General features: G+C 35.5%; 46 protein-coding genes and 10 pseudogenes. 7 read left to right on the top strand and 49 right to left on the bottom strand.

What is annotated here, in order from left to right; all coding sequences use genetic code 11:
- Positions 1-140 precede the first annotated feature (140 nt).
- From KFO35_RS11625 to KFO35_RS11605, 5 genes and pseudogenes are all read right to left on the bottom strand, one after another.
- A pseudogene (locus KFO35_RS11625) lies at positions 141-299 on the bottom strand (leucocin A/sakacin P family class II bacteriocin).
- A 334-nt stretch (positions 300-633) separates the two neighbouring features.
- A pseudogene (locus tag KFO35_RS11620) lies at positions 634-855 on the bottom strand (DUF2786 domain-containing protein); the annotation flags it as partial.
- A 9-nt stretch (positions 856-864) separates the two neighbouring features.
- Positions 865-1,071 carry a hypothetical protein gene (locus tag KFO35_RS11615; RefSeq protein WP_002311003.1) on the bottom strand — a complete coding sequence of 69 codons (207 nt, stop codon included), beginning with the start codon at positions 1,069-1,071 and terminating at the stop codon, positions 865-867.
- Positions 1,072-1,120: 49 nt separating this feature from the next.
- Complete coding sequence (locus tag KFO35_RS11610; RefSeq protein ID WP_002293546.1) at positions 1,121-1,516, bottom strand: hypothetical protein; 396 nt, start codon at positions 1,514-1,516, stop codon at positions 1,121-1,123.
- 74 nt (positions 1,517-1,590) lie between these two features.
- On the bottom strand, positions 1,591-1,761 hold the full coding sequence (locus KFO35_RS11605) for a hypothetical protein (RefSeq protein WP_002330428.1): 171 nt from the start codon (positions 1,759-1,761) through the stop codon (positions 1,591-1,593).
- A gap of 97 nt (positions 1,762-1,858) precedes the next feature.
- Between KFO35_RS11605 and KFO35_RS14415 the strand changes: the two genes are divergently transcribed.
- The gene (locus KFO35_RS14415; RefSeq protein ID WP_306173746.1) at positions 1,859-2,086 is read left to right on the top strand and encodes a hypothetical protein; all 228 of its coding nucleotides are present in this window, start codon (positions 1,859-1,861) and stop codon (positions 2,084-2,086) included.
- A 110-nt stretch (positions 2,087-2,196) separates the two neighbouring features.
- Here KFO35_RS14415 and KFO35_RS11600 read toward each other — a convergent pair whose 3' ends face one another.
- The 5 genes from KFO35_RS11600 to KFO35_RS11580 all read right to left on the bottom strand — a co-directional run bounded on the left by KFO35_RS11600 (position 2,197) and on the right by KFO35_RS11580 (position 3,816).
- Positions 2,197-2,469, bottom strand: coding sequence for a hypothetical protein (locus KFO35_RS11600; RefSeq protein WP_002300801.1), 273 nt, complete (start codon positions 2,467-2,469; stop codon positions 2,197-2,199).
- A 21-nt stretch (positions 2,470-2,490) separates the two neighbouring features.
- On the bottom strand, positions 2,491-2,634 hold the full coding sequence (locus tag KFO35_RS11595; RefSeq protein WP_002330429.1) for a hypothetical protein: 144 nt from the start codon (positions 2,632-2,634) through the stop codon (positions 2,491-2,493).
- A 15-nt stretch (positions 2,635-2,649) separates the two neighbouring features.
- On the bottom strand, positions 2,650-2,901 hold the full coding sequence (locus KFO35_RS11590) for a hypothetical protein (RefSeq protein WP_002311001.1): 252 nt from the start codon (positions 2,899-2,901) through the stop codon (positions 2,650-2,652).
- Positions 2,901-3,107, bottom strand: a complete 207-nt coding sequence (locus tag KFO35_RS11585) for a hypothetical protein (protein ID WP_002330430.1) — start codon at positions 3,105-3,107, stop codon at positions 2,901-2,903. Before KFO35_RS11585 ends, KFO35_RS11590 begins: the two co-directional genes overlap by 1 nt.
- A gap of 448 nt (positions 3,108-3,555) precedes the next feature.
- A complete protein-coding gene (locus KFO35_RS11580) occupies positions 3,556-3,816 on the bottom strand; it encodes a hypothetical protein (RefSeq protein WP_002295623.1) in 261 nt (86 codons plus the stop codon).
- A 173-nt stretch (positions 3,817-3,989) separates the two neighbouring features.
- On the opposite strand from KFO35_RS11580, the gene comI reads away from it, so the two are divergent.
- Positions 3,990-4,094, top strand: coding sequence for a competence inhibitor ComI (gene comI / locus KFO35_RS14230; protein ID WP_008274030.1), 105 nt, complete (start codon positions 3,990-3,992; stop codon positions 4,092-4,094).
- 140 nt (positions 4,095-4,234) lie between these two features.
- Here comI and ssb read toward each other — a convergent pair whose 3' ends face one another.
- The 39 genes and pseudogenes from ssb to KFO35_RS11375 form a co-directional block, all read right to left on the bottom strand.
- Positions 4,235-4,720 carry a single-stranded DNA-binding protein gene (gene ssb, locus KFO35_RS11570; protein ID WP_142644757.1) on the bottom strand — a complete coding sequence of 162 codons (486 nt, stop codon included), beginning with the start codon at positions 4,718-4,720 and terminating at the stop codon, positions 4,235-4,237.
- A gap of 2 nt (positions 4,721-4,722) precedes the next feature.
- Positions 4,723-5,622, bottom strand: a complete 900-nt coding sequence (locus KFO35_RS11565; protein WP_002310998.1) for a nucleotidyl transferase AbiEii/AbiGii toxin family protein — start codon at positions 5,620-5,622, stop codon at positions 4,723-4,725.
- A gap of 12 nt (positions 5,623-5,634) precedes the next feature.
- Positions 5,635-6,228, bottom strand: a complete 594-nt coding sequence (locus KFO35_RS11560; RefSeq protein ID WP_002310996.1) for a type IV toxin-antitoxin system AbiEi family antitoxin domain-containing protein — start codon at positions 6,226-6,228, stop codon at positions 5,635-5,637.
- A 74-nt stretch (positions 6,229-6,302) separates the two neighbouring features.
- Positions 6,303-6,452, bottom strand: a complete 150-nt coding sequence (locus KFO35_RS11555; RefSeq protein WP_002295632.1) for a hypothetical protein — start codon at positions 6,450-6,452, stop codon at positions 6,303-6,305.
- Positions 6,453-6,467: 15 nt separating this feature from the next.
- Positions 6,468-8,672 (bottom strand): type IA DNA topoisomerase, encoded by a 2,205-nt coding sequence (locus tag KFO35_RS11550; RefSeq protein ID WP_024634928.1) that lies wholly within the window; start codon positions 8,670-8,672, stop codon positions 6,468-6,470.
- A gap of 10 nt (positions 8,673-8,682) precedes the next feature.
- Positions 8,683-10,143, bottom strand: coding sequence for a toprim domain-containing protein (locus KFO35_RS11545; protein WP_024634927.1), 1,461 nt, complete (start codon positions 10,141-10,143; stop codon positions 8,683-8,685).
- A 60-nt stretch (positions 10,144-10,203) separates the two neighbouring features.
- Positions 10,204-12,576, bottom strand: a complete 2,373-nt coding sequence (locus KFO35_RS11540) for an ArdC-like ssDNA-binding domain-containing protein (protein ID WP_002310993.1) — start codon at positions 12,574-12,576, stop codon at positions 10,204-10,206.
- 12 nt (positions 12,577-12,588) lie between these two features.
- On the bottom strand, positions 12,589-12,783 hold the full coding sequence (locus KFO35_RS11535) for a hypothetical protein (protein ID WP_002293517.1): 195 nt from the start codon (positions 12,781-12,783) through the stop codon (positions 12,589-12,591).
- Positions 12,784-12,928: 145 nt separating this feature from the next.
- Positions 12,929-13,264, bottom strand: coding sequence for a hypothetical protein (locus KFO35_RS11530; RefSeq protein WP_002310991.1), 336 nt, complete (start codon positions 13,262-13,264; stop codon positions 12,929-12,931).
- 11 nt (positions 13,265-13,275) lie between these two features.
- On the bottom strand, positions 13,276-14,868 hold the full coding sequence (gene mobP2, locus KFO35_RS11525) for a MobP2 family relaxase (RefSeq protein ID WP_021109222.1): 1,593 nt from the start codon (positions 14,866-14,868) through the stop codon (positions 13,276-13,278).
- A gap of 18 nt (positions 14,869-14,886) precedes the next feature.
- The gene (locus KFO35_RS11520) at positions 14,887-15,309 is read right to left on the bottom strand and encodes a hypothetical protein (protein ID WP_002310988.1); all 423 of its coding nucleotides are present in this window, start codon (positions 15,307-15,309) and stop codon (positions 14,887-14,889) included.
- Position 15,310: 1 nt separating this feature from the next.
- Positions 15,311-15,607 (bottom strand): hypothetical protein, encoded by a 297-nt coding sequence (locus KFO35_RS11515; RefSeq protein ID WP_002293513.1) that lies wholly within the window; start codon positions 15,605-15,607, stop codon positions 15,311-15,313.
- Positions 15,608-17,021: 1,414 nt separating this feature from the next.
- Entirely contained in the window at positions 17,022-17,273 is a 252-nt protein-coding gene (locus KFO35_RS11510) for a hypothetical protein (protein ID WP_002310985.1), read from the bottom strand.
- Between the two features lie 20 nt (positions 17,274-17,293).
- On the bottom strand, positions 17,294-17,524 hold the full coding sequence (locus KFO35_RS11505; RefSeq protein WP_002297493.1) for a hypothetical protein: 231 nt from the start codon (positions 17,522-17,524) through the stop codon (positions 17,294-17,296).
- A 22-nt stretch (positions 17,525-17,546) separates the two neighbouring features.
- Entirely contained in the window at positions 17,547-18,353 is an 807-nt protein-coding gene (locus KFO35_RS11500) for a hypothetical protein (protein WP_002293510.1), read from the bottom strand.
- Between the two features lie 10 nt (positions 18,354-18,363).
- Positions 18,364-19,008: a hypothetical protein gene (locus KFO35_RS11495; RefSeq protein ID WP_002330437.1), complete on the bottom strand. Its 645-nt coding sequence runs from the start codon at positions 19,006-19,008 to the stop codon at positions 18,364-18,366.
- Between the two features lie 15 nt (positions 19,009-19,023).
- The gene (locus tag KFO35_RS11490) at positions 19,024-20,229 is read right to left on the bottom strand and encodes a glucosaminidase domain-containing protein (RefSeq protein WP_024634926.1); all 1,206 of its coding nucleotides are present in this window, start codon (positions 20,227-20,229) and stop codon (positions 19,024-19,026) included.
- Complete coding sequence (locus tag KFO35_RS11485; protein ID WP_002296364.1) at positions 20,229-22,253, bottom strand: VirB4 family type IV secretion system protein; 2,025 nt, start codon at positions 22,251-22,253, stop codon at positions 20,229-20,231. Before KFO35_RS11485 ends, KFO35_RS11490 begins: the two co-directional genes overlap by 1 nt.
- A gap of 162 nt (positions 22,254-22,415) precedes the next feature.
- A complete protein-coding gene (locus KFO35_RS11480; protein WP_002307538.1) occupies positions 22,416-23,009 on the bottom strand; it encodes a TraC-like domain-containing protein in 594 nt (197 codons plus the stop codon).
- A complete protein-coding gene (locus KFO35_RS11475; RefSeq protein WP_002295656.1) occupies positions 23,010-23,342 on the bottom strand; it encodes a DUF5592 family protein in 333 nt (110 codons plus the stop codon).
- 51 nt (positions 23,343-23,393) lie between these two features.
- Positions 23,394-25,773 (bottom strand): annotated as a pseudogene (locus tag KFO35_RS11470) (pLS20_p028 family conjugation system transmembrane protein).
- The gene (locus KFO35_RS11465) at positions 25,770-28,379 is read right to left on the bottom strand and encodes a VirD4-like conjugal transfer protein, CD1115 family (protein WP_024634924.1); all 2,610 of its coding nucleotides are present in this window, start codon (positions 28,377-28,379) and stop codon (positions 25,770-25,772) included. Before KFO35_RS11465 ends, KFO35_RS11470 begins: the two are co-directional and overlap by 4 nt.
- Positions 28,379-30,433 carry a hypothetical protein gene (locus tag KFO35_RS11460; RefSeq protein ID WP_024634923.1) on the bottom strand — a complete coding sequence of 685 codons (2,055 nt, stop codon included), beginning with the start codon at positions 30,431-30,433 and terminating at the stop codon, positions 28,379-28,381. Before KFO35_RS11460 ends, KFO35_RS11465 begins: the two co-directional genes overlap by 1 nt.
- Positions 30,434-30,502: 69 nt before the next feature.
- Entirely contained in the window at positions 30,503-30,805 is a 303-nt protein-coding gene (locus KFO35_RS11455) for a hypothetical protein (protein ID WP_002295662.1), read from the bottom strand.
- 17 nt (positions 30,806-30,822) lie between these two features.
- On the bottom strand, positions 30,823-31,065 hold the full coding sequence (locus KFO35_RS11450; protein ID WP_002305229.1) for a DUF5415 family protein: 243 nt from the start codon (positions 31,063-31,065) through the stop codon (positions 30,823-30,825).
- A complete protein-coding gene (locus KFO35_RS11445) occupies positions 31,062-31,526 on the bottom strand; it encodes a hypothetical protein (RefSeq protein ID WP_002310966.1) in 465 nt (154 codons plus the stop codon). Before KFO35_RS11445 ends, KFO35_RS11450 begins: the two co-directional genes overlap by 4 nt.
- Positions 31,527-31,552: 26 nt before the next feature.
- Positions 31,553-33,651 (bottom strand): annotated as a pseudogene (locus KFO35_RS11440) (isopeptide-forming domain-containing fimbrial protein).
- Complete coding sequence (locus KFO35_RS11435) at positions 33,648-33,908, bottom strand: hypothetical protein (protein WP_002314405.1); 261 nt, start codon at positions 33,906-33,908, stop codon at positions 33,648-33,650. The pseudogene KFO35_RS11440 and the gene KFO35_RS11435 overlap by 4 nt, the downstream one beginning before the upstream one ends.
- Before the next feature lie 12 nt (positions 33,909-33,920).
- A complete protein-coding gene (locus KFO35_RS11430) occupies positions 33,921-34,676 on the bottom strand; it encodes a pilin N-terminal domain-containing protein (RefSeq protein ID WP_024634922.1) in 756 nt (251 codons plus the stop codon).
- Positions 34,677-34,691: 15 nt separating this feature from the next.
- Positions 34,692-35,444 carry a class C sortase gene (locus tag KFO35_RS11425; protein ID WP_002293487.1) on the bottom strand — a complete coding sequence of 251 codons (753 nt, stop codon included), beginning with the start codon at positions 35,442-35,444 and terminating at the stop codon, positions 34,692-34,694.
- Positions 35,445-35,458: 14 nt separating this feature from the next.
- Complete coding sequence (locus KFO35_RS11420) at positions 35,459-37,435, bottom strand: pilin N-terminal domain-containing protein (protein ID WP_024634921.1); 1,977 nt, start codon at positions 37,433-37,435, stop codon at positions 35,459-35,461.
- Between the two features lie 52 nt (positions 37,436-37,487).
- Positions 37,488-38,159, bottom strand: coding sequence for a class A sortase (locus KFO35_RS11415; protein ID WP_002293485.1), 672 nt, complete (start codon positions 38,157-38,159; stop codon positions 37,488-37,490).
- 81 nt (positions 38,160-38,240) lie between these two features.
- Positions 38,241-38,890 (bottom strand): annotated as a pseudogene (locus KFO35_RS11410) (EpaQ family protein).
- A gap of 354 nt (positions 38,891-39,244) precedes the next feature.
- Positions 39,245-39,483, bottom strand: a pseudogene (locus KFO35_RS11400) (hypothetical protein).
- Between the two features lie 65 nt (positions 39,484-39,548).
- Positions 39,549-39,788, bottom strand: a complete 240-nt coding sequence (locus KFO35_RS11395) for a hypothetical protein (protein WP_002316050.1) — start codon at positions 39,786-39,788, stop codon at positions 39,549-39,551.
- A gap of 25 nt (positions 39,789-39,813) precedes the next feature.
- Positions 39,814-39,936, bottom strand: coding sequence for a YosH family protein (locus KFO35_RS14350; RefSeq protein ID WP_002293478.1), 123 nt, complete (start codon positions 39,934-39,936; stop codon positions 39,814-39,816).
- A gap of 18 nt (positions 39,937-39,954) precedes the next feature.
- Positions 39,955-40,296 (bottom strand): annotated as a pseudogene (locus tag KFO35_RS14225) (DUF5406 family protein).
- Between the two features lie 618 nt (positions 40,297-40,914).
- A complete protein-coding gene (traE, locus tag KFO35_RS11380; RefSeq protein WP_002322486.1) occupies positions 40,915-41,247 on the bottom strand; it encodes a type IV conjugative transfer system protein TraE in 333 nt (110 codons plus the stop codon).
- A gap of 824 nt (positions 41,248-42,071) precedes the next feature.
- Complete coding sequence (locus KFO35_RS11375) at positions 42,072-43,112, bottom strand: replication initiator protein A (RefSeq protein WP_002295675.1); 1,041 nt, start codon at positions 43,110-43,112, stop codon at positions 42,072-42,074.
- 1,165 nt (positions 43,113-44,277) lie between these two features.
- Between KFO35_RS11375 and KFO35_RS11370 the strand changes: the two are divergent.
- The 5 genes and pseudogenes from KFO35_RS11370 to KFO35_RS11350 form a co-directional block, all read left to right on the top strand.
- A pseudogene (locus tag KFO35_RS11370) lies at positions 44,278-44,364 on the top strand (single-stranded DNA-binding protein); the annotation flags it as partial.
- 553 nt (positions 44,365-44,917) lie between these two features.
- Positions 44,918-45,142 (top strand): annotated as a pseudogene (locus tag KFO35_RS14345) (type II toxin-antitoxin system RelE/ParE family toxin).
- Between the two features lie 259 nt (positions 45,143-45,401).
- Positions 45,402-45,656, top strand: coding sequence for an AbrB/MazE/SpoVT family DNA-binding domain-containing protein (locus KFO35_RS11360; RefSeq protein ID WP_002290397.1), 255 nt, complete (start codon positions 45,402-45,404; stop codon positions 45,654-45,656).
- The gene (locus KFO35_RS11355) at positions 45,657-45,974 is read left to right on the top strand and encodes a type II toxin-antitoxin system RelE/ParE family toxin (protein WP_002290394.1); all 318 of its coding nucleotides are present in this window, start codon (positions 45,657-45,659) and stop codon (positions 45,972-45,974) included.
- A gap of 512 nt (positions 45,975-46,486) precedes the next feature.
- Positions 46,487-46,558, top strand: a pseudogene (locus KFO35_RS11350) (IS6 family transposase); the annotation flags it as partial.

Below are 46,558 nucleotides of genomic sequence, written 5' to 3'. Positions count from 1 at the left end.
TCCAGCTAAGTAAAGATTGACGATTTGTTGCTTGAATTCTTGTGAAAAAGTTCTTCGTGTTCTCTTAGACATAAAAATTCCTCCTGGTATGTTTTCTTCTAGTCTACACACCTTAATTTTTCTGTCTAGTTAATTGTAGCCTATCCATTTACTCCTCTATCAACAATCTCAGAGCGAGCTCTACTCCAATCTACCCAATATTTTTGAGTATTACAATAAACACCATTTCCATAATAAGTTGCAGCATCTACTGTAATTCCTAAAGTAGATACACTTCATAAAACAATTCCTAAAATCATAAAAATACTAACAAATTTTTTCTTCATATAATTGCCTCCCTTTTTTATAAAACAATTATATGTAATTTTCAGAACATTTTTGCAAAATTTTCATAAATAGTATCTTTAGTGTCATAATCGTCACCAATATTCTGTAAGATCAATCAAATTTTATCTCACTAATAATAATAGTCTTAATAAATAAAAAATGGTCTTCACTTTTCGGAATATTTATTATAAAAGGAGCTTGCTATAAAAAAGAGAAAAATTAAAACACAATAAAACATGTACAAACATATCAAAAAAGGCCAGTCGACAAACCTGTTAACTAGCCTTTTTTATCTTAATTTCTAAATAAACGATACAGCCATTTTTGCGGACGTCCACGATAGATCACGTGCGTTTCTACTGCTTCTATCCGTTGCTGCTCATGATAATTGAAAATCTCATCTTCAGTAAGATCATAGTCCATCATCAATTGCTGGGCTTTGGCTAATGCGCTCATTGATTCCTCATCATTTACATCCGCCGCAAGCGCCAGTAATTTTTGAATCTTTTCTTTTCTCTTGTCTGCCATTTTCTACTCCTAAAGGTAAGTGTATGTTAAGTCTACTTCTTTTTTCTGAACGCTACTTTCCAGTGTTGCTAGTTCTTTTTGTGCTTTTTTCGTTCGTTTTAGTCCTTCTTTATACACCGTTGAAGTCTTATTATGACCTAACAATTCCAACTGTTCTAAGTCTTCCTCTAATTTCTCTACCCACATTCGCTTATGGTCTAATAAATTGTATTTCATGGTGATCTTCCTTTCTTCCTTTCTTCCTTTACTTGCACTAGCACTCTGTCTATAAAGCCAGTTCCCATGCCAGGTTTTTATCCTCATAGAATTTTGGATCGATATATCGGGTTAACTTATCGCATTCAAGCGTAAAGCTTTCTTCCTCGAATACAATAGAGATATTGTCCAATACAGTTCCTTCAAAGGCTAGCGCACCTAATTCTGTATGATTGTTTACCCAAACGACTTTTTCTTCAGTAATTCTAATTCCAAAGTAATCACGTACCCCATCGTAGCCACAAAGGCAAATGACCTTTGCTTGGTCAAAAAAGTAAGGCATTTTAAAGTAACGATCATCTACTACCGAAATTTCAGATCGTTCAAATTCTACAACACCATCTTCAGTTGCGGTTAACTGTGTTAAAATATCTGCTAACGATAGTTTAGTTTGTTTTTTCTTCATCTTATTTCCACCTTTTCCATTGTCTAAAAGTGATATCACTTTTAGGTTTTAGTATAAAAAGTGACGTCACTTTCTTAGTGCTGGTACCTCAAATCCTGCTTTTTCTTGGCAATCAATAAATCTAACGCAATACACATAATCCTGGATTCACTTTTGTCGTACTTCTGCTTTAGTTGCTGCAATTCTTTTTGTCTCTTTTCATCTAATGTCACGGGTAACCGTTTATTTCCTATTGCAATTGGCATTGGTACTCTCTCCTTTCATCGAAATAACCCCATGAAAAATATGGCTGCAATCATCTTGAATAGTAGACTCACGAGGACTAATACAAACCGCCAAAAGATCAAACAAAACACCAGTATTACCAAAAATACAGCGAGGTTTAACTGTACAGCTGCACTATCTCGCATAAGTATTTCGCCAACAAACAGTACTAACAATAAGGGAATAATCTTGTTCAAATGGATCACCTTCTTTCTCTTAAGTTATCGGGCTTTGCCCGTTTATTTCGCACCACCTAAGCGGCGGGGGCGGTTGGTGCGAAATAAGAACCATTCCCTTAGTTACTAGGCTTTTTTTGTCCTTATTTCACACATTCTCACTTTTCGGTATAAATGATTATTGACCTTTTTTTCTTTCAAATCGTTGATATGGAATCCGTTGTTAGTTGATAAATCACCTTATTCATTTTCGTTGTCTTCCTTTTTCATGGTGTAATATGCGCCATACTTATTGATATTTTCAAAATAATCTAACCATTCACTTGAAACAGTCTTGGCTTTTTTCGTTTCGATAAATTTCGCATACGTTAGTTCTAAAGCTTGGTATTCAGAAGGTTTAATAGTGCTTGGTTTGACACCTACTTCCAAGCATAGTAAGGCTTGGAAAAACCATTTTGCATTTTGCTTTTTCAGTTCTTCCAGTGTTCGATAGTACGTCGCAATAAGATTCATTTCGACACCTGATTCAATCATTTATTCCACAGCTACCGACAATTTTTCTTTATAATGTTTTTTTGGAACACGTGTTTCGTTGTATAGGAACGTCATATCCTCCATTTTTTGTGCCATTTTATCCAAAGGTAATTTGACAAATTCGTCATAGTAATTTTGAGCCATATTTTTTTCTCCTTTTTAGTTCTCTAATTTGGTTAACCAATATTCGTTTTCATAAGTTTCCAATTTTTCTTGATAATGCAGTTCACATCCTGCAATCTTCACTAAGTCTTCAAATAGCATAGTCGGTGCATCCTCTACTAAAGGGGTTTCTATCGTCCAGTACCGCGGAATAAGTAAAGCTTCTGCTACTTTTTCAGAAATGACTTCTTTGTCCACCAAAATTTGAACGACTTCTTTTACAGTCAATAATTTGTGTTGTGTTTTCATCAGCGTTTCTTTCCTTTCTCCTCAATCAAAATATAATCGCCATAAGACAAGGTATATTTTTTCCCGCATGTTGGACATTGATACAAACAATAGCTTTTGATACATTTCGCTCTTTCTCCACAATCGCATTCGACAGTATGTGGTGCATGATAGTTTGGGAATAATTCGCTGAAGGGAACACCCCAATAATCAAATTTCTTTCGCATGATTGATTCTGCCTCCTCTTAGGAAAGGTTTTACTTCCTTTCGTTAGTTCTTTCTTTATTGATTTGTTGGCCAGAATGAATCAACGAAAAGCGACAAGGACAAGGGCGCGCAGCGTGCCATTTACCCTTGTCCTTGTCGCTTTTTGGTGATAAAAGGCAACTTGTTGCCGGTCTGGCAAATCAATAAAGAGATAGCGAACAGGAACGAACCTTTTGGTGAGAGGAAGCTTTTCCTATTTTGTCTTACAAAGCAAGACCCCTTATCTTAGTGAACGTGCAACGTTCACTTCCTTTCTTCTCGAACGGCGGTGGCGGTTGGAGTGAGAGAAAGGTTTTTCAATTGAGAAGGCGCTTGTGCCTTCCTAAATAGGCCTTTCCCTTTCTTCCTGTTTCTATGTAAAACAAAAAGAGCTGCAGTCCTACATTAGGATTGCAGCTCTTCTTTTATTTATATGCCCATTGATCGCGTAAAATGATCAGGGTTTCTAATTTGCATCGATTCAATGACTAATTGATTCCGTTTATTGAAATGACCTGTGACGGCAATATTGTATTTTCCATCATCCATAATTAACAATTTATCGATAATTTCAATATCTGCAACTACACAATTAATCGATTCATGAATTGTTTGTAAAGTAAAGCGAACCAATAATGGTTGTGTTTTTATTACTCGGATTTTATCAAGCAAACCAACATATTTGTTCATCACGATCACCTCGCTAAAATTATAGCAAAAACAGTTAAAATTGAGAATTTTTATTCGATTTTAGATATGCTATAATGATCAAGACAGTAAAGTTTGTGACGGTGGCTATCCGATTGAAAGTGAGGTGGTGCGTATGTGCGTACTTCCAAAATCTTACAGAAAGGAGAAGCCTTTTGCCTGTTGAAACGGCGCTAGGATTAATGATTAGTTTCGGTTCTTTGATCGCAACAATCATTTTTGGAATCTTAGCAGTTGTAAACAACAATCAAAAAAAATAACCGTCAGCTTTAGCCGGTCGACGATTATTTTTCAAAAATAATATTAAGCTGGTCACCGTCTTAAACGGTGCTGTTAGGGGAGTTGTTAGCGCAACTCCTCTTTTCGTATCCATTATAACAACTTTATTGATCTTTTACAATCAGAATGGTAAATCATCATCACTAATATCGATTGATTGTCCGCCAAATGGATTTTGTGAAGCGTTCAATCCATTGTTGTTAGGCGTAGCTACATCCCGTTGTTCAAAGGTGGTAGGGCTTGGACTGCTGGACGATTGATCAGCGTGCGCACGGCTCTCTGTCGTTGCTTTACTTTCTAATAGTTGAAAGTTATCAGCTACAACTTCTGTCACATACACACGTTGTCCTTGTTGGTTATCGTAGGTTCGGGTTTGAATCCGTCCGACAACGCCAATCAAGCTGCCTTTTTTAGCTAATGTCGCCATCGTTTCTGCTGGTTTGCGCCAAATCACACAGTTGACAAAATCGGCTTCTCGATTGCCGTTTTGATTCGTGAAATTACGATTAACGGCTAAGGTAAAAGTGGCCACTGCTGTGCCACTTGCGGTATAACGTAAATCTGAATCTTTGGTTAACCGTCCTACTAAAGTTACATTATTAATCATCTTTATCTCTCCGTTTCTTGATTCATTTGTTGTGATCTTTTAAACTGCCTTTTTCTTTCTTGATTTTCAATTTTGATCACACTTTTCATTAGGTGATCAATTTCGTTGACTGTATCTGCAAATGAAATGGAATTCGCAAACGTGTTAACTGAGCGATATTTTTCCCACTGCTTTTCCAAATAGTCGTTTCCCCTGATCTTATCCATTTCTCTTTCATAATAAAAGGATAAAGGCTTTGTATCTCCACGTTTTGTAAATGTATTTCGAACACTTTTGTATAACTCTTTCGTATCAATATTTTCTAGTTTCGGAATGGTAAATAAGTCGTAGTAATCTTTTGCTCTCGAATTATCTGTGCCAAAGCTGAACGTAGCACTTAGCTTTTCTGCAATAATTTGTTCTGTTGGATAAGCTGGAATCTCCACTTTTTTATCTTCAAACATTAATTGGTGATAGTGTGTATCTACTTCAGGATAAATAGAATCTCCTGTTGTCACGTCCATTTTAAACGGTACACGTACTTTCTCTAAATTAGCCACCAATTTAATTTGAAATCCAGGATAAAAATCGGCTTCTCTTGTTTCCTTCATTCCTTGAATAGAGAAAACAATGCCTTCTTTTGTGGGTTTTCTAGTTAAATCATTAAAAATGCTCTTCAATTTTTCTTCAGTTAATTTGCTATTTCTAAATGTCGTATCGATATCAATTGTTGTCCTTCTATCGATTCCATATTTTGATCCTAATAAAAAGCCGCCTTTCAAAATGAAGTCATTTTTGTACTTTGATTCAGAAATTTGTTCAATTAGACGATCCATCATAAAATGCCGTTGCACTAACTGTGCATTTAATCCTGTACTCTTTGCTAAATTTCTTGTTTTTGCTGCAAATTGTGTCGGTGTCATCTTTTTCCTCCATCAATATAAGCTTTGCATGTGGTATTTCATTTCTTTTTCTACATGTAGTTTTGTCATGTAATCTCTTAATTTACTTGGATCTCTCAATGGGTCTTCCATGTACTCTTTTAATGCTTCTAATTTCATTTCATATTCAATTTCATATCTCGGATTCCAAATATCACAAAGTGTACGCTCTTTATCATACATAGTAATAGGATTTCCTTGAAAGGAAGTTCCCTCTACTTTTCCTAGTTCATAAACTTCTTTCTTCACGAAATGAAATTGTAACTGCTGCTCTTTTGTAATTGAACGATCAACGTTATAGCCATGGGGAAAAGTTAAGTGAATGAATTTCGGCATATTCGTAGAAAGCTGGTAAATATCTAAAGTCGTTTCATGAGAGAAGATTCCCCTGGAAAATCGTTGCTGAAGCCAAAATAAATCATCTATTCCATGACCATCCTCTACATAATAACCACGATCAACTTTGATCAATTTTCCTTGATTCACCAATCTTTGTACAGTGGTTGCTGCGATTCCTAATTTTCTGGCTTCCTTCATAGATAAATTTCCATCGCGAATAGCCAACAATTCTTTCAGTTTCTTTTGCATTTACTTCCCCCCTTTCGTTACAAATACACTACATTAAATGTATCATGATAGTGTATTTGTAACAAGGTTAATGTCTATCGATCTAATTCAATTTCTTTTTGAATCCGCTGCTGGTTCTTTAATTGCTGCAGTCTTCGTTTGCTGGCACGCATTTTTTCCTGTTCTGAACGAATTTTGGCTTTTTGATTTTCGATTTCTTGTTGTTTGTGTGTTGTATTACGCATAAGATTAACCCTCCATTATTTTGTCGTGCGTCGTGTTCTTTTCTTGAAGTTCGTTTTTTTCTTTTCAGAAAATTCAAAGCCTGTAGTGAAGTCTTCTTTTAAAACAATCGTTGCTTCAAACGAACCCTTCTGACCTTTTAACCCTTTCACTGGTTGGCTTGTTCGGCTATTTTGAATAATCTCCTTCAGCTGTGTCGCTGTGAGTTTCTTTTTGGCAATCGTTGTCCATAATTTAAAATCACAGACTTCAGACGTACATGCTGCCACCTTTTGATAAAGTATGACTTCTTGTTCCTGGCATTTTGGACAAATTCCTAAATGACGCGCGGCTTCTTGCTTTTCACTGGCTGCTTTCACTTCTTGTAACGTCGATCCAAAATCAGTGGATTGGATTTGCCCTGGTACGACTTCCAATAAGTGAGAGACAAATTTTTGGATATTAGCTAGAAAAGTGGTTTGTGTTCCTTTTCGTTCTCCAATCTTTAATAAGTAGCTTTCCCATTTGGCGGTCATTTCGGCGCTCGTAAGCAGCGGCTCTTTTTCCACGGCTTGGCAAAGCAAAATCCCTTTATTCGTCACCACGAGCTTATTTTTCTCTACCTTGATATATTCCTTTTGTTTCAAGATTTCAATAATATTTGCCCGTGTCGCTTCTGTACCGATTCCTTCTACTTCTTTCAATATAGATTGCGCTTCTTCACTATCCACGGTTTTCCCAGCTGTTTTCATTGCAGTGATCAACGTGCCTTCGGTATAAGGTTTTGGTGGCTTTGTTTCTTTTTCAAGGACTTGTAGATCTACCGTCACCATTTCTCCTTTTGTCACTTTAGGAAGTAGCGGCTCTTCTTCCTTCTCTTTTCCATCGCTCTCTTTTCCAAATAACTTCTTCCAACCTAGATCTACCGGCACTTTTCCGATTGCTTTTAACTGAAGCTGCTGAACTTGCGTCAAGATCGTTGTTTCTTCATAGGTATATTTTTCCGCAAACATGGCCACCGTTGTTTTTAACACTTGTTCATAAATGGCCTGCTGCAGTGGACTTAATTGTTCAAAAGCCGCTGCCGTCATGACCGTTTTTGTAGGAATGATCGCGTAATGTTCCTGGACTTTCTTATTATTCACATATCGACTATTAGGTGTATGAATAGGAGTAGGAATGGCTTCGGCCTTTAAAAAGTGTTTGTATTCGTCTAAGTGATCCAACAGATACGCATACTCCCCTTCTGTAATATAAGGGGTATCTGTTCGTGGGTAGCTTAGATATTTCCCTTCATACAACCCTTGCATAGCCTCCAAAGTGTCTTTGGCACTAGCTTTCATAAGCTGATTCATTTTAGACTGAAGGCTGGATAGAGAAAAAAGACGTGGACTTGCCGCGCTTTTTTTCTCGGTTTCAACTTGGTGGATCGTACCTGGCTGTTTTCCCAATTGAACCCCCTTTTCTTTTAAATAATCTTCAAATGCTTCTTGCGTCGCTTGGGTTTCATTCGGATCAAGCTTCGCATCAAATGCGCCATTTTGAGCGATTACTTGGGCTTTTCCTTCAAAATATGGTTCTTTTTGGAAGTTTCTAATCTTTTCCTGTAATTGATAAATCATGTAAAGCGTTGGGGTTTGGACTCTGCCTAAGGAAAAACTTCCTGGTATGCCTTTTTGCTGCAAGAGTAAACTATACAGTGGGCTACCGTTCATGCCGATCAACCAATCGGCGATCTGGCGTGCTTGTGCTTCTTCAAATTTTGGGTAGGTCTCTTCTGCATCTCGTAACTGCTGGAATCCTTGATAAATGGCTTCTTTTTCTAAGGAGTTGATCCAAAGTCTTTTAAAGGTCTTTCCATGATCGGCGCCTGCTTGTTGAATGATCGTCCAAGCGATCAGTTCCCCTTCACGATCGCTATCTGTCGCAATAATAATGGTATCGGCCGATTGAAGTTGCTGTTTCACCACGTTGAATTGCTTTTTCTTATCTTTAGGAACATGATAGTGATAATGTGTAGGGAAAATAGGCAAATGCTCTAATGACCATTGTTTCCAATTTTCATCGTACATATCGGGCGAATCTAACTCGACTAAATGACCAAAACCATACGTGATCACAGTTTCACCAGGAAACAATCGATCTTGGATTTCAAAATACCCGTCTTTTCGAGTGGATTTAAAGAAGCTATCGGAATAAGCTTTCGCTTGTGACGGCTTTTCTGCTAAAATAACGGTTTTCATCATGACGATTTCACTCCCTTTCTTGTTGTCTGCCTTGTTGAAACAACATCGCACGTTTTTGCTTTCTGATCTCTTGTTGGTGGATTTCATGCTTCAATTGATCATTCCAATCCTTTTTTACTTCAGGTACAAATTCATGTTCATGATTTTTATAGCCTTTGTAGTATTGTTCTGCTTTATAAGAGAAAAGAATCTGAGCATTAATATCCCCTTTTTCTTGATAAAAACGATCAAAATCGTACGTACCATCCACGCGTTCACAACCTTTTAATTCTTTTGCGACTTCTCTACAAATATCTTTCAAATTAATAGCTTCTATTGAATCGTTAACAGAAAGCTGCTGACCAAGAGACGCATTTACTTTGTGAGCGGAAACCAGTTGGTCCGTTAATTGCAGATTGTTTTCTGTCTTGTGTATGGCCATAATTGCTTCAGGTTCAACTTTCATTTCTTTTGCAACTTCTTCATAAATGACTTTGTATTCTTTTGGCACTTGCCAATCATTAGCGATTCCTCGTTCACAACGTACTTTCTGATTCGTAAATGGATCAACTGCGCCCATTAATTGTTCTTTTTCGTAGAAAATATGTCCTGCACGGTCATTATCCACACAAATCTCAATGGATTGAGGAAAGGCTTGTTTCTTTCTCAATTCAGATACTGCCTCACCAAAATAATGACTGATCACATGGTGTTTTAACCCTTCCATAGAGACTAACCACGTATCGTTTAACTGATCACGATTCAGTGCAGCATAGCTAAGTAAATCAATACTACTCTCAAAAAATTTTAACTGTTTAGGGTCACCGATCTTTAGGTTAAATCCATGATTCGCTGTCGAATTTTTATCTATATGCTTATATGTGCCTCTCTCACCAAAACGTTCATAATCAATGAATGTTCCTTGATAACTCGCCCCTACTGTCTCTTTTGTCTGTGGATCTTTCCATAAAAAGGCGACCGCATGATCCAAACGATCGTCTCGAACTAAGAAATTTTGCCGTTCATGTTTTGGCTTTAGTTCGGCGATCAATCCTTCTTTTTCTGCATAATCAATCAACCAATCGGGCAGTTTTCGTTCTTCCTTCAAATAATTCCTTCCTTTTTCTGTGAGTGGTTGATAATCAACGGGGTGATCTTTGTACTTTTCTGTCTCAAAATGAAGATTTTCTACTCGTTCTGTTTTGTCTTCATTCTTTAGAATAAAATCTGTGGCTGCTTTAAATTGTTGCTTAGAGTCTTGAATCTCTTTGTCTATGAAAAAAAGTTTAGCTAATTCAATAATGTCGCCACTAATATTTTGACTGTTCCAATAAAAACGTTGTTTTCTTCGATCAAAAACAAATGAATCATGGTCTTCTAAGCGATAGTCTCGTCCTTTATTGACTACAGCCATTCCATTGTTTCGAGCAAAATCCACTATATCGATCTGTTTACATCGATCAATAAGACTCATTTTTTTCTCGGTCATTTTCAAACCTCCCAAAAGAAAAAAGACTATCCGTTTTTCAGATAGTCTTTTTTACTTATTTTATACACGTTCTTTTTGTGACAATTGTTGTTCATAATAGATTTCATTTTTTCGTTTGGCCACTTCTGACACTGTTTCAAGTGAAAATCGGAATGGATTTCCTAGCGCAAATTCTTCTGAAGGTAACGCCGTTTGGATCTCTTTTCCATAACTTTTTCCTTTTAAAATCACTTGATTATGCTGCGGATCTTCAATAAACGCCGCATCCTTCAAATGTAACGTTCGACCCGTATCTTCTTCCATTACTTTCCCGTCTTTCTTGTCGATCCAAAGTGAACCAACGGGCACAATATTCTTATTCTCTGGCGTTTCTAAAGTATTTTTATGCTCCTGCTTCACTTCTGCTGGCTGGATCTCTGGTTCTCTTTCTCTGTATTGATTGATTTCATTAGAAATGGTTTGAATGAATTCATTTGCGACACGACTGACATCATTCATGATTTTCCCACGTTCCGCAGCTTCCTTATCATCCAACGTCTGACCATTCTTCGTCCATGTCGCAATATAAGGAATAGCTTTCTCCGAGGTGTCCATCCCAAAATGCTTGCACACAATATAGGAGGTCATTTCTGCCTGTAGTTCTTTAGTTGCGGTATCTAATTCTGAAAATTTGTGCATTCTAGCATGGGCTAATTCGTGAATACTTGTGGCTAAATGCTGCGTAGGAGTATTTCGAGTATTCATGACGATTTCTTCTTCGCCAGTAAATTCGTTACGAACGTACGCCCCACGTGCTTGTCCTAATTCTCTTTGATAGACTTCACTTTCTGTCATATCTCGAATTTGAATTCCAATATTTTTGGCTACCGCTTGAATCCCAACTTGAAGTTCTGTCTGCCCTGTTTTATCCAATTGAAAATCAAAGACGCGGTTCGGGAAGATTTTCGGATAGTCTTCAGGCTTCAATTGTGTTTGTGTGATATCAAACACTTTTTCAATCGTGTAGTAAGGTTTTTTGATCACTTCGATTTGACCACTTTCGATTCGTTTTTTATCTTCTGGTGTAGCTTCTGTTTCTCGAACAAAGCCACGTCCTTTCTCATAAAATCCTTTGACCGTTTTTCTGACAAAGATCTTGTTCCCTTGTTCCCCTTTTTTGATATAGATTCCTTCTTTTTTCAACGCGGCACGACCTAAACAAGCCGTTGCACCTGGAAATTGTTCCTCAATCAATAATTGATTTCTAAAGGATCGTTCTGGAAAACGAGACATAAAGTTCAAAAGTTCTTTGACGTCTTCAGGAGAATGGGTATGCTTTTTCACCGCATCCAGTGCCTGTTGCGAAAGGGATTTAACTTCTTGTTTAATCTCTTCTGCCGTTCGTTTTTGATAGCCCTTTTGTTTTGTTTTTGTTTCTTTCGACTGCATTTCTTCTTTCGAAACAGGTTCATTTTTGACCGATTGTTTTTGTTCCTTCTCAGGTACTTGTTCGCACAATTTTGCTAACTCTAAATAGATGGGTTGATTACTGTTGACGCCATCCCCTAGATCCATTCGGATCTGATCGACTACTTCTCCGTTCTTCACTTCTTCAAAATAGAATTTATAATAACCTGCTTCTGCGGCGTATTGGTTATCCAACGTTTTGAGTTGATCGATCAATTCGAATGTTACGATCTCCCCACCATAACTTTTCAATCCTTTTTCTGGATCATTTTCGTTGAATTCTACTCGATAGAAATGATCGATTTCTTTCTCTTTCACAGAATCAATTGGTCTAGCCTCTTCAAGTAATTCACGAACAGCTGCCTTTTCTTCTTCCGACGTGGCTTGGTATTTTTTTGACGCTTCAAATTCGCCGTTTTCATTGAGTTCTAAAGCGACTTTTCGATAGCCTTTCAGAAAATAGATAGTTGGATTCTTTTTCCATTGCGTCACTCGTCCGCTGTCAATGATCGCTTGTACTTCAGGAAGAATATTTTCTTTTCCTTTCTCTGATTTTTCTTTCAGCTGTTCTAATGTTTCCAATTTTCGTTGGTATTTTCGGATCGTAGCGGCTGAAAAAGTCGATTCACCTTTTTCAAAGCGTTCGATTTCTTCTTTGATTCTTGGAATATTTTCGATTGTCATATCCAGGCCGCCGTACTTGTTATAGCCCATTTCCTTTAGCTCTTCTTGTCTTTCAAGTTTTTCTACCTGTTTTTCTTGTTGCTTGATCTCTTCTCTCAGACTATGCACTTTGTTTTCTAAACGTTCTTGTTGCCTAAACCAAGAATGCCCATTTCTCTTATCGTTCATTGGCTGACCGTTTGTCTTTCTCTGGTGTTCAAACATCTTCTCAATTTGTTCGTTTAATTCATTTTGCAATCGTGCTAATTTTCTTTTGGATTTTCCCAAACGACTATTGTCTAGTGGTTCTTTTTCTTCTGCCATGTCCGTTTCCTCCTAAACAAATGGATAATTTTCTACTGCATCAACGAACGTTTTTGTAATCAGATTTAACGCTAAAATATCGCCACTTCGATAAGCTTTTGCCGCTTTGTCTGTGACGACAAAAGATCTACCTGTTTGAATTTCTGTCACAAAAACGAGATTGTCTCTGCTTTTTTCAACAACAACTCCAATAGTTGAATAAGCCATTTCTTCTTCCTCCCTTCTCTTTCTTTTGATATAATGTAGTCGGAAATCGCACCACTCATTGAATTGGCGGAAAACAATTCATTGAAAAAAAGAGTCTTGGACAATTACGTTCAGGACTCTTTTACTTCTTTTATTCACTTAACAACTAACATTCTGTGAGTGAAATAGACTCTTCAATGCTTTTACACGGGAAGTTATTGATCCCCTCCTCATTCATTTCCCAAGTAGTATAATAAGGCGCTAACTTGCCTTCATATTCTTGAATGATAAAATATTTTTCACCCTTCACATGATTACAACAGTACACACCAGTAGCTGGGTACTCAACGACTAAAAATTGATTTGGATCAAACTGTTCGTTTCTCAACATTTCTCTTATCTGAAACAAATGCTCTTTTTCTAAACAATCGGGAAGTTGTTCGATTCGTTCTTCTCTTAATGATCCTTCTATAACTTTCCATTGATCTAAATATTGTTTCATTGCTATTCCTCCTACTGTCTTTCTTGTTCCATTTGAATTCTTCGTTGTTGCTCTTCGTATGCTTTACTTGCGTGGTATTTTTCTTCATGGGCATTAATCGTTCGATTTAATTGACGCAAACTCCGTTGCGTGACAACTCTTTGTTGGAATTGTTTCCTTCGCTTCATGAATTCTTCGTAACTATACTTGTATTCATTTGTTGGCAACTGTTTAAGTGTTCGGAAGGATCGTTCATTGTAAATAGATTGCATCTGATCGACACCTTCTATTAATGGTTTTATTTGACTATCTTGTCTCTTCAGTTCTGTTAGGATGGCATTTCCTGTGCGCTTTTTTAAATCAAAGAGGGCGTTTTTTTCTGCATCCTTTGATTCTCTTTTGCTTTCCCCATAAAGACTTTTTGCTTCTTCTTTCAATGCTTTTGAAATCTGTATATATTCTTGATATTCAGGTTCTTTTGTTAAAACATATTTGGTTAACTCATCGAGTTTCTCTCTTGTGTATGGTGAAAGTTTGGTTCGTTTTTCATCCCCGTAATTCCATTCTGAACGTTTGTCAGGTAGGGTTTTATATACTTCATTTAATAAGTTCATTGCGTGTCGATCGTAACGCGCTGGCTCTTTTACCACTTTTGTTAAGGTGTTACGCAAATCACTTTTCCGCGTCAATAAATTTCGTTTCTCCATACCAATCATTCGATCCTTTTCATAAGAAAAACGTTCTAACTCATGTACATAATTGGTCTTCATTGCGTCTAATGTTGCTTGTCTTCTCTTACCTTTCGGTACGATATAACTCACACCATTTTCAACCTCCGTGTAAGGTTTACGCGTATTTTCTTTTTCAACAACTGCAAAATGAATATGGATATGTTTGGTATTACGGTGAATCGTTGCCATCCAGTAGCCTGTTTCGTTCAGTTGCTCTTTCTCGAATAATGTCTCCATCATTTTTCTTCCAGCTGCTTTTAATCCTTCTTCATCTAAAGTATCTGTTTTGGGATCGTACAATCCTATTTTTTCAAGATACGAATTATCATGAGAGACAACATCTTGATAAATGATTGAGCCTTTTTGTTGTCCTCTTTGGAAGATTTGCTTAATCTCCTTCAGATCACTTCCTTTCACTTCGTCTGAAGCCATAGAAAAAACTCCAGGAAGGTTTCCTGAAGCTTTTTTGTGTGGCTCTGTTTGATATTTTTTTATTGCTTGGTTCAAGCGTTGGTATTCTTTTTGTTCACTTTGCGTCAGTTCTTTCTTTTGTTCTAACGCATAGTGACGGGTCATATAAGAAAGATATTTGGTAAAATCTTGTTCCTCTAACTTGTCAAAGTTGATTCCATTTCCCATCAAAGATTGAGCTTCATTCGACGTTTCGCTGAATTCTTTATCCGTCTTACTCTCCGAAAAAGTTTCTCCTTCAGGAATATAAAAATCCTCTAAAGCATTCTTGATTCGTTGCAGTTCCTGTTCTTCTTCAGGCGTACGTCGTTCCATTTCTTCCAGCGCTTTTTCTCTTGTCATATAATCAATGTATGTTGAAAAAGATTTTTTATTGGGCAAGGTAAATTGACAAGTGAGAATGACTGCAGGCGATTTATTCATCATGTTCCCCTTCTACTTTTATCTTTTTAGAATCTTCGTTGGATCAAATGGATCTACTCTGGCATGAACAGATTCATTCACAGGTTTCTTCAACTGAGGGGAATATTTTTTGGTTTGATTAGATTTAATTTTTCCTTCCACACGTTCTTTTGCTTCTTGGTAAACCGTTGAATTTGTACCAATTAGTATTCCTGTATCTTTCAAATGAAGATCTGCAAACTCTGAAACCATTTCGGTTAAAATAGAAATTTCTTTACTCATTCCATTCAACTTTGCTTGATTGGAATTTACTTTTTTCTCCATTTCTGGATCATAATTCATACATAGAAACCGAACGGCTTCACTATAGTTTTTAACTTCTGCATGAGTAGAAATAATCTCATCCAACACATCGATATGTGTTTGGTGAAAGTAAATGTGTTTGTCTATAACCTTTGCCATATCAAAGTTCACTTCCTCTATTTTGCTCGATCAAGATTTCTAAAATACGATTGTTTTGGCTAACATATTCTTCTAATATCTTTGTGTTATAGCTTTGAATTTCTGAAAACTTTTCTAATAACTGATCAAACTTTTCTTTTTTATATTCCATCAAAGGACGATCAAAATCATTTTCTATTAGTAATTTTAAATAATCGTTACGACTCCATTTATTACCCGTACGGTTACTTAGTTCGTCACATCTTCGATCAATTTCTCTTACGATTTTCTCATCCACATTTCTTATTCTTACTTCCATATTAATTCCTCCAATTTAAAAAGGATAGCGAAAAGGAGCCTATCCTTTTTACTATCCTACTACCCTCCTTTTACTATCCTTCACTATCCTTTCACTATCCTATTTTTAAATATTTTGTTCCCACATTTATTTTTGAGAAACGTAATAGGCACAGCCTATTGGAACACTTTTTTTAAAAAGTGTTCCCACGTTTCCTTATGCTCTTTAAAAGTTTACTTCAAATTCTAAAACCTTGAACATTATTAGTTATACCTTCAAATAAATTATTTAAATTTATCAAATTCATTAAACCTCATCATCTACATAGTAAGCTTTTTTAGATCATTTTAATGCAACACTTTTCCATAAATTTTATTCGTTAGCAATTGTAACGGCAGGTTATTGTGAGGTGCTATACTAAAATAAATAATCATTTTATAAGCTATTCTCAATGAATAAAAAAAGCCGCTGTCGATAAAGACAAGCGAGCTTTTTCCAAGGGAAATTCTATTTCATGAAACTTGCTTTAAAATTTCTAATTGAAAAGAAGTTTGGAAATGGCTAAATGAACGCAATACCACCTTGAATGTTTCTGCTAGTTATGGGCCACTATTCACGAGCTTCACTGAAAGACCATCATAGAAGAATACATTTCTTTAGTACTTTATTAAACCTCCTACAACTAAAGACACGGGTAAGTGCTTTATCCAATTAAAAGCCTTGATGAAACCTAAATACGACCAGAGTTCTCATTACGGGCGTGTGTTTCTTTTGTAAATTGTGTAATTAATAACCCCTATCATACAAAGATAAAATAAGCTACCTACAACTAGTCTGTGCACTGAAAAATCGAAATCATTATGAAGAAAAAACCACAATAGTATTGCGTAAAGCCCCCCTTGAATTGCGGTTACCCAGTACCATTTCATTAATTGAAACATCCTCTAACTCTTTTACATTTGACATATCTAACACTTCCTTCTTAATTATGATACAAATTTACTGTATCATACAATAATCTTAAGAATTAAATCTATTCCTGAACCATAGGTAAACTATTCCTCAAAGAAGATAAAAATTGGAATCCATACTTTTTCTCTATAAAAAAAAGCTCCACTTTGTATGTCGGAAACAATTAGGTAAGCAATTTTTATGAACTAATTGATCATTTGTCCTGTACTTCTGATATAGGTAACCCTAACCAGGAAGTGTCAGAATTAGGCCAATCTCTATTTCTATACCAATTGAACGTTTAATTAGTTTCGTAAATACATACCCGATCAATACGAGAATAAAGCCAGATACAAATAAATACATATGTGCAGAAAGAATATTGTCAAGAAGTCCTTCAATCCCACTACTGTTCTTTCTGACAATTCTATTCATTTTATTAGCGATGTGAGAATTACACTTATGGCAAGTAAATCAAATACTTTTAAAAAGGTTTTTCCATCTTAAATTCTTTCTTCTTTTCTTGCCAATGAGGGGACATAATTTCGTTGATCTGTATGCATAGGTAAAGTAACATAACACACGATAACGTACTCATTAACCCCTTAAGTAACAGATCTTCGTCAGAGAACAAAAGAAAAAGCGTTCCGACGATCACGGACACACTGACGAGAAACCCAACGATAAATAGGGCGATATAGCTGATCCATAAAAACTTTTGATACGTTTTTTTCACATAGAACCCACCTTAATTTTTTATTTATTATCAGCTGTAAAATATTTTTTAGCAGCTATATATAGAGATTCAAAAGATCTCAATTTTAATGTGTCTAAATTCTTTCTACCATTTTTCAGTTCAGATATTGTCGTGTTAGATAAATTCACTTCTTGACATACATCTTTGACTTTTACAACTTTGAGATAGGCTTTAATCAATACTTTCTGCTCAGCGAAAATATCTTTGCCGACCAAGTTCGCTCGCTTCATTTCTTTCACTCCACCTGTTCTACTAAATATTTTCTTTTGTTATACGATCAATTTTTTCTTGAAGTTTCTGAATGATCTCTTCTTGATCTTTCATTTGCGTTTTCGATGTTTCAATTTCTTGCTGGTAACCATTAATCTTATTTTCAGTATTTTCCTGATCATCTGCGACTTGATAAGGCAACTGATCTTTTAGTTTCTTCACTAATTCTTCATTCAAATCTATGGTTGCTTGGAAAGATTCAATTTGTTTTTGTGCTGCTTTTTGTTCTTTCTTGTATCCTTTCACTTTGTAATTGATCGCATGTTGTTCATAATCTTCGTCTTTCACGTGATCTTTGACCTTATCTTCGTGAATGTAAAAAATCAGATCTTGCGGTTCTTGCATATCCACCTTTGGATCAATTTTTTCAGGAATAATGGTTAATCGCATAGCAATATATTCTTCTGGTACATGCGATAGCTTCACTGCAAAATAATCATCAGACACCTTAATCACTTTGGCTTTTATTGCTTGATAATCCCCTTTAGCTGTCTTTACTTCTACGCGATAATTAAGATTAGCCAGTTCTTTTAATAAGCTTTGATCTTCATCGTCGATCGCAAATTCAAAAACTAATTGCTGGTTCGCTCCTTTTTCTTTTGAAACCATCGTCAGTTCCTTCGTGTTTAAAAATGCGTTCGTGCTTACCTCATCTGGTATGTCTACCTTCTTATGCGTATAAATCGGACTAGCAAGAATTAAAAAGCCGAGAATCATAAAGATTCCCAGCCATCTAAGATAACTTTTTCGTTTTTTGAAACGTTCTCTTGCTCCTTTTTTCTTACTCATTTTCTTCCTCCTAACGAGTGAAATAACTAAAGTCTGTGACTTTCCATTGACCATCTACTTGTTTTTCAGTGACAGTTAATCCACCTTTTATTTTTTGCGGTTTGACATCTTTGAATTGAGGATTGCCGATTGTATAATCAACAAATACAACAAAATTTTGTTCCTCTTTTACACTGCTTGTTTGAGCGTAAGTTTGCACGTCACCTAATGTAAAAGAGTAACTTCCGTAATCATCATGTTGGTGATTATCGTCTGCAGGACTTAATTTGTCCATCACTTCTTGGGTTGCGACATCTTTTAGTTTTTCCGTTAATTCATTTCTGCTTAATGATTTATCAATGGCCAATTGACCGAACTCTTCTGCCGTCTTTCTTTGTGCTTCAGTTACTTCCTCTTTTGCTTTTGTGCCATCTTGTTGCTTCAGCTGATCGATTTCTTGGTTTTTCTCATTGATGGTTTGATTTAACTTGTCGATCTTCGCCTGTGCCTCATAGGAATTTTTTTTGAGCTTCTCAGACGCGTTTTTAGCCACTTCTTCAATTTTAAAGGTATTTGTCTCTTGTTCTTCTTTCAGCTGCCAAAACAACGCGATATTGCCGATTAAACTAACGCTAATTGCAGCTGTTAAGACGATTTTTAAAGTTTTATTTTCCATATTTTTTCTCCTGATCTATTTTTTGCTGCTATTCAAAAATGGTAATGGATCGATCCATGTACCATCATCTGTGAATGCGTGTCCTTGTGCTTGACGCCAATCCATTCGAGTGAAGCCTAAATGCAAGTGTGCTGTATCTCGTATCCCGATTACTTGACCAACTTTCACTTGATCTCCCACTTTCACACGAGAATTTCCTGTACTATTTGCAAATTCTTGATATACCATATTCAAGCCGTCGTAATTAATCACGATCACACACGCGCCCAAACCTGAAATACCAGGATTTCCAACGTATACGACTTTTCCTCCATGAACCGCATGAATCTCACTTCCTGGATGATCAACTGAACCAAAGTCTAATCCATCATGGAAACCATTCGGACGGAATTCACCGCCTGGATTCGTTCCAAATAATTGACCACCGCTGAAGGAACTTTTATCTAAACTGCTGCCAGGGAAAGGATTCATCCATTCACCAGTAATCGTACCGTTGTTATTTCCTCCTTCTCCCCAATGTTTGATCGCTAATTCATCATATTCTGTTAATTTATTTGAGGTAATAATCGACATACAACCTGTATAATAAGGACTATCTTCAGTGATTCCTGCAGCTGCATAACCACCTCGTCCTAAAATCAATAAGCTTACGCCAGGGCTTTTATTTCCTACGCTTGCATTAAAGTTTGACTGCGTAGCTACCATAAATCCGTAATAAGAGAATGCGGCTTTTGAGTTGGGAAACTTCATGTACCAGCCACCTTCAATACCACCAATTCCTCGTGCAGTACCCTTTGGAAACAAGCAACCATCAAACCAGGTAATTCCGAAAAAATTCAAGTCGTTTTTAGCAGATAGAGACGTTCCAAATGCCGATTCATACCCGTATTGCGATAGGATCACACTTGGCAATAATTTGTATTTCACTGCTGCACCTACAGCATATTGCGCAATTTCATCAGAAAAAGGGCCTCTTCCTTTGATTTCTTTATAAATGGGTAATCCTTCCGAATATTCTCCTGTAAAAGCTTCGCCACCACTGCTTGAATCTGAATCCGAATTATCAATCGATCCCGCGGCAAGTATTAGAAATAGGGTCACAAACACAGTGATCAAAATAGTCATCAAACCTGCAGAAGTACCAAACAACCACAAAAATAAGCGCCGCTTTGCACGACGCTTAACATACTGCTTGATTAAACTTTCATTTTGGGTTTCCATTATTTTCCTCCATCAAACAATTTTAATTGACGTTTGTTCGGACTAAAATGAACACGAATGGTTTCTTTTGAGCCAAAGTTGATCACAGCGTCTCCTTGATTTTGTTGAGGAATGGATTCTAATTCTGAGTTCGTCATTGATTTACCCACTAGTCCTTCTATATGACGTAAAATAGATTCATCCATACGCATGAAAATCTTCGTAGAAGAAAATTCAAAGACTTTCTTCAGTTTCGAAAAGTTATCAGAAGACATATTTTCTGGTACCATTTCTTGTGGGGATTGTGTCGCTAAAACAGTCATTGCTTCTACTTTACGCATTTCTCGTTGAAAGTTTGTGACATAATTTACCGTTTCAATAAAATCTGGATTAATCGCATTATGGCACTCATCAATCATCGCCAAGAAGCGTTTGAAGTCTTGTTCTTCCATTTGTTTTTCTTTAATTAAGCGCCGTTGTCTTCGTCCTTGAATCAATGCCTGATTCCAAATCAACGTCATAGCCATGTACATTTGACATTGTTGCACCCCTCGATCTAAACCTGTAATAGAGTCAATGTCAAAAAAGACCAACTGTTGTTGGTCAAGGTGTCGAATCGTACTGTGACCATCAAAAATCATGCCATACGTCTCACATAAGGATTCTACGATGGATTCCATTTCTTCTTTTCGATTCTTTTTCTCTTGGGAAGCACCTGGTAATTCCAGTTGTCCTAAAAAGTCTAAAAATTCTTTGAACGTCGGATAAGCTTCTGGATCTTTCCCTGTGACTTGCGTCTCAGTATTTGAACGCGAATTTGAGGAAGTAAAGCCGCGTGGTACTGTTCCATACTCTTCATAAAAACGATTTAAGTAGGTCTTAAATTCTGCTTTCATCGTTCCTTTTAGCTGAGGACTCACTAACTGTACCTGATAGACCACTTTGTCTAAGTGTGTTTGATAGGACGCTGCTTCATTGATCTTCAAATCTTTGACTGATCCATCGTCATATAAACTGGATGCTTCATCATACGTCCGTGTGGCAAATATTTCTAAAGGATTGATCATCCCGTCAGATCCGTCTAAACGCACCATAATACCGTTATATTCCTTTAAGAAAGGAATAAAGTCTTTTCCCTTTTCAAAGCCCCAAATAAAGTCTCCTGCAGCTAAATGGGCTTCCGCGATCATTTTAAGAACGGTCGATTTACCAGCTCCCATCATTCCTAGAAGCAAGGTATTAGTAGACAACCGTACACTATTTTTATACGTCGCATTCCAGACAAATGGGCCGCCTGTCATGGTTTCCCCATATTGTGTACCTCCTGGATCTTTTAGCGTTTGGTGGTGGAACGGGAAACCTCCGCCAATGTTTAACGATGGTAGTGATTGCCCTTTGATATTTCCGAACCATTCAGCTTGTTCATCGAACATGGTAAACATCGATTGCCAATCTCGTTTGGTTTTATGCAGATAAGTCACCGCACGATAATCCATCCCTTTGAGATTTTCGATTAGTTCCTGCGCTCGTTCATCTACTTCTTGGATCGTGTTTCCGTAAACATGTACTCTCACTTTGACTTGTTTAGAAATTTCCCCATTAGAAGTCAATTTTCGGGCATATTCCGCTAGTTCCAGGTATTCTTCCGCACTTTTATTTCGGTCAGTCGCTTTTCGTTCATTATCTGATCGATCATTTAATTCATCTAATGCGCGGTTGATTTGATCAATCACTTTTTGCTTTTCATCTGTGCTAACATCTAGTGTGGCCACTGTATGAGGATTGTTCATGAGATTGGCCAACCAAAAAAGAGTAGGATTTTTTGTGTAGTGATAAACTGTCACACACCGTGAATAACCATTTCCATAGGTCACATACTCTTCATCGAAATTTAATCCACCTTGTGGCATCACTTGTTTTAAAAAATCTAAATCATACCCTTTGGATTTTAAAATTTCTATTTCCCGATTTCCTAGTTGCTTTAATGGATCAAGTACTTTTTGATCATTTTGTGGTGAAAAAGCTGTTTTAATCGCTTCTAACATGTACAGTCACCTCTTCTTGTTTGATTCTTTACTTGGTTAAAAGATTGCCCTTTTCCCAACTTACCCATGCTTAAAGTGTGAGGAAATTTTCTAGTGATCTCTTCCTTCGGAATATCTTTTTCTAACCATATCAACGGATATTTCATTCTCTCTTCTCCATTCCTACTCATCATTCATATTGTTCATTCGATAAAGAATCTTGATCAATTCTTTTTTGTAGAGTGGTTTTAACCCTAAAATGCCACTAGATCGCATTAACTGACGGTTTCTGGTTTGTAAATCCTTGATTGTCTTTCCTTCAATGATGAAAAAGAAGCTTAAGTCAGGACGTTCTTGTTCTGCTCGTTTCAATTCCTGGATTTCCTCTACTAATTTCTTTTCATATTTTCTTAATCGCTGTAGATTTCTTCCTAAGGATTGTTCCATACGATTCTTATCTAATAACTGCCGCTTTTGTACGATTTGTTCCGTTAGATCCGTCTCTGTGGTCAAACTAACTAACTTAATTGTTGGCACATACGTACGCATGACGGTGGTCAACTGATTCATTCGTTCTAGTTTCTCTTGTTCATTTAATCCTTCCACGTCTGTAGAAACTACACGATAATAACGTTGAAAATGATCTTCTTTAGTAACTAAGACTCCCTCTTCTGTACAGGATTTATAAGGAAATAAATCCAAGATAGATCGTTCTTCTGGTTTTCCAAACTGAAAAATGGATTTCTTATCAACTGAATTTTGTCCTTTGACTCGCATTTATTCATCCTCCTTATACGTACCATGATAATTTCGGTTAGGATCTAACGCATGATAATGGTTCTTGTCCGTAAAAAAAATAGACTCGATAATCGCAAAAATTTGTCGTTGCCCTGGGTTATTATAGGGTCGCCAAACAATCACTAGAGCTATCGCAATCCATAAGCCATAATTCAAGAGTGCAAAAAAGAGTGGTAAGTGGACAAGATTATTGACTATTTTCGCCCAAAAAAAGCAACCACCAAGCGTTAATAGATCTAAAAAGAAAAAGGCGAAAAACTTCCATTCCCCACTAAACCTTGGGGGATTTTTCATGTTAATGTATTTATCCATAAATGATTTCTCCTTTTCATACATAGAAAAAAAGCCTAACTTGTAGGCCTTTTATGGTTTGATATCCTGTTTGATATCCCTCAATAGTTGTTCTTTCAACTCATTGTTCCTGTTTTTAGTTTCTCTTGTTACATTTATTTTTGTTGGTGAAGTAAATGCCACATTTGCTGGTTTGTAACCTGTGTGAACTTTTTGAATAGGTTCTGGTGCAGCTTCTCTTGTCACAACATTTTGAACGGACGCATTCCCTGTCTCACCACTTTCAGATAAATTGTAAGAAACAGTTGTCAGATTTCCATTTTCAGGCAAACGACTTGGTTTCATTTGAACAGTACCTGCAGTTGATTGGTGAACAAAGCTTTGATCATTCTCCTTGAATTGATTCAAACGACTATCTTTCATTGGTAAATTTTGTGTCTTAGGCAAACCAATTTTCGTTGATTTTTCAGTTCCAACTTCGATTCCATTATCATTTGGCAAATCGATGGAATCCTCATCCGTTTGTACTTCTTGATTTCGTTTTGGTAAATCTGAAATGCGCTTTTCATTTTCAGAATTAATGTTAGATTTATAACGATATTGTTCTGGATCTGTTTTTGGTAATTGACCATTTTGTCCTTCTTCTGAATTTTCGTTAGAATCCAACTCATCTTGGTAATCTTTGGCTGAAGGAATCGCTGCACCTTCTTGATTTTCTTTTTCGGTTGTTGTATTAGCTTTTACTGCTGCATTGACTTGTCCTTCACCATACGCATCTTTTAGTCCTTCTTTGACTTCTGAAGCTTTTTCTTTTTGTTTTTCTAGTGCTTCGGATGGATTCTTCACAGCTTCAGCCAATTCTTTAGCTCTTGTGCCGTCTAATTTCTCTTCTAAGGTGTCTTTGGCTTTTTCTGTAAGATCTTCCGCTGTTCCCTTTTAACCCACGTTCATTGACGTAACCAAGACCTTCTGCGGCTTTAGAAACACCATTTTTCGCTTTCCCGAACATTTCGGAAACTGTTTTCTTACTATTAGGTACAGTTGTAGCTTTATCGTCTGATTGTTCTTCCCCGTTATCAGGGGTAACATCTTTTCGATTGCCAAATCCATTTTTACGAATATCATTTAAATTGCTTAAACCACTCTTACCAGCACTTGCAAGGTTTTTAGCTCCGCTACCCACATTTTTCGCAATATTTCCTAAGGCAAACATGCTAAGAAGAGAATTGCTGCCGTTTTTCAGACTTGTATCAACACCGAAAATCTTCGTAACAGATTGAGAGCCTTTGAATAACGCAATGGTTAGTACAATTAAAGCGACAACATACAAAAATCCGTTGATCTTGCCTGCTGCGTGCAAATCACCGATACCAGACAGCATTAATGTATAGATTCGTAATTCTAAAATCGTAAACGCCAATAACAAGAAGGATTGAGAAATATCTTCTATAGCACTTTTCATCCGTTGTCCTGTCTCAAAGTCCGTTGACGCGGCAATTACTAAATAGAATTTTTTAAATACCAGCTCAATAATGCAAGTTACAATCGTAAACAAGATAAATAAATAGGCAACCGACAAAGAAGATTCACCAGCTAAAATAATCCCTGGACTACTAATGTATCGGCGATAGCCTGAAGTATACACATATTTTGCTAACCCCTCATCACTAATCTCTACAGGGATTTCTTTTCCATTATCATCCAGTTCCAGTCGGTATTGTAACGCTCTTAGCCGATCCTTTTGTATATCTGATAGACCACTCTTATCTTCATCCGCCATCTTAGCGGCTTCCTTAGGAATAATCACTGAATTAATATTTGCTGTCTTAAAGTTTTTCGCCGTGAGAGCATTTCTTTTATCTGTTGGTAGGGATTCTACTTTATTCGGATCAGTTTCTAGTAGCGTACTCACATCGATCACATTATTTTGAATAATTTGAAAAGCAGGTGATCCAGTTTTATCTGCTTTATTTGCTGCAGTCACGTCTCCGTAAAAGTTTTTACTAATATTTAGCCCTTCATCGATTAAAGAACTACCACCAAAAATCAAAATCATGGCCATAAATAGATTAACCAAGATATTTTTGATTTTTGGTGGATGTTTACTCATAAAAAATTTTAAGCCTAAATAAATTAATGTGACGACACAAAAAAGAGCCAATATCTTACTAATCAAACTTTGAAACAGTTCATTAACACCAGCAGCGTTCAATAAGTCTTTTAAATCAAAGCTTTGATAAATTGTTTTTTCTAGTAAAGTATTGAGATTATATAACCCTTTAATCAAACCCCATAAAAAAGTATTACAAATCCAACTGAATACATCTTGATACTGCAGATAATTACCATAATCTTGTAAGACTTTCGTTACGGTTTTGGGATCTGCATCCCCATCCCCAAATAAGCCTGACCACCAGTCGGCAATGCCGGAAAATATTCCTCCAATGATCATTCTTTCACCGCCTTTTCAGCTTCTAGCAAAAGTCGTTTCCTTATAACCTCTGTAATTTCTTCATTTTGACGCAATTTTTCAAGGTATTCTTGCAAACGATCTATTTGCTTCTCTTCATAAAATTGAATAAGTAACTTTTGTGCTGTTGAGTTGTCTAAAGATTGAACGATTTTAATAAAAATGTTTTCTTTAGCTTCCGCTTCTATTTGATCGTGCATATTGTGATAAAGTCGACGTGCATAGATATCAGGTAGAAAATAATCGTAATCAATTTGTAAAGCCTTAAGATCCAAGTCCGCATGTGTACAATGTATGTCTATATCATTGATATCCCACGATGGATTGAAATCTTCAATATATTGATAAGCATAAGGAAGATTTGTTTCCCCATGATTAAAAATAGGATACGGCCGTATTTTATGACCTTTCAAATCTTGTCGTTTTAAAGGAGCGAGTACAATCGTTTCACCTTCTAAAAAAGTAGAAATTCTTTCAGGAGTTAAGATACGATCTGAATCAACATTGCGATTGATATGAGTATTCATACCTAATGAATTGATGGTACTGTTCTCTTGTTCAACCGTCTTATTCCCCACTTTTTTAGAAAATTCTTCGATGGTATTATCATCTGTCGACATAATATAAATATGTGTCTGACAATTTTCTTTGATAATCGCTGCGTTTTGTTCTCCATACTTCGCATAAAGTTGCTGATAGGATTGAATAAACAGATCCCACAACATGTTTCTACCAGCTGTGACTGTCATGATTCCTTCCATATTATCCATTGGTGGCATATTCCCAAATTCATCTAAAATAAAATGAATCCTACGGTGACATTTATCTCCTTTAGTCTTAACACATTGCGTAGATAATTCTTTATACAACTGACTAAGAAAAATACTAACAATAATATGGTTAGATGGATCATAATCAGGTGTGAGCATAAAAATAGCCATTGGTTTATCGGTATAGTGCATCCGAATAGATTCTACTAATAAGTTACTTTTATCCTCATCTAATGTTAGAACGGCTTCTTTTTCTAATTCTGGCAAATGGGTTTCTCCTCGTTTTTTTCGATAAACGATATTTCCCTCTTCGTCTTTCAATACTCTTTGAGAAAACTCATACCAAGCAACATATTCTTTTCCTCGATGATCGTATTTTAAGCAAACATGATCTCCCTGTTCTAAATGACAATCAAAGTTGATTTCACAAAAACCTCTATAGCCTACTTTGACACGTTCCTCATGAAATTTTTTTCCTTGGTGATAAAACTCTACAACAATTCGCTGGTTTAACAGACTCTCGTGTAGTTTGAGATCCAAATACTTCGGAAAACCAATGGACTTATAATCAATGGTTGATTGAGAAGTCATTTTCGCAATTTTCGTCAGTGTAAATGGATTTAGTCCTGTGATCGCTGTCGATAGAATGTTGCCTTTCGCTTTATCAGAACCAATTTTTGTTGCCCCATATTGTTTTTTTGCTATGTTTCCAGGTGGTAACTGATTCATAAATTCATCTAAAGCATTGAGCTGCTTGAATTCATTATCAGGATCTTGGTAATTAAAACCACCAATCTCAGAAAGAAGTTCGACGAGATTATTCGGTGTTAATTTGGAGTAATCCCCTGTCTGATCCGCTTGTTCCAATAACGCAAAAATAAGCGCATTGACAGCTTTTTGCGCATTTTCGTTAAAGTATTTATTGTCTGAAGCGTTGGCATCATAATAAATCGTATTCGTGAAAGTATTGGTTAACTGTGTCGCTGTGTCTATGTCTCCTCGCTTCCAGTATTTCACGATGAGTGCCAATGGATTATCACTCATTGATTGCAGTGGATCGGTGATATTAAATGCATACACATCATACCCTCTAGCTTCTAGTTCATCTTTACTAGCAACATATAATTCTGTTTTTGGATCATTAACAACCATTGAACTTTGTCTTTCTGCACGAGACAAATTGTCAATGGTTGCTAAAACTTCTATCTGTCCTTTCCCTGAACGGGAAGTACCAACAATACAAGTATTTACTGTATCCGTCTGAATATACCAGTACTTTTTATAATGAGTAATTGGTATTCCGCCATAACCAGGAAAACCTCCCTTTGATTCTGGTATTTGCGGATAAATTTGTTGGATTTCCTTTAACGTTTTTAATCGGTTATCTCCTTTTTGCCCATCTGCTAGAGGACGAAACCACATGTCCATTTTCAATCCCATAAGTACAGCTGGAACAACACAAATCGTAGAAACAACTAAACGTGTGCCTAAACTTGTTGTTGGGGTCAAAGGATTCCAAAAACCAGTTGAATCAAAATGGAATAACTGCGGCATTTCTTGTAACTGAAAAATATTCACTCCTTGTAAACTTCCTGGAATAATCTCAAATCGATGAAATGCTTCTGGTATTCTTGTAACAACATAGTTTAAAGGAAGATAAGCTAAGCCACTATAAAAAATCTTTTGAGAAATACGTTTGTCATGTTTTTCTGGTAGCTCTTCTCCTGAAGGAGTATAGCGATAGAAATGAGAAAGATACCTATTCTTTTCTAAATTGAATCGTTTGTCTTTTCGTCTCGTTGTTTCTCTAACACGCATTATTTCACCTCATTTGATTCTGAACTTTCGGAAGTGTTTGATTGTACAGTTGAATCGTTTGATCCTTCTTTAGCCTTACTAGGATCACTCTCTTTGCTATTTTCCATACTTGACTCTGTTGTTGACTGATTGGTACGATTCAATAATTCTTCTAATTGTTGTTCATACTCTTTTCTTGCTTGTTCTTGGGCTTCTTCCTTGATTGACGTCGTTGTGGCCACAGAATCAGCCTGTGAAGATTGATTGATATGATTAAAAGCAAATACTGTTCCTCCACCTAGAAGCAAGCTTAAACTTGCAATACATCCCACCATCCATCCGTTAAAGGAACGCTGTGGTGAAGGAGTTAAATTTGCTTGGTTGTTCACTGGCGTTTGAACAGCAGCTACTGGTTGAGGTTGTGCTAGATAATTTAACTGTGCTTGTCGCAATGTATCCATTTGTTCTTGACGTTCCTTACGAGCAGCTGCTTCTTTTTCCTTTTCTTGCTCTAACCGTTGTTTTTCTATCGCCATTTTTTGTTCCGCAAGATCCTGTTCACGTTTTTTTAATTCTAATTGTTCGCGCTCTTTTTCTTTTTGCCGTTGTTTTTCTTCTTGTTCTTTCAATTCTCGTTGTTGAATTTCATACTCTTTTTTCCATTTTGGAATTTGTACTTGTAATTCTTGCTGGATCTGCTCGTGTTTTTCCATAAGAACTTCAGTCGTTGTTTGATATAGCTTATTCAGTTGCTCATTTAATTCTTTGCTAATCTTTAGCTTATCTGTACGCAAACCTTGATAAAATTCTTCTTTTCGTTCTCTTATACGTTCTTTTAACAAGTTTTCTTTTTCTTTCGATAACGCTTCTTGATTCGTCTGAGTAAAATTATTGATCTTTTCTACACACAAGGAATACGCATTGTCGCGTTTCTTTTCGTATCGCTCTTTAATTTTTTGTACTTCTTCTTCAATCACTCGCTGTTCTTCTTTATTTAGTTCCTCTTTTGCTTTCTCCCAATTAGACGACTGTTCCGTCGCATACTCATTAATTTCTTGATCTGTTTCTTGTTGACGTTCTTCAAAGGTGGCTAATAAATCTTCTTGTGCAAGCTCATGCCAATTTGTTGATTGGACAGACTCTAACTGTTCTAAAAGTGTGCCTTTACCCTGTGAGATTAATTCTTCTTTACTCTCTAAAAATGCTTGATAGGTTTGGGGTAATTGATATTTCGAATAAAGCCCATTTAAAAATAATTTGTTTTTTTCTTTCATCCATTCATGCTCTGGCGGATATTGATCCAAAATATAATCAAATACAGTTGCCTTTTGTATCTCTGTTTCGTTTTTCTCTACTTCTTCACTGATAAGTGGTTCAATATATTCCTGAGAATCCCCTTCAGTCCATATTGACTCTTCATTAGCTTCAACTGGATCAACTTCTACTTCGGCCGTCTCTTCATCCTCCATTGTTTCTTCAAAGGGATCTACCTCCAATTGACCCATCACATCGTTCTCTTCCTCAAATATCGATTTCTGAGTCGGAATATCAGCTTGTTCGTCAACATAGACTGTCTCTTTTTCTTTTGACTCCTTCTTTGGAAATATTGGTCGTTCCCATGGTACTTCTTCATTTACTTCGACTTCACTCCCTTGATTCACTTTTCTTTGGTCGCTCTCTAACTCTTCTTCTAAAACTTGTAAAAGTTTTTCGTTTCGATAAGACTCTTCCACACTCATAGTTTCATCCGTTTCTTTAAACACATCAAGGCGGATTAAATCCATCAATGTAGGATAGAAACCTTCTGAAATTTGATAATCCAGTGGGCCAAAAACGTATTCTGTACCAGCTTTCTCTATTTTTCCTTCTGTGTCATGTAACGTGAGAGTCAACTTAACAGAAGATCGACTTTCGTGTTCCAGTACTTTCCCTAACACATGTAGCTGTTCTTCCGTTTCAATGACAGAATATTTAATTGTTTTCGGTAAAAAAGAAGTACGCTTTCCTACTTCCTTCGTTGCTTTTTTTATTAACTCTTTATCTGTTTTGGTATTGCCTGCAATCGTAAAGTACATGAGTATTCTCCTTTCATAAAAAAGGAGTAAAAAGTATCGACTACTTCTTACTCCTACTTTTTTACTTTCTTATAATCCTTGAGGTGTTTGTCCAAACAATCCAAATAACGAAACCACAATAGAAGCTGCTGCTAAAATAACTCCTACCCCCATCAATACATAGCCTACGTGCATCTTCCCATTTTCAGCTCCTCTTCGTCCAAATAGGAAGAAAAGACCCCCAATAACAATGGAAGCAACGGCCGCAGCAGCAGCAAAAATCATCAGATTGTTTTTTAAACTAGTTGCGGCAGTTTGTAATGCTCTAAAAATATCAACCGCAGCTACTACTTTCGGTTGTGTTAAAAAATTCATTGTAATTGATTCAAACATAAAATTGTTCGCTCCTTTTAGTGTTTAATAATTTCATCGAAAACAAGCTTTTCACGTTCACGTTGATAGATATATCCTTCTAAGTCCTTGTCTTTTCCCCGTAATAGGTCAAATTGTGCTTTTTCAAGGACTTCTTGTTTCCACTGTGTTTCAGATACACCGCGGCGTTCTAAGATTTTAGACGCGGCTTTTTCAAATGGCGTTTTAGCTTTTGCCACTGTGATTCCTCCTTCAGGACAAATAAAAAGACTAGCAATCACTCGCTAGTCTTTTGTAACTTATATTTATTGGATTGTGATCCATCGTGAATCAATTTCTCTTTCGTTCGCTTTTCATCCTTGCTAGATCCAAGAAAAATTATTTTTTTTACGCCATTCTTCTCATAGGGAACAACAATAAATAAAGAATCAGATTTGTTTATAAATTCCCTAACACCAGCTGAATCTACTATTTTGTATCTTTCTAAACCTTTATAGTCTTTTTGCCTCTTGACTGTTATTTGTACAGGATCTGGATGCCATACACTCTCAGAGTATTCCCAGGTAGTCTCGTCTATAATTTTCAAATTATAAACAAGACCACCTACTTCTTCTTTCCACATAGTTCCTGATTTCAATACGCCATTATCTTGATTAGTTTGTTTATTTTTTTCATTACTACATCCGACTAAAATAACAATCATGGCAATCAAGGAAGTAACTACTATTATTAACTTTTTCATTTTATTCATTCTTTCGTTTTTTTATTTTAAATGTATCTCAGAACCGCATAACTAAAAGTTGCTAACACAAGTAATACTAAGCTGACCGCTGAAATCGTTACTAAATGTGTAGAACCTGTTTTAGGAACAATGACCTGTGGCAAGTTAGGATCAACCCCAATTGTCACAACATTTGTTTTATTAGAAACATTATCTACTGCTACTACGGCTTGGTTATCAATATTTTTTTCTGATTGTAATGGAGTTTTAGCTGTAAATATCAGCTGAATTTCTCGTCCATCTAAAAGATTGTTACTTAAGAAGTCAGCGGAAGCTTCCCACTTCAGCGTTCTTGAATTGCTATCATAGGTTAGTGTGCCTTCAGAAGTAATATCTTTTCCTTTACTCTTATCTATTACTTGCGCAGAACCTTCTTTATATGTCAAACGAGCTTCAATTGGATCTTGAATACTAAATTGTTTGTAGTGATCTGACGCAGCGTCTACGCCTTTTGTGTGCCATTTTTGTGTGACTAGATATTGTAATATTGTACTTCAGATCCTGCGTTTAAAGGAGCTGTCGGCGTACCCTTCTTACCGTCATTTCGTCCGTTTACATCTTTTCCATTTTGTTGTACTTCTTTCACTGGAATTTTAGGGAAATAAACGGTAATGATATTTGTATCCTTTTCTACTTTATTAATGATCGACGTTCCCTGATTTTTGGCTACACTATTTTGATTGGCCAATTCATTGACTTTTACATTGATCACTAATTCGTAAGTTTCGCCGTTATACTTCATTCGATTTTTTAATGTATCAGCTTTCGCTGCATATTTTACCTGGTGTTTTGTTTTGTCATAGGTCACTTCACCAGATACATCGAATTTTTTATTTGTACCACTTTCAACGTGTGCATCGACGTAATTTACTTCTTTTGGTAAATTATCGATTAACTCAAATCGATCGTAAACCGCTAGTAAATCCACTCCTAATCGATTCACCTTCTGTTTGATTCGATATTGAATCGTGTCTCCTACTTGCAACATTTTATCGTTCACGTTATTTCCATTTTTATCAACCCCTGTTTTTTCAGGTTGATCAGGAACAACACTAAAGATTGTCGCAGAAGATAAAGTAAACCAGGTTTGAACATTAGAAGAACCAATCACAAACGTCGGATTTGCTTCAGATATTTTAAAGGACACAGTACCTTGACCAAACTTCGGATCTCCTAATTTATCATGCAAATTATTGAAATCATTATCCGCTTGTGTCAGCTTAGAGCTTCCTCCTGGGTGGCCACCTACCACGTTCAGATTGTTGTAGAAAGATTTAAATTCTGAAAGAACCGTATCTTTTCTGACATACCAATCTGTCGTATTCATTTTGTCATAGTGGGCATATTCTCCTTTAAGATCCGTGCTTTTTCCTCCTGCAGGGTTCAAAGAGTTAAAACTGATAAATGTATCTCCTGAAAATTGAACGGGGCTACCGTCCTCATATGTGGCTACTAGCTGCACATTCATTTGTGTTGAATGGTAAACAATTCCTGAGAAAAGATTGTCTGAGATCCAAAGTACTGTTCTTTTTTTAGATTTACTCATTGCACCATTCGTATTTTTATAGCCATCGTCTCGAAAATGAGTTTTTGTATAGTTGTTATCTAGTAGATTCCACGGCAACGTATCCGAGTATAAGTGAATATTAGATAGAACTAGCTTGATATTGACTTTTTTCCCGTTATACGTACCGATTTTTCCATAGTCAATATTGACTTTGGTGTTGGTTGTTACGCCTTCTAAAACAAGGTTTGTTTCACCGTATTCTTTTTGGAAAGAAGGATAGCGTATATTTTTGTTTCCCTCCACTAATCCTACGTAGTCGTCTGTAAAACCACCTTTGTTGGCATCAACATGATATTTGTAAACTTTTGACGCTCCGTTTACAGTAATATTTGTTTTTGCATTAGGAACATCTTTTGGAATAATAAAATTATTCTTTACGTTCTGGATTGGATTTGACGGATCGACAATAACTTTTTCAGCAAATACATTGGCTGTTTTTAACCCAAACAATGTACCTAACATCATCATTATGGGAAAAACATATTTTAACCGTCTTGTCCACGAGTGTTTAAAATTCATCCCTTCATCCCCTCTTTTTTATAAATGACTAGTGAAATTCCGACAATAACGATCAAATTGATCGTAGTAAATAATGGATTCCTAATGAGCTTTTCCATAATATCTAGCGGCATGGAAGCAGCTGGTATGTTTAAAATCCTCATTAGGTATAGTTGGTAGCTTGGCAAAATAGATAGTTTAGAAAATAATAAACCGCAGTACAAAAAGACTGCGGTTAAACAAGAAAGATTGAATAATAATAATTTGATCAGTTTCATTTTATTTCTTCCTTAATCTCTAGAAAACAAGTGAGTAACAAAATCCCAACAATTCTCAAAGAAGTTTTTCTTTACGCCAGTAGAAACGATTTTTTTTACTTCTTCTTTAGGTTGCGAAGCTTCTGATTTAGGATAGATCCACACATCCTTTAAGAATTCACCGTTTTTATCAGAAACAGGTGTTAATAGCAAAATATCCTCGCTATTAGAAATGTTTTCAGGACTTGATTCATTGACAATATAATAAGCTTGTTTCTGATTTGCCTGTACTTCTACCGAGAATTCAAAGACACCTGTTTGTTGATCAATTGTCTTTGTTTCTCCATTAGAAACTAGCTTCAATTGATCACTGGATAGTTTTTTCACTCGATCTTTTAATTGGGATTCAATTTGGTCAGTAGTGAGATCCTTAACATCCATCTTTTGTAAAATGTCCGATACATCATAAACAGAAAACTTCGCGCCATTTACTCCTTCTTGTTTTTCATGCCCCTGGTTGTCTAATTGTTCTGAAGAAATAATCTTTTGAACGTGAATGGTCTGTTTGACTATTTGATCGTCTTCAGCAATTTTAGGTTCTTCTGAAGAATCAACTGTTGACGAATCGACGGTTTCATCGCTGCTTTGAATCGTGCTGCTATCTGACGTTTGGATTGTTTGTTCTGTGCTATCCGTGCTTTCTTGTCTGTCTGCAAACGTCAACTGTGTGTAGGCAGTGAAAGAAAAAAGAGTGGCTGCACAAACAAATAGCCATTTTCTATTTCTCATGTTGGTTACCCTCCTTTATTTTTTCTTTTTATAAACAAATAGCGAACCAATGATCATGACTGAAAGAAAAACAGTACTTCCTAAAAGCCATTTCCAAGATAATTTTTGTTTCTTATTTTCTTCATCTTTTAATTCTGATTTTGTAAAGGTTACTCGCTTCCCATACACTAGAAAACGGTGTGTGTTGATCCCCTTAGGCGTACATGTCATTAGCGTTACTCGATCTTCATTGGGATTTGGTTCTAAGTAAGTGACAAAGTTTCTTTGTAGTTCGTCTTTTTGCACTTCCTCAATCCGATCGATTTGATAAGCGTGCTGCTCACCATCAACTTTGATATAAAACTTTTCTCCCTTTTTTACTGAAGGTAAATCATCAAAAAGATTATCTTTATAAAGTCCACTATGACCTGCGATTAAAGGATTTTTACCGTTTCCTCCTGTAATATCACCAGTTCCTTCCGTAATACCTACACCATTTTCTAAAATTTTGTCGGACGTTCCGTCATAAATTGGTAGTTTTAAAGAAATACTTGGAATTGTAAGAATACCAACAGGATCGCCTAACTCAATCTTAGCAACATCCAAAGAAGAATCCGTTTCTGCTGCCGTTCCTGTTCGATCGATTGCGGCAATCTGCTGATTTTGTTGGTATTTCGCCACGCTCGCTTCAGCAGGCATCAAAAGTAAGACACCTACAGCTGAAAGTAACCAGAAAGCAATGATCCATTTACCCATGATTCGCTTTTTCTTAGGCTTCCTGATAATCATTGGTTTTGATCCTTCTAGGCTTTCTTCTTAAAGTAAACAACTGCAGAAAGTGCCCCTGCTCCTAGCAACAAGCAAGAGATTAATACATACGTTTGAAAACCGTTGCTACCGGTCATTGGTACGGAAGCTTTTTGATTGTTTTTGATCGTGATTCGGTTTTCTTCTTTGTATGAATCTTTGTCTACTTTGAAAGAGATCTCTTTCGTTAATTTTTGATAGTTTTCAGGCGCTTTTGTTTCTTCCAGTGAATATTCACCTTCAGTTAAACCAGTGATTTCAAAGTGACCTTCTTTATCTGATTTTAGGATCGCTGCATTTGCTACATCGTCTACCCATACTGCTTCTTTGACACCGTCTTTATCCGTATCAACTAATCCACCATAATATTTTCCTTCTGCGTTTTTAGCAGCAAATTCTGCGCCTTCAAGCGGTGTTGCTTTGATTCCTGTTCCAAATAGTCCGCTATCGACTTTTAAGAATTTTGCACCATAAGTCACAACGTCAGCTTTCGTTTTTTCGTGGTGTTCTTCCTGATTAAATGGATTGTTGTTATAAACGAAATCCACGCTATTTGTTAATGGATTGGCAACAGCTGCGCTGTCATTTACATACATGTTATAAGTCATTTGAAGATCTTGTCCGTGTAAACTTGCTACAGTATCACTTACTTGGCCATTATTCACGATAAAATCGATCACAAAGCCATTTTCTGAATTTTGGATTTTATAATCTGTATTTTCTTTTAATACCACAGATCCATCTTTATTTGTTACTTTGATATTTGCTTTAGCAGCGACATAAGAAAGTCCTTGTCCTGCTATATCCCCCCATTTAAATACACTGTAAGGAGAAGTTTCGCTTTTCACTCCGTTTACTGTGATACCGCCTGCTCCGCCTGCAATGTCTGTTGGGATATGAATCGTTCCTTGATAATTTACTGCGTCACCAATTTGGAAAGAATGTTCTTGTCCTGTTCCATTTGTTACTGTTTTATCGATCACTGGTGCTTTATAGTTTACGTATGAAGCTTTTAAGTCACTTGTCACGCCATCATTCGTAATTTCAAAGGTTAATTTATTGTGCGCATCGTTGCGAGCGTCTGCGCCTAATAAATATTGATCTGCTGTTGGTTCTTTATCTGATCCCACTACAACTTCTGAAGGAACTTCCACAAAATAGTATTTTCCTAACGTCAAATCAGTAGCAGTCAGCTTTCCTTGATCATCCGATACAAGATCTCCTAATTTTGTTCCTTTTCCAGGTTCGCCCTTGTATAACTCAAATTTTGCCCCTTTTAAAGGTGTTTGTTTGCTTTGAGCTGTGCCATCGTCACCAAATTTCGTTAATTCAAAACTCAACTTAGAAACAATATTTTTAGGATATAAGTGAATGTCTTTTAAAAAACCTGAACCTGTATTATCAGTCATTGGCGCAATCACAACCATTGGTTTTGCTTTTTGTGTGACTAATCCAGCAGCGGATTTACTTTCATAAACCACATATACATTCCCTTTGGAATTGACATAGGCTGGTTGATCAGCAAAAGTGATCTCACCATTTTCATCTACAGCTGAAGTAATTTTATTGGTTGCATTCTTGACGTACTCACTGTTAGATCCCTTGTCTTCTACATCTTTAACGATTTCGTCCACTTTCGCGTTGGTTAGATCAGAATCTTCAGTCGGTAATACTTGATCCGTAATATTTCCTAACGTAAACTCAACATCACCATAATCTGCCTTGTTGTATTTCGTTACACCTGTAGGATATTGATCGTGCGTATAACCATCGTTTTTGATCCCGTCAATATCAACATTCAATTGCGTTCCTTGATCGTACATTAATTTATGAACCGTGATATTGACCTTCTCTGGTGGCGTTTTTTGTGTGACATCTTCTGCATATGCTTGATACCCCTGAAAGCAGCTTGCAATGATTCCTAACATTCCAACAAGCATTCCAGCTTTTTTTACATACCGATTTATTGCCATTTTTTTATCTCCTCATTTCATATTTCAACGACTCGCGTTGATTAAAACCTTGTTATTGTAGCTCTCCCTGTACCACGTATCTTTCTTTTCCTTGTGACGTATAAACACAAGTAAACAACGTTAATAAGGGTTTCTCTCCTTTCTTTGGCAAAGACAAGAAAGAGTTCTCTTCAGGAACGCCATCGATTAATTTAAAGTACTCAGGTACGATAAATTTACGCGTTACCTTGTAACGATAGACGCCATCGTTACTAACTAAGTCCATCACCTCCCCTAATGACAACTTTTGAATATCAGAAAATAAAACCCCTGGCATTTCCATGTTATGACCTGCTAGGACATAGTTTCCTTTGCCCATTTCGGCATCTTCATAAAAATAAGTAGCCGCTCCAAGACTCAAAGTGTATTGATTTGCCCCTTTAAAAATTGGAAATGCTAAACCAAGTGCAGGAATCTGAATTTGTGCAAATACTTGTTTATTGACGCCCATTTTGATTGCTTCTTTTTGTATGGACAACATTTGACCCAAAGACATATCATTATTGACGTTCGTTGCATCCTCCTTATAACTCTTTGCGTGTGCATTGATTTGATCTACGGGCATCTTTTTTTCTATATTTTGCTTAAACACCTCTCCTTCATGTTTTTGGTAGCTAACATAGCCAAACACACTGCAAAAGACGATTAAAGCGACTCCTAAAAAACCAAATAACCATTTTTTCATCCATCTGCCTCCTTTCAGACAAAACAAAAAACACTTTTTCACAACGAAAAAGTGTTTTCTCTTATTACTATTCTATTTCATTTACCTGGTGGTTTTATATTGGTGTGTAGCCATTGCTAACATTAAGAATACAATTGGCACCCAACTGATTGTAGTTAATGTTTCTTCCATGAATGATTGACACATGATCGCTAAAAAAGCCCACAAGAATGTTAGTTGTCCGTTTGTCAGCTCACATTTTCTTACGAGCAACCATAAAAAACTAAGCAAAAGAATAATCGATAGAGCAAAACCAATCAATCCATAGTGATTGACGAGTGCGTGATACGTATTATGATTACCTAGAATCTGATTTCCTATATGGAAAAAGAAAGGTTCATCTCTACAAATATTTGTCCTGTTTTTTCGCCTAATGTTTCATAGAATTTGCGCCAAATTTCTTCTCGTCCTGTAAATAAATGAACTTTGTCTGACATTGCAGCAAAATAAGAAATCGGTAAAGCTAGAACCGAAACTGCTGCATACATCCAAAAGGACAAGTGTGTGTTTCGAAAAATCTTCTTAGGTAAAATTTCTAGGATAACGAAGATAACAAGCGCGTATAATGCTGCTTTCGATTGGCAAACCCAAATCGTTGCCCCAGCAAGAATCAACGCTGGTAATGATAGCAATCGCATGTACCATTTTCCAAATGAACTAGCAAATCCTGTGATAAGAAGAGCTAATGTCATTAAAGAACTACCTATCGTATTTGTATTGATCCAAATATCCGTTAAACTGGTTAAATTATCTTGATAGGTTTTAGCTTGTTCCTGAATATGGATTGTTTTTGTTACACCATCTACTTTTTCAGCGATTTTGTCCTTTAGATAACCTTGATAAGCAAAATAACTAAAAAGGAGAAAAACAATGATTACGCCCATGTAAGGATTAAATAAAGTTTTATTGTTTTTATTCATCTATCTACCTTCTATATTTGAATTAATTTAACTACATCTAACCAAGATAAACCACGTTAAATTTTACTATTCTTTTTATTCAATAACAATGCCACATCATAATTGATCATTTTCATATCATAATCGTCAAGAAACTTCTAATAATAGTTGGCAATTAGATCTTATTTTCACATAAGTTCGTCTCAACTGTTCAAAATTTTTCATTGATCCCAATAGACAGGCTTTCTCCTTTCCTGTTATCTGCATGTCACTGATATATTGCATGACAGATAACCTTTTAAGGTGTTTTTGTTTCATCGTTTTTAGTAACTTTTCTTCCATTTCTTTCGACACTTTTTTCTATTTTCGATTTCTTTACAATTCATGAGTTTTCCTACCTTCCTTGTTTTGATAAAAATAAAAAAGCCTATGATCACATACGCTCTACACTTCACTCTTGGGTTATCTTTTTCTTTCTTTTAACTACTGGCCTTGCTGGTTTCAAATCCTTGATTCCATTATAGGTTCTCCAATAATCAAACTCTTTTCGTAATCTTTCTTTTTCCATATCTGTTCCTTTGGATAAGGCTTTAAATACATCTTTAGGTGAATAACTACGAGCTAACAGCTGTACATACCTTCCTTTTGTCAAAGTATCCATATCCATCGCATCTAAAACTGGTCGCGCCATCTAATTTGCCTCCTAAATAAATTCTTTACTCGATGTCTAATGATAATACTAGCTTTTTATTATTCGTCGTAATTTCTGCACATTCTTCTTCATTATTTTCTGCGATTAACGCATAATAGCATGGTGATTTTACTTCGAAAAATTTCATGATCTATTCCTCCAATTTTTATTCTTCTTTATCCGCTACAAAGTCAATGATTTCAACACTGACAATATAATCACTCAAATATGACCAGGTATCTTCTACAGACAATTCGTCTCCTTTGTCGTTCGTAAGCGTCATTTTAAACCACTCATCGCCTTCATCATCTTCAGGTAGCAAGCCGAATCCAATTGGATTATCAGTCAATGTTTAATCGTATAAATCATCCTCGTCTAATGCTAAAACATCTAATCCTTTACAATTTCCGCCTCTTCTAAACGTCACAAATCCTTTGTAATCCCAACGTTGGAAAGAAACCTTAATAGTATGTGTGCCCAATCGTATATTCGGATCATAATTTTTCATTTGTCATTCCTCCATTACGTAAATTTCATTTTCTCTATGTTTTATATCAATTTTTTCACTTTATTCAGGACTTGTTCATATTTTATCGTTTTTCGTTTACTTAAAAATACATAAAAAATTTCGACTCGTTTATGGCGTCCGAAACGAGAAACCCTAGTAGACAGCGGTAAATGCTCGATTGATCCAATAATCAACGTCCTCGCAAGTATCTACATGTACTGCAGCACACGACACAATTTCTTGTGCGTCCTCCCCATTACGAGAAGACCTACTCCTTATTCCATGAGTTTGCGTTAAAGTCTAGATCCCTTAGTAGCTGCTCATGATTAATCTAGACGCTATTCTAACTTGTCTAACTTCTAAATTCCCTCTTGTTTACTCTGCGCTTATTATTTACACAAATTCATTTCACCACTATCCAAACAAGCGCATTTACTCGATTGACCAATTTTTTACGTTACCAATCGTTAAAACCTACCCCGTCACTCCCCGAAGGGAATTGTTGATAGATCAAGTCTACTCCTTATTTTTCTAGTGACTCTAAGTTCCTTTAGAAGTCTCGACAATATTTTCAAGCAAGCGAAAAACGATAAAATACAAGTTATGAGAATGATCAATTCAGCTGATCAAACGCCCCATCCCTTTTGCGGTACAACGCAAGACTCCATTTTTTCTTCGACCAATCAGTACACCGTTTTGGTCATAAACATGTTTGATTGTTGGATATAGCTCTTTTAAGGGGATAGGATCTTTTAAAATTATTTGCTTTTGTTTCCCAATGTAATAAATCATTTCCTCTGAGACTTTGTCTTTCTGGATTATATATTTCTTACACTGCACAACGGTTTTACTTTGGCCAGTTGATAGTTTCTTCGTGATTTTCTCTGTAGCGGTACACCGTTTACCGTAGTGACAAATATCTTTGAGACTCAAAATTCCTGTATATGACATAAAATAAACCACCCAATTTCTTTAAATATTTTTAACAAGTTTTTCTTGTTATTTTTCAAAAATAGAGAATTGATTTTCGTTCATGACAAACAAAAAAGAGGGAACGCATCCAAACATGCGTTCCCTCTAATTTCAGCGTTCGTCATACGGCAAAGAGCCACACGGACATTTTTATAACATTATGCTTAGGCATAGATTCATCGTAATATCACGTATTTTTAACCTTAACACAGCCAAAAAAAGTGGTATCACTTTTGAATATCTGTTATACTAAATCCGTTGCGGGTAATACCGTAACACTGAAAGGTTAACGCATTAAGGGCCAAATCTTAATGCCGTGTATGAACGCTGACGAAGATTACCAGCCTTCCGAGTTCATACCGCCTTTCTTTTTTTTGTATTTTCAATTGTCCAAATTTATCGTCCAAAAGTGCAGAACGAAAATCAATTCATCACAGGCATAGCAGACAATTAAATTTATACAAAAAAATGTAAGCGAATAATATTCGTATTGCCTGAAAAGAAGTAATATCAAGATTTTTAGCTTGTTTAAATAATGAAATTATCTCTCTTCGCGTATTATTATAACTCAAAAAAAAGGAGTATGCAAACATACGTTCCCTTTTCTATATTTGAAATTAATTATTTCTTTTAACACTTATGACGTAAAAGGCTACGTTTGTGATTTTTATCATAATATTTTAACTTATAAATTCTATTAAAATAGCTATTATTTTGTAATATTCGTAATATAATTAGAATAATAAAAAATTTTTAATTTTAATGTTACTCCATGAAGCAACAATCACTTTGTCAGTAAAGTTTCACTCTAACCAGTCTTTCGTAATAGTGCTTGGGGAGCTTTCATAATTCAAACGTTTTTCACTTGATACTTTAGCAGCTATTGGTTTTTCGATAAACCAATTTTTTACATAGACAAAAATCAGGTTCTGGATATTTTCGACTTTTTCGGTTTTTAATTTTTGATAGGCTTTTAACAGTGTCGTGTATAATTCTTGTTCTGCATTGACATAATAACTATCGAGTTCTTCAAAAACTATCGAAATACCACTTTCTATTTCAGCTTTTTTCTTTGCATTATGAATAGTCTGGACGGTTTTTTGAGCTTCACTGTAACTTGAAGAAAATGTTTTTATCAAATTTAATACTCGTTCAGGGACAAACGTAGCAATGCTGTCGTTTGTCATAATTGTCTCAAAATTGTCTAACAACAATTGATCTTGTAGGCGGTCTTTTTCAGTGTCTATATTGTGTCTATTAGTGTCTAATATATTATTATTAAGTTCTGGTATGATTTTCATACCCTCTGATTTATCAACGTTTTGGCACGGTATGATTTTCATACCCTCTTGAGCCCCAAGGGATTCAGCGTCTGATTTTTCGTCGAGGGTGGGTATGATTTTCATACCCTCTGATTTATCAACGTTTTCCCTATTCTCTCTATCAAATTTTTCGAGTAAGTAGATATCATTTTCTGAGACTTTTAATTCTGCTAGATATAGTCTATTAGGATTATTTTTCCCTAACTGTTTGTTAAATCCCATCTGCTTTTGTAATAATAAACCAAAGGATTCCAACTCTTTTTTGATTGCTATCGCTTTTTGTTTTTGGCAGTTTAATACGCTACATAGTTCATTTGTCGTATAAGTAAAATAAACATTACCTTCTTCATCGATTTGCCGTTTGCTGATTGCGATCTCTAATCTTGCTTTTAAAAGCATATAGGCAATCTTAGTTGAATCTTTCATTTTTTTGTATTCGTCAGAAACAATAAAGACTTTTGGAAATTGATAAAATAATTCGTTGTAAACTCTATCCGCCTTAAAAAAATTAAAATCAGTCATTGTAGATCCTCTACTTTCACGTTGTTTTATTTATGTAAAATTACCTACTCTTTTCGAAAATAGCAAAGATAAATAAAAAATGCAAACGCATTAAAACTGTTTTTTAATTAAATACTACCTAAAATCAGAAATAAAATGAATTATGTACTACCTTTAAAGTCATTAAGAACTACTTTAAATAAATATTATTTATAATTAAATACTACCAGAAGAACGTATGAATAAAATTTAGTTTTAAAATTAAAGATAATTAAGTACTACCAGTGTCAAAACAAAAAATAAATTAAGAACTACCTTATGCATATAAAACATACTACCATTACTAGTGATATATACTACCTTATTTCAGTAGTATATATTATATTATTCTTATAAGACAAGGCTTTAGGCTAGAAAACAATAGATTATATACTACTAAAAAATACAATAAGTACTACCAATGTCAGATATATATAATAATTATGTACTACCATTAAAATTAACTTATTTAATAAGATACTACTGTGTTAATCTGAAAAAAATTACTTTAAAGTAGTTACATACTACCTGTTAAATTAGATACTACCATTAATACTTAAATTAGATACTACCTATATTTATATTAAGTACTACCGTTCTAGGAATAAGATAATAAAAAAATACTACCAAATTGCAATTAAATACTACTTAAAATGTAAAAAATAAGAACTACCCAAATTAGGTAGTTCTTAATAAGAGAATATCAGATAAATTTGTACAAGTCATAAAAAAATTAATCTTAAATTTTTAAATATATATACTTGTTAATTATAAACTAATTTATTTAGGTAGTACATAATTAACAGATAAAACTACATGCTTGTAGTTTGTCTAGCTAATGAGTTGCATATGATTTATATAAAGGTGTGCAGCATAACTTAGTTGAAGTTAAGAGAATAGAATAAATATTTTTTGTTTTGCTAATAATTAAACACTACCTAAATATGGTAGTGCTTAATTATATAATATTCATTTTGTTACAAATAATCGTATTATAAAAGCATAACAATTGGGATAACTATTTTTTAGATTATTTAAGTACTACTTAAATTAGGTAGTACTTAAATTTTGGTTTAAGGTAGTAGGTAATTAAGAAATAATATATATCTTCTTTTATAATAGAAGGGGAGAGGCCTAGTTAAAAGCAGCGACAATTAATAACAATGTATTTAATGCTTCACAAAATCCATTTGGTGGACAATGCATTGTTATTAGCGATGATCTACCGTTCTAAGTATTTTTTTCTATTGGTTGCATTCGTGACTAATTATGGTATAATTATGAGTAACAAAGAGGTATTTCATTATATCACCAAACCCCATCAGCGTGCAGGCTGATGGGGTTTTTTTTACGTTTCTATATTATAGAATTAACGGGTAGGCTTACTGTCTTTTTTGGCAATTTTGCAATCAAGCCACTTGCAGATGTAGTGTGCAGTTACCTCTGCAAATGGCTTGATTGCAAAAACAAAATCAAAAAGGTATTTCATTATATCTCCTCCTCCCCTTGACAGATTAGGCCGGGGTAGCAGACAGCAAAACTATTATAACATAACTGAAATACCTAAATGACATATACAGATATGATAATTTATGTATTGATTTTTCTAACAAAAGCACATATTTTAATATATACTACCTATTTTAGGTAGTATATATTTTTAGATACAATATCGATCAGTTTTGAGGAAATGAAATTCTAGATATTTTTTGCTAAATAGAGTTACTTTCAATATTTTTTAACGTAATTAGGCAGAAGTCACTCATCCTCTATAGGTTTGTGATGAAATTGCCATTGATCCATTTAAGTAAGAGCAAAAAACTGGAGGTTTATCAGGTAATTGGTCTAATGGATTTAAGTATGCGGTCACCGTGTATAGAGTTGCTTATGAGATTCAAGAAAATAAAGTTATTCCAGTATTGCTATATGGAACACATAACAATTTTTATGAATTAGCCGAGAACACTCGCAACTTTATTCGTGTAGATGAATCGGCTTCGGTTGAGTTATAACTTTAGCTATATCAATCAACCGACCGACATATGTTAAATCTATATATAATAAAAATACCTACTTAAATGGATGTTAACGGAAGTGTATGGTGAGTAGTTCACTCGTATTTTGATATCGTTTGTATATGTTTTCAGCGTTCTAAGTGGCTTATTTTGTCCAATAATAATATGGAGTGGAATCCCTTAAGAAACACCGTTGGCAATTGTTGTTATAACATGTTATAATTTATTCATCAAAAACTAAAAGGAGTGTGATAACATGGGAAAAGAACTAAAGGTTAGAAAGATCGGCAATAGCGTGGGAGTGATCCTTCCAAGCTCTCTTGGATTAAAAAGCGGAGACACTATCCAAGCCAAACAAGAAGGCAACTTATTCATATTAGATACTACTCAAATAGCAAAAGAACACGATCGCAAATTGATTGAAGAAAGTTTCCAAGACTTTGAGAAAGGTTTAACAGTTTCAGAAATTGAAATGGTAAAAGCTTTCGGAAAATACGGCTGGAGTGAATAGATGAAAGAGTACACGCTAGTTTATTCTAAAAGTTTCCAGACCAGCCTTGAAACGATAATAGAAGAATGGGAAAATGAGCTTGCTCTGTCTCCAGCCAGCATAAAAAGATTTGTAGGTGCGATCCAGAAGGCTTTAGAACTAACCAAAAATTTTCCAACTATGCATGAGGAAGTTTCCGAAATCTATGGAATGGATATCCCAACATATCGGATCGTGATCGGCAAAAGCTATGCCTTATTTTATCGGATCGACCATGAAAAAAAAGAGATACTTGTAGGACGTATTTTCCAATCTAAACAAATGAAACTAGGCTTTTAACAATAATTAGGCAAAAGTCGCTCATCCTCTACAGGTGGGTGATTAATGCCGCTCGATATGGTTGTTAACCGTCGGTTACTCGAAGATTGATATATAAGACTTAGTACCTTTTTATTTTGCTCCATGTTATGGCCGAAGGTCTAAAGATACAATCATTAGTCTAGAGAAAAATTAAGAACCGTAGGAACTACGGGGATCGCTTGGTGAATAAGAGACACTGCTATTAGTGAAAAAATAAGATATCAAGTACGCTCTATTCCCAAAAATTTCGTGACTTTACTCATGAGAGGTTCAAGTAGTATATTTTTAATCAAAATTGACGTAACTTTTAATAAATACTACCTAAATAAGGTAGTATTTATTTTTGTGTTTTAAAAGAGGAAGTCCAATATATCTATGGGAAACTTCTTAAATATTATATTGGTACATGAAAATATAGGTTCTGTTGCAAAGTTTTAAATCTACTATCAAATAAGGTAGAATAATAGAAAAAGATAGCAGGAGGAATGACGATGAATCATTTTAAAGGAAAGCAATTTCAGCAGGATGTGATTATTGTAGCCGTGGGCTACTATCTTCGTTAT

Origin of the sequence: Enterococcus lactis (genome assembly GCF_015751045.1) — a bacterium.
Lineage (GTDB): Bacteria > Bacillota > Bacilli > Lactobacillales > Enterococcaceae > Enterococcus_B > Enterococcus_B lactis.
This window is presented reverse-complemented; position numbering and strand designations above follow the sequence as displayed.

Excerpts from the sequence above, each read along its gene's own strand:
- KFO35_RS11610 (WP_002293546.1), bottom strand. The coding sequence starts at position 1,516 with ATGAAGAAAAAACAAACTAAACTATCGTTAGCAGATATTTTAACACAG.
- KFO35_RS11550 (WP_024634928.1), bottom strand. The coding sequence starts at position 8,672 with ATGAAAACCGTTATTTTAGCAGAAAAGCCGTCACAAGCGAAAGCTTAT.
- KFO35_RS11530 (WP_002310991.1), bottom strand. The coding sequence starts at position 13,264 with ATGAAACAATATTTAGATCAATGGAAAGTTATAGAAGGATCATTAAGA.
- KFO35_RS11360 (WP_002290397.1), top strand. The coding sequence starts at position 45,402 with ATGGGAAAAGAACTAAAGGTTAGAAAGATCGGCAATAGCGTGGGAGTG.
- KFO35_RS11495 (WP_002330437.1), bottom strand. The coding sequence starts at position 19,008 with ATGGAAAATAAAACTTTAAAAATCGTCTTAACAGCTGCAATTAGCGTT.
- ssb (WP_142644757.1), bottom strand. The coding sequence starts at position 4,720 with ATGATTAATAATGTAACTTTAGTAGGACGGTTAACCAAAGATTCAGAT.
- traE (WP_002322486.1), bottom strand. The coding sequence starts at position 41,247 with ATGTCATATACAGGAATTTTGAGTCTCAAAGATATTTGTCACTACGGT.
- KFO35_RS11445 (WP_002310966.1), bottom strand. The coding sequence starts at position 31,526 with ATGAAAAAGTTAATAATAGTAGTTACTTCCTTGATTGCCATGATTGTT.
- KFO35_RS11415 (WP_002293485.1), bottom strand. The coding sequence starts at position 38,159 with ATGAAAAAATGGTTATTTGGTTTTTTAGGAGTCGCTTTAATCGTCTTT.
- KFO35_RS11590 (WP_002311001.1), bottom strand. The coding sequence starts at position 2,901 with ATGAAAACACAACACAAATTATTGACTGTAAAAGAAGTCGTTCAAATT.
- KFO35_RS11505 (WP_002297493.1), bottom strand. The coding sequence starts at position 17,524 with ATGAAGCGAGCGAACTTGGTCGGCAAAGATATTTTCGCTGAGCAGAAA.
- KFO35_RS11435 (WP_002314405.1), bottom strand. The coding sequence starts at position 33,908 with ATGAAACTGATCAAATTATTATTATTCAATCTTTCTTGTTTAACCGCA.
- KFO35_RS11485 (WP_002296364.1), bottom strand. The coding sequence starts at position 22,253 with ATGTTAGAAGCGATTAAAACAGCTTTTTCACCACAAAATGATCAAAAA.
- KFO35_RS11595 (WP_002330429.1), bottom strand. The coding sequence starts at position 2,634 with ATGGCTCAAAATTACTATGACGAATTTGTCAAATTACCTTTGGATAAA.
- KFO35_RS11555 (WP_002295632.1), bottom strand. The coding sequence starts at position 6,452 with ATGCGTAATACAACACACAAACAACAAGAAATCGAAAATCAAAAAGCC.
- KFO35_RS11480 (WP_002307538.1), bottom strand. The coding sequence starts at position 23,009 with ATGCGAGTCAAAGGACAAAATTCAGTTGATAAGAAATCCATTTTTCAG.
- KFO35_RS14350 (WP_002293478.1), bottom strand. The coding sequence starts at position 39,936 with ATGAAATTTTTCGAAGTAAAATCACCATGCTATTATGCGTTAATCGCA.
- KFO35_RS11430 (WP_024634922.1), bottom strand. The coding sequence starts at position 34,676 with ATGAGAAATAGAAAATGGCTATTTGTTTGTGCAGCCACTCTTTTTTCT.
- KFO35_RS11535 (WP_002293517.1), bottom strand. The coding sequence starts at position 12,783 with ATGGCTTATTCAACTATTGGAGTTGTTGTTGAAAAAAGCAGAGACAAT.
- KFO35_RS11545 (WP_024634927.1), bottom strand. The coding sequence starts at position 10,143 with ATGACCGAGAAAAAAATGAGTCTTATTGATCGATGTAAACAGATCGAT.
- KFO35_RS11455 (WP_002295662.1), bottom strand. The coding sequence starts at position 30,805 with ATGTTTGAATCAATTACAATGAATTTTTTAACACAACCGAAAGTAGTA.
- KFO35_RS11355 (WP_002290394.1), top strand. The coding sequence starts at position 45,657 with ATGAAAGAGTACACGCTAGTTTATTCTAAAAGTTTCCAGACCAGCCTT.
- KFO35_RS11490 (WP_024634926.1), bottom strand. The coding sequence starts at position 20,229 with ATGGAAACCCAAAATGAAAGTTTAATCAAGCAGTATGTTAAGCGTCGT.
- KFO35_RS11515 (WP_002293513.1), bottom strand. The coding sequence starts at position 15,607 with ATGGAAGTAAGAATAAGAAATGTGGATGAGAAAATCGTAAGAGAAATT.
- KFO35_RS11520 (WP_002310988.1), bottom strand. The coding sequence starts at position 15,309 with ATGGCAAAGGTTATAGACAAACACATTTACTTTCACCAAACACATATC.
- KFO35_RS11540 (WP_002310993.1), bottom strand. The coding sequence starts at position 12,576 with ATGGCAGAAGAAAAAGAACCACTAGACAATAGTCGTTTGGGAAAATCC.
- KFO35_RS11560 (WP_002310996.1), bottom strand. The coding sequence starts at position 6,228 with ATGCAAAAGAAACTGAAAGAATTGTTGGCTATTCGCGATGGAAATTTA.
- KFO35_RS11460 (WP_024634923.1), bottom strand. The coding sequence starts at position 30,433 with ATGTACTTTACGATTGCAGGCAATACCAAAACAGATAAAGAGTTAATA.
- KFO35_RS11585 (WP_002330430.1), bottom strand. The coding sequence starts at position 3,107 with ATGCGAAAGAAATTTGATTATTGGGGTGTTCCCTTCAGCGAATTATTC.
- KFO35_RS11475 (WP_002295656.1), bottom strand. The coding sequence starts at position 23,342 with ATGGATAAATACATTAACATGAAAAATCCCCCAAGGTTTAGTGGGGAA.
- KFO35_RS11465 (WP_024634924.1), bottom strand. The coding sequence starts at position 28,379 with ATGCGTGTTAGAGAAACAACGAGACGAAAAGACAAACGATTCAATTTA.
- KFO35_RS11605 (WP_002330428.1), bottom strand. The coding sequence starts at position 1,761 with ATGCCAATTGCAATAGGAAATAAACGGTTACCCGTGACATTAGATGAA.
- mobP2 (WP_021109222.1), bottom strand. The coding sequence starts at position 14,868 with ATGAATAAATCGCCTGCAGTCATTCTCACTTGTCAATTTACCTTGCCC.
- KFO35_RS11420 (WP_024634921.1), bottom strand. The coding sequence starts at position 37,435 with ATGGCAATAAATCGGTATGTAAAAAAAGCTGGAATGCTTGTTGGAATG.
- KFO35_RS11580 (WP_002295623.1), bottom strand. The coding sequence starts at position 3,816 with ATGAACAAATATGTTGGTTTGCTTGATAAAATCCGAGTAATAAAAACA.
- KFO35_RS11425 (WP_002293487.1), bottom strand. The coding sequence starts at position 35,444 with ATGATTATCAGGAAGCCTAAGAAAAAGCGAATCATGGGTAAATGGATC.
- KFO35_RS11565 (WP_002310998.1), bottom strand. The coding sequence starts at position 5,622 with ATGACACCGACACAATTTGCAGCAAAAACAAGAAATTTAGCAAAGAGT.
- KFO35_RS11375 (WP_002295675.1), bottom strand. The coding sequence starts at position 43,112 with ATGACTGATTTTAATTTTTTTAAGGCGGATAGAGTTTACAACGAATTA.
- KFO35_RS11500 (WP_002293510.1), bottom strand. The coding sequence starts at position 18,353 with ATGAGTAAGAAAAAAGGAGCAAGAGAACGTTTCAAAAAACGAAAAAGT.
- KFO35_RS11615 (WP_002311003.1), bottom strand. The coding sequence starts at position 1,071 with ATGAAATACAATTTATTAGACCATAAGCGAATGTGGGTAGAGAAATTA.
- KFO35_RS11600 (WP_002300801.1), bottom strand. The coding sequence starts at position 2,469 with ATGAATCTTATTGCGACGTACTATCGAACACTGGAAGAACTGAAAAAG.
- KFO35_RS11395 (WP_002316050.1), bottom strand. The coding sequence starts at position 39,788 with ATGGCGCGACCAGTTTTAGATGCGATGGATATGGATACTTTGACAAAA.